The 57,671-nt window shown below is 63.2% G+C and carries 45 protein-coding genes (1 of these 45 only partly in view); 19 read left to right on the top strand and 26 right to left on the bottom strand.

Features of this window, described 5'->3' with window-relative positions:
* Nucleotides 1-53 precede the first annotated feature (53 nt).
* Nucleotides 54-1,031, bottom strand: coding sequence for a serine hydrolase domain-containing protein (locus ACIQLI_RS02620; protein WP_400384666.1), 978 nt, complete (start codon nucleotides 1,029-1,031; stop codon nucleotides 54-56).
* 151 nt (nucleotides 1,032-1,182) lie between these two features.
* On the opposite strand from ACIQLI_RS02620, the gene ACIQLI_RS02615 reads away from it, so the two are divergent.
* On the top strand, nucleotides 1,183-1,692 hold the full coding sequence (locus ACIQLI_RS02615; RefSeq protein ID WP_354231793.1) for a sigma-70 family RNA polymerase sigma factor: 510 nt from the start codon (nucleotides 1,183-1,185) through the stop codon (nucleotides 1,690-1,692).
* Between the two features lie 5 nt (nucleotides 1,693-1,697).
* Nucleotides 1,698-2,726, top strand: a complete 1,029-nt coding sequence (locus tag ACIQLI_RS02610; RefSeq protein ID WP_400384664.1) for a hypothetical protein — start codon at nucleotides 1,698-1,700, stop codon at nucleotides 2,724-2,726.
* Nucleotides 2,727-2,809: 83 nt separating this feature from the next.
* On the opposite strand, the gene ACIQLI_RS02605 is transcribed toward ACIQLI_RS02610, so the two are convergent.
* Entirely contained in the window at nucleotides 2,810-5,602 is a 2,793-nt protein-coding gene (locus ACIQLI_RS02605; protein WP_400384662.1) for an alpha-amylase family glycosyl hydrolase, read from the bottom strand.
* A gap of 307 nt (nucleotides 5,603-5,909) precedes the next feature.
* On the opposite strand from ACIQLI_RS02605, the gene ACIQLI_RS02600 reads away from it, so the two are divergent.
* Together ACIQLI_RS02600 and ACIQLI_RS02595 are read left to right on the top strand one after the other, a co-directional pair.
* Nucleotides 5,910-6,107 carry a hypothetical protein gene (locus ACIQLI_RS02600; protein WP_207595847.1) on the top strand — a complete coding sequence of 66 codons (198 nt, stop codon included), beginning with the start codon at nucleotides 5,910-5,912 and terminating at the stop codon, nucleotides 6,105-6,107.
* Entirely contained in the window at nucleotides 6,104-6,334 is a 231-nt protein-coding gene (locus ACIQLI_RS02595; protein ID WP_354231801.1) for a hypothetical protein, read from the top strand. Before ACIQLI_RS02600 ends, ACIQLI_RS02595 begins: the two co-directional genes overlap by 4 nt.
* A 73-nt stretch (nucleotides 6,335-6,407) precedes the next feature.
* Here the strand turns inward: ACIQLI_RS02595 and ACIQLI_RS02590 are convergent, their stop codons facing one another.
* The 5 genes from ACIQLI_RS02590 to ACIQLI_RS02570 are packed head-to-tail and all read right to left on the bottom strand — an operon-like array spanning nucleotide 6,408 to nucleotide 11,207.
* On the bottom strand, nucleotides 6,408-7,430 hold the full coding sequence (locus ACIQLI_RS02590; RefSeq protein WP_400384795.1) for a lactonase family protein: 1,023 nt from the start codon (nucleotides 7,428-7,430) through the stop codon (nucleotides 6,408-6,410).
* Nucleotides 7,431-7,453: 23 nt separating this feature from the next.
* Nucleotides 7,454-8,284, bottom strand: coding sequence for an aldo/keto reductase (locus ACIQLI_RS02585; protein WP_400384659.1), 831 nt, complete (start codon nucleotides 8,282-8,284; stop codon nucleotides 7,454-7,456).
* Nucleotides 8,285-8,344: 60 nt separating this feature from the next.
* On the bottom strand, nucleotides 8,345-9,385 hold the full coding sequence (locus tag ACIQLI_RS02580) for an NAD-dependent epimerase/dehydratase family protein (protein WP_400384793.1): 1,041 nt from the start codon (nucleotides 9,383-9,385) through the stop codon (nucleotides 8,345-8,347).
* Nucleotides 9,379-10,350 carry an aldo/keto reductase gene (locus tag ACIQLI_RS02575; protein WP_354231807.1) on the bottom strand — a complete coding sequence of 324 codons (972 nt, stop codon included), beginning with the start codon at nucleotides 10,348-10,350 and terminating at the stop codon, nucleotides 9,379-9,381. Before ACIQLI_RS02575 ends, ACIQLI_RS02580 begins: the two co-directional genes overlap by 7 nt.
* A gap of 35 nt (nucleotides 10,351-10,385) precedes the next feature.
* Nucleotides 10,386-11,207 (bottom strand): aldo/keto reductase, encoded by an 822-nt coding sequence (locus ACIQLI_RS02570; RefSeq protein WP_400384657.1) that lies wholly within the window; start codon nucleotides 11,205-11,207, stop codon nucleotides 10,386-10,388.
* Between the two features lie 185 nt (nucleotides 11,208-11,392).
* Here ACIQLI_RS02570 and ACIQLI_RS02565 point away from each other — a divergent pair, with 185 nt between their 5' ends.
* Nucleotides 11,393-12,277, top strand: coding sequence for a helix-turn-helix domain-containing protein (locus ACIQLI_RS02565; protein WP_400384655.1), 885 nt, complete (start codon nucleotides 11,393-11,395; stop codon nucleotides 12,275-12,277).
* A 62-nt stretch (nucleotides 12,278-12,339) separates the two neighbouring features.
* Here the strand turns inward: ACIQLI_RS02565 and ACIQLI_RS02560 are convergent, their stop codons facing one another.
* Together ACIQLI_RS02560 and ACIQLI_RS02555 are read right to left on the bottom strand one after the other, a co-directional pair.
* A complete protein-coding gene (locus ACIQLI_RS02560) occupies nucleotides 12,340-12,549 on the bottom strand; it encodes a dodecin (RefSeq protein ID WP_011773002.1) in 210 nt (69 codons plus the stop codon).
* A gap of 108 nt (nucleotides 12,550-12,657) precedes the next feature.
* Nucleotides 12,658-13,464, bottom strand: coding sequence for an SDR family oxidoreductase (locus ACIQLI_RS02555; RefSeq protein ID WP_400384653.1), 807 nt, complete (start codon nucleotides 13,462-13,464; stop codon nucleotides 12,658-12,660).
* A gap of 162 nt (nucleotides 13,465-13,626) precedes the next feature.
* On the opposite strand from ACIQLI_RS02555, the gene ACIQLI_RS02550 reads away from it, so the two are divergent.
* Nucleotides 13,627-14,058 carry a universal stress protein gene (locus tag ACIQLI_RS02550; RefSeq protein WP_024819067.1) on the top strand — a complete coding sequence of 144 codons (432 nt, stop codon included), beginning with the start codon at nucleotides 13,627-13,629 and terminating at the stop codon, nucleotides 14,056-14,058.
* A 109-nt stretch (nucleotides 14,059-14,167) separates the two neighbouring features.
* Here the strand turns inward: ACIQLI_RS02550 and ACIQLI_RS02545 are convergent, their stop codons facing one another.
* The 5 genes from ACIQLI_RS02545 to ACIQLI_RS02525 all read right to left on the bottom strand — a co-directional run bounded on the left by ACIQLI_RS02545 (nucleotide 14,168) and on the right by ACIQLI_RS02525 (nucleotide 20,879).
* On the bottom strand, nucleotides 14,168-15,661 hold the full coding sequence (locus ACIQLI_RS02545; protein WP_400384652.1) for a pectate lyase: 1,494 nt from the start codon (nucleotides 15,659-15,661) through the stop codon (nucleotides 14,168-14,170).
* Complete coding sequence (locus ACIQLI_RS02540) at nucleotides 15,633-17,615, bottom strand: pectinesterase family protein (RefSeq protein ID WP_400384650.1); 1,983 nt, start codon at nucleotides 17,613-17,615, stop codon at nucleotides 15,633-15,635. Before ACIQLI_RS02540 ends, ACIQLI_RS02545 begins: the two co-directional genes overlap by 29 nt.
* 63 nt (nucleotides 17,616-17,678) lie before the next feature.
* Nucleotides 17,679-18,575, bottom strand: a complete 897-nt coding sequence (locus ACIQLI_RS02535; protein WP_400384648.1) for a carbohydrate ABC transporter permease — start codon at nucleotides 18,573-18,575, stop codon at nucleotides 17,679-17,681.
* 9 nt (nucleotides 18,576-18,584) lie between these two features.
* The gene (locus ACIQLI_RS02530; protein ID WP_354231822.1) at nucleotides 18,585-19,535 is read right to left on the bottom strand and encodes a sugar ABC transporter permease; all 951 of its coding nucleotides are present in this window, start codon (nucleotides 19,533-19,535) and stop codon (nucleotides 18,585-18,587) included.
* Between the two features lie 33 nt (nucleotides 19,536-19,568).
* Nucleotides 19,569-20,879 (bottom strand): extracellular solute-binding protein, encoded by a 1,311-nt coding sequence (locus ACIQLI_RS02525; protein WP_354231824.1) that lies wholly within the window; start codon nucleotides 20,877-20,879, stop codon nucleotides 19,569-19,571.
* Nucleotides 20,880-21,194: 315 nt separating this feature from the next.
* Here ACIQLI_RS02525 and ACIQLI_RS02520 point away from each other — a divergent pair, with 315 nt between their 5' ends.
* The 3 genes from ACIQLI_RS02520 to ACIQLI_RS02510 are packed head-to-tail and all read left to right on the top strand — an operon-like array spanning nucleotide 21,195 to nucleotide 24,675.
* Nucleotides 21,195-22,061: a DUF6807 family protein gene (locus ACIQLI_RS02520; protein WP_400384645.1), complete on the top strand. Its 867-nt coding sequence runs from the start codon at nucleotides 21,195-21,197 to the stop codon at nucleotides 22,059-22,061.
* Between the two features lie 5 nt (nucleotides 22,062-22,066).
* Entirely contained in the window at nucleotides 22,067-23,647 is a 1,581-nt protein-coding gene (locus tag ACIQLI_RS02515; RefSeq protein WP_400384643.1) for a family 43 glycosylhydrolase, read from the top strand.
* Nucleotides 23,644-24,675: a LacI family DNA-binding transcriptional regulator gene (locus tag ACIQLI_RS02510; protein WP_400384641.1), complete on the top strand. Its 1,032-nt coding sequence runs from the start codon at nucleotides 23,644-23,646 to the stop codon at nucleotides 24,673-24,675. The genes ACIQLI_RS02515 and ACIQLI_RS02510 overlap by 4 nt, the downstream gene beginning before the upstream one ends.
* An 8-nt stretch (nucleotides 24,676-24,683) precedes the next feature.
* Here the strand turns inward: ACIQLI_RS02510 and ACIQLI_RS02505 are convergent, their stop codons facing one another.
* The 7 genes from ACIQLI_RS02505 to ACIQLI_RS02475 form a co-directional block, all read right to left on the bottom strand.
* On the bottom strand, nucleotides 24,684-26,360 hold the full coding sequence (locus tag ACIQLI_RS02505) for a thiamine pyrophosphate-binding protein (RefSeq protein ID WP_400384639.1): 1,677 nt from the start codon (nucleotides 26,358-26,360) through the stop codon (nucleotides 24,684-24,686).
* Nucleotides 26,357-27,163, bottom strand: coding sequence for a cyclase family protein (locus ACIQLI_RS02500; protein WP_400384637.1), 807 nt, complete (start codon nucleotides 27,161-27,163; stop codon nucleotides 26,357-26,359). Before ACIQLI_RS02500 ends, ACIQLI_RS02505 begins: the two co-directional genes overlap by 4 nt.
* 7 nt (nucleotides 27,164-27,170) lie before the next feature.
* Nucleotides 27,171-28,829, bottom strand: a complete 1,659-nt coding sequence (locus tag ACIQLI_RS02495) for a phytoene desaturase family protein (RefSeq protein WP_400384635.1) — start codon at nucleotides 28,827-28,829, stop codon at nucleotides 27,171-27,173.
* Between the two features lie 32 nt (nucleotides 28,830-28,861).
* On the bottom strand, nucleotides 28,862-30,619 hold the full coding sequence (locus ACIQLI_RS02490; protein ID WP_400384633.1) for a flavin reductase: 1,758 nt from the start codon (nucleotides 30,617-30,619) through the stop codon (nucleotides 28,862-28,864).
* A gap of 30 nt (nucleotides 30,620-30,649) precedes the next feature.
* On the bottom strand, nucleotides 30,650-31,888 hold the full coding sequence (locus ACIQLI_RS02485; protein ID WP_400384631.1) for a styrene monooxygenase/indole monooxygenase family protein: 1,239 nt from the start codon (nucleotides 31,886-31,888) through the stop codon (nucleotides 30,650-30,652).
* A gap of 52 nt (nucleotides 31,889-31,940) precedes the next feature.
* Nucleotides 31,941-32,729, bottom strand: a complete 789-nt coding sequence (locus tag ACIQLI_RS02480; protein WP_400384629.1) for an SDR family oxidoreductase — start codon at nucleotides 32,727-32,729, stop codon at nucleotides 31,941-31,943.
* Nucleotides 32,730-32,853: 124 nt separating this feature from the next.
* On the bottom strand, nucleotides 32,854-33,003 hold the full coding sequence (locus ACIQLI_RS02475; RefSeq protein ID WP_400384627.1) for a hypothetical protein: 150 nt from the start codon (nucleotides 33,001-33,003) through the stop codon (nucleotides 32,854-32,856).
* Nucleotides 33,004-33,216: 213 nt separating this feature from the next.
* Here ACIQLI_RS02475 and ACIQLI_RS02470 point away from each other — a divergent pair, with 213 nt between their 5' ends.
* A complete protein-coding gene (locus tag ACIQLI_RS02470; protein ID WP_400384625.1) occupies nucleotides 33,217-34,140 on the top strand; it encodes an AraC family transcriptional regulator in 924 nt (307 codons plus the stop codon).
* Nucleotides 34,141-34,154: 14 nt separating this feature from the next.
* On the opposite strand, the gene ACIQLI_RS02465 is transcribed toward ACIQLI_RS02470, so the two are convergent.
* The 3 genes from ACIQLI_RS02465 to ACIQLI_RS02455 all read right to left on the bottom strand — a co-directional run bounded on the left by ACIQLI_RS02465 (nucleotide 34,155) and on the right by ACIQLI_RS02455 (nucleotide 37,017).
* Nucleotides 34,155-35,303, bottom strand: coding sequence for a Fic family protein (locus ACIQLI_RS02465; protein WP_400384623.1), 1,149 nt, complete (start codon nucleotides 35,301-35,303; stop codon nucleotides 34,155-34,157).
* Nucleotides 35,304-35,439: 136 nt separating this feature from the next.
* Nucleotides 35,440-36,141: a FadR/GntR family transcriptional regulator gene (locus tag ACIQLI_RS02460; RefSeq protein ID WP_400384621.1), complete on the bottom strand. Its 702-nt coding sequence runs from the start codon at nucleotides 36,139-36,141 to the stop codon at nucleotides 35,440-35,442.
* 72 nt (nucleotides 36,142-36,213) lie between these two features.
* Nucleotides 36,214-37,017: an alpha/beta fold hydrolase gene (locus ACIQLI_RS02455; RefSeq protein ID WP_400384619.1), complete on the bottom strand. Its 804-nt coding sequence runs from the start codon at nucleotides 37,015-37,017 to the stop codon at nucleotides 36,214-36,216.
* Between the two features lie 129 nt (nucleotides 37,018-37,146).
* Here ACIQLI_RS02455 and ACIQLI_RS02450 point away from each other — a divergent pair, with 129 nt between their 5' ends.
* From ACIQLI_RS02450 to ACIQLI_RS02430, 5 genes are all read left to right on the top strand, one after another.
* Nucleotides 37,147-38,661 carry a four-carbon acid sugar kinase family protein gene (locus tag ACIQLI_RS02450; protein ID WP_400384617.1) on the top strand — a complete coding sequence of 505 codons (1,515 nt, stop codon included), beginning with the start codon at nucleotides 37,147-37,149 and terminating at the stop codon, nucleotides 38,659-38,661.
* A gap of 25 nt (nucleotides 38,662-38,686) precedes the next feature.
* Complete coding sequence (locus tag ACIQLI_RS02445; protein WP_089593287.1) at nucleotides 38,687-39,589, top strand: NAD(P)-dependent oxidoreductase; 903 nt, start codon at nucleotides 38,687-38,689, stop codon at nucleotides 39,587-39,589.
* A gap of 102 nt (nucleotides 39,590-39,691) precedes the next feature.
* A complete protein-coding gene (locus ACIQLI_RS02440; RefSeq protein ID WP_400384615.1) occupies nucleotides 39,692-41,158 on the top strand; it encodes a GntP family transporter in 1,467 nt (488 codons plus the stop codon).
* A complete protein-coding gene (locus ACIQLI_RS02435) occupies nucleotides 41,158-42,033 on the top strand; it encodes a class II fructose-bisphosphate aldolase (RefSeq protein WP_400384613.1) in 876 nt (291 codons plus the stop codon). The genes ACIQLI_RS02440 and ACIQLI_RS02435 overlap by 1 nt, the downstream gene beginning before the upstream one ends.
* A 51-nt stretch (nucleotides 42,034-42,084) precedes the next feature.
* On the top strand, nucleotides 42,085-42,477 hold the full coding sequence (locus ACIQLI_RS02430; protein ID WP_400384611.1) for a DUF1304 domain-containing protein: 393 nt from the start codon (nucleotides 42,085-42,087) through the stop codon (nucleotides 42,475-42,477).
* Nucleotides 42,478-42,492: 15 nt separating this feature from the next.
* Here the strand turns inward: ACIQLI_RS02430 and ACIQLI_RS02425 are convergent, their stop codons facing one another.
* On the bottom strand, nucleotides 42,493-42,912 hold the full coding sequence (locus ACIQLI_RS02425) for a VOC family protein (RefSeq protein ID WP_354231861.1): 420 nt from the start codon (nucleotides 42,910-42,912) through the stop codon (nucleotides 42,493-42,495).
* 158 nt (nucleotides 42,913-43,070) lie between these two features.
* Here ACIQLI_RS02425 and ACIQLI_RS02420 point away from each other — a divergent pair, with 158 nt between their 5' ends.
* Entirely contained in the window at nucleotides 43,071-44,435 is a 1,365-nt protein-coding gene (locus ACIQLI_RS02420) for an acyltransferase (RefSeq protein WP_400384609.1), read from the top strand.
* Complete coding sequence (locus tag ACIQLI_RS02415; protein WP_354231865.1) at nucleotides 44,432-44,788, top strand: GNAT family N-acetyltransferase; 357 nt, start codon at nucleotides 44,432-44,434, stop codon at nucleotides 44,786-44,788. Before ACIQLI_RS02420 ends, ACIQLI_RS02415 begins: the two co-directional genes overlap by 4 nt.
* Before the next feature lie 3 nt (nucleotides 44,789-44,791).
* Here the strand turns inward: ACIQLI_RS02415 and ACIQLI_RS02410 are convergent, their stop codons facing one another.
* Nucleotides 44,792-45,373, bottom strand: a complete 582-nt coding sequence (locus ACIQLI_RS02410) for a hypothetical protein (protein ID WP_400384607.1) — start codon at nucleotides 45,371-45,373, stop codon at nucleotides 44,792-44,794.
* Between the two features lie 144 nt (nucleotides 45,374-45,517).
* On the opposite strand from ACIQLI_RS02410, the gene ACIQLI_RS02405 reads away from it, so the two are divergent.
* Together ACIQLI_RS02405 and ACIQLI_RS02400 are read left to right on the top strand one after the other, a co-directional pair.
* Complete coding sequence (locus ACIQLI_RS02405; protein ID WP_400384605.1) at nucleotides 45,518-47,173, top strand: sigma-70 family RNA polymerase sigma factor; 1,656 nt, start codon at nucleotides 45,518-45,520, stop codon at nucleotides 47,171-47,173.
* Between the two features lie 299 nt (nucleotides 47,174-47,472).
* Nucleotides 47,473-57,671, top strand: the 5' portion of a protein-coding gene (locus tag ACIQLI_RS02400) for a hypothetical protein (protein WP_400384791.1). 658 nt of this gene lie beyond the right edge of the window; 10,199 of the gene's 10,857 nt are visible here — the first part of the coding sequence; the start codon lies at nucleotides 47,473-47,475; its stop codon lies beyond the right edge, outside the window.

The following is a 57,671-nucleotide window of genomic DNA, read 5'->3' as shown; positions in this document are numbered from 1 at the left end:
AGTTGAACGCGTTTAGCGGCCTCAAAACGCGCTCAACTGCTACCTACTTTGGGCTAGGAAGCTGCCACCGCGTTGAACAACTCGTTCGTATCCACGCCCAGGTCCGGGGCATCCAGCACATTCGTCAGGAACACGACGCAGCGGTCCTGCTCCGGGAACATCCACCACTCAGTCCCGGACCAGCCGGGGTGGCCGTAGATCCCCTTCGCCAGCAACTCCGACTCATTGGCGGGCAGCTGGAAACCCAGGCCCGTGTGCCGCAGGGGAGTGGGCCGGGTGGTGATGTGGGAAACCCCCGTGGTGCGGGGCCGGCGCATGGCAGCAAGGGTCGCGGGCCGTACTGCTTTCCCCGAATCCCGCAGCAATTCCGATCCCAGATTGAGCAGGTCCGTGGCTGTGCCGAACAGGCCCGCGCCGGGGTGCCGATGCTGATACATACCTTCCACGTTCAGCCCGGCAGCCTCGGTGCCGTGCACCGTGTGCGGGTTGCAGTCCGAGCTGAACGTGAGCGATCCAGCGCCTGTGTCCGCTGCCAGGGCAAGCAGTTGCGCCTCGAACGGGCGCCCGTCGGCCCACTCGGCCATGGCCGCGGCCCCTTCGAAAGCGATGTTGCAGTACTGGACCAGGCTTCCCGCGTAGAAGGCTTGCTCCGCTGCGGTGAGGGCCTTGCGGAGGGGAGTGCCGCCGTCGAGAGCTGGATCCGCAATACCGGAACGGTGGCTGAGCAGCTGCTCCAACGTCACGGTGTCCGTTCGCCGGGCGCCAAAGTCCGGCAGGGCTGCACTCAGCGGGTTACCCAGAGACAACTTCCCCTGCTCCACCTGCCGCATCACGGTCAACGCGCTGATGGGTTTTGAAACGGAGAAAAGCGCAAAGTGGTCATCGGTCGTGGCCTGCCTGCCGCCGTCGGTCCCGAACGCCACAACGTCCTCGATGCCGCGGCTGGACGCGATCCCCAGCACCGCAACCGGCACGTGTCCAAGGTCTACCTGCTTGCGGGCCCAGTCTGCGGAGGGTCCTGTTTCCACCATGGTTGTTCCACGCTCTCGGTTGGGGGTCTGTGAGAGTCGAATCTATCGTGGGTGACCGAAGAAACTTGCCAGCGCCTGTAACCGTGGCGGCCCGGCCGGAAACTATACAAGTATCCTGCAGTTCAGGGCTCTATATCAGGGGGAAATAATCGTGCTTTCCGAGCGCGAATTGGCGTTCATCGCCATTCACAAAGACAGCTACCCATCCGTCTTCAAATTCGTCTGCCGGCGTGTTGAATCCGCCGAGGCAGCCGAGGAGATCGCAGCAGACGTGTTCCGCGTCGTGTGGCAGAAGTGGACCGACGACTCACGCCCGGAGCTCCCGTACCTATTGACGGTTGCGCGGAACTTGGTGGGGAACGCGTACAGGAGCCGCGACCGGCGGCTGGCACTGCAGGAAAAGCTGCGGACGACGGCGGTGGAGCGGTTTGGCGATGAGTCCGAAAACGTCGCGGTACAGGATGCCATGACGCGGTTGCGTGACCAGGACCGGGACATCCTTCAGCTGGCCTACTGGGATGGCTTGAGCACCGCGGAAATAGCAGGCGTGCTCCAGTGCAGTGAATCGGCGGCCAAAGTCCGCCTCCACCGGGCCCGAACGGCGTTCCGGAAACAGATGCCTGCAGGGGCCGAAACCACCACACACAAGATGGGGGTCTGAAGACAATGGATCCAATCAAGAACCAGATTTCAGCGATTGACCCGCTCACTGTCGATCCAGTTGCCGAGCCCAACGGAGAAGAAGCGCTGCACAGGATCCTTTCCGGCTCCACGGTGTTCAGCGACAGCCACCCGGTGGCGGCAGTGGCTTCCCTGGAACAGCGCAGGCGACGTAAGGCGCAAATCGCGGGCGGGCTGTTGCTCGCAGCTGCAGCCGTCACTGCGGGAGTGCTGGTAGCTGCCAACCTTGGCTCGGTGAACACCGCGCCGGCACCTGCTGTCACGGTCACTACAACAGAAGCGACACCCACGCCCAGCGTTTCCGTCACGCCAACACCCACGGCCACAGCCACGCCATCGGCGACGCCCACAGTGGCTGCACCGGTAACCACCCCGCCCGTTGCTCCCGCGGTTCCGATCCCGGCTCCAACACCGGTTTCAACAACGACGCTGCCACACACTGTAGTGCCGACTTACACCTTCCCCGACGGACACCTCTCCTTTTCCTACCCGGTGGGCTGGACCGTCCGCCCGGAGCAGGGGCCATACGCGACGGAGGCGGACAAAGCTGCGTCCACCATCGCCAGGGTTCTGGACGCCGCAGGCACTGAGGTTGCCCTGATATTCAACGGAAACTACGGCGACGGTACAGCTGGCACGGTGGACCGAACCATCCTGGACAGGGCAGTGGTTCCCGGTGTCCGGGACAATTCGGGTGAGCTGGTGGAGTTCGGGTTCTCTTCGAACCAGTCGCAGTACATGCCCTACGAGGGGATGCCCTCGCCTCAGACAGGACCCGTCGGAGATCCTCCGACGTACATCATGGATGTGAGGGTGTCCTCGCAGCTCGTGCCCGGAATCAGCTCTTCAGGGACCAACCAGGTCCGTGTTCCCAACGGCATCATGAGTGCTTATGTCATGTTTGACCCCACCAAGCAGCCCACCTTCGCATCCCCGGAAGCTGCCAAAGCCTATATGGGCACCACGCAGTACGCCCAGCTGAAGTCCATGCTCCTGAGCCTGAGCTACAAATAGCCCCATCTGAGTAACAGCAAACGTCGCACTGACAGTCCAGAGCGACGTTTGCTGTTACCTACTTGGGCTAGCGGACGGGTTGGCTAGCGGACCGTGACCAGGTGGCTGGCGGGGTCGTACCGGAAGGTGACCGGGCCGCCGTCGTGCTTCACTGCGATATTGCTGCCGTTCGGGACTCCGCCGAGGCCGTAATTCTCAGCCCAGGAGTTGTTGATGGCGGCCTTGAACTCGTAGCTCCCGGCGGCGAGGTTGGGGACGGAGAGCTTCCAGAGTCCATCAACAGTGTCCAATGTCAGCTGGGCCTGGGCGCAATCCGGCATCCAATCACCGGCACAGCCGAGCTCGGAATTCAGGCTTCCCGGCACTGAGACGGCGGCCGGTTGCTGGCCCGGGACAGCTGCGCTGATCACGTTGGTGGCGTGGTCGTAGAGAAAAGTGACGGCCCCGCCCGAGTGCTGGAACGCCACGTTGGCCCCGTCCAACTCACCGCCGGCACCGTAGTTTTCATCCCAGGTTCCATTGAGCGCGGCCTTGAATTCATAACTTCCGGCCGGGAGGTTGGGGACGTTGAGTTGCCACAGCCGATGCGTCGGCTCATAGGTCATCAATGCCTGTTCGCAGGACGGCTGCCAGTCCTCGGCGCAGCCCAGTTCGGCGTTGATGCTGCCGGCCACGGTCACGGACTCGGGCTGGGTCGGTTCACCCACCACACCGCTGCGCGGCTCACTGGCCGATGTCTGCCCCCGGTTGTCCAGCACCACGGCACGGTACTCCACGGACGTTCCCGCCTCCAGCGGGGACACATCATGGAACACCTGGTAAGGCGCGTTGTCGTCCGTCCCGATCGCTTGCCATTCGCCGCCAGCCGTACGCGACTGGAAGGTGACCTCATAGAACGAGGTACCGTCGACGTCGGCTGTCACCTTCACACGGGACGCGTCACCGGCTGCGGTGGCTGGCTTCTTAAGCACGACGGCGGGCGCCGCCTTGGACTTCGCGAGTCGCCCCGCTGCTTCATACACCACGGCGGAAAGCGGCGGGATCGTGACGTTCAGCTTTGCCTGTGCATCGGTCTTCGCATGTGCCTCGGCGTCACCGTAGACCAGGTTGAACGGTTGCTTCGCCTCATACGTGGGAATCGCCGCTGTTTGGGCCGTCTCGCTGTTGTTCACCGCCACGATGTATTCGCGCTGGTCCTTGGCATCGATACGGGAGAAGGCGTAGATCCCGGCATCGTCGGCGGCGTAACGGTGTTGCTGGGCCCCGGTGCGAAGGGTGGGATGCTCGGCGGTGAGCGCGGCGAGTTCGCTGATCTTTCGGTACAGCGGGTGGCCGGTGTCAAAGTTATCCGTGGCGTGGGTGGCGTTGGTGCCCAGGAGGTCGTCATCCAGATACTCCTGGACTTTGCTCGCGAACAGGGTCTGCCGTGAATCCTGGTCGCCGCCGGCGCCCGTGAAGCCTTGTTCGTCTCCGTAGTAGATCACCGGGTTGCCGCGCGAGAAGTACATCAGCTCATGGGCCAGCTCGTCGCGTTCCACCAGTTCGGCGTCACTTGCGCCCACGTTGTCCTGCGCTATGAACGTGCCGATTCGGCCCATGTCGTGATTTCCCAGGAAGGTGGGCAGTTGGTAGACGTTGGAGTCGGCGTCCGTGTACCAATCGTCCCCGTTGAAGAAGTCGGCCAACCCGGAGGCCTTGCTGCCCTGGGATGCGAAGCTGCGGGCCGCGCCCTGGAAGCCGAAGTCCAGCACAGCCTGCATCTTGTTCCTGGTGGTGAACGTGGAGGTGATGCTCTTTGAGGTGTCGAAGACCTCCCCGAACATGAAGAACTCGTCCTTGCCCTGTTCCTTGGCATAGCTGAGAACCTGGGGTCCGAACTGCTGCCAGAACTCGTCGTTGACGTGTTTCATGGTGTCGATGCGGAAACCGTCGATGCCAAAGTCGCGGATCCAGGTTTTGTAGATGTCCATCATCCCGTTGACCACCGTGGGGTTTTCGGTGAACAGGTCATCCAGGCCGAAGAAGTCGCCGTACAGGGAGTCCTCGCCGGCAAAGTTGGTGTTGCCGCGGTTGTGATAGAGGGTGGGGTCGTTCAGCCAGGACGGAACCTTGACGTCCTTCTCGGCGGCCGGGACCACGGGCGTGTACGGGAACGACGTCGCCGGGTCCAGTGCCGGGAAGTCCTGCGTCCCGGCGTAGTCGCGGTCGTCGAAGACCTCGCCCGCAGCGGTCCGGTAGGGCTCGGTTTCCTTGGAAATGTAGGGGGCGGACTGGGTCTCCTGGTACTGGATGACATCCGCCGTGTGGTTGGTAATGATGTCGAAGTACACCTTCATGCCCCGCGCGTGGGCGGCATCAATGAGGGTCTTGAGCTCGGCATTGGTGCCTAAGTGCGGGTCGATCTGCGTGAAGTCCGTGACCCAGTACCCGTGGTAGCCGGCGGAACTGTTCGCGGAGGTCCCGTCGCCCTGGACTGCTTTGTTCTTGAAGCTCGGCGTGAGCCAGAGGGCGTTGGTTCCCAGGCCTTGGATGTAGTCCAGGCGGTCCTGCAAACCCTTTAGGTCACCACCGTTGAAGAATCCTTTGCGGGTGGGATCGAATCCGGACACCATTGGATCAGAACCCAATCCGCCGGCGTCGTTGGTGGTGGTCCCGTTGTTGAAGCGGTCCGCCATGACGAAGTAGAAATTCTGGTCGCTGACTCCTCCCCGGATGGAGTGCTGGGCTGCGGGATCCGGCTTTTTAGCGGCTGGGGCGGCGCCCGCCGGGAGGACAGCTGTGACGGTGAGTGCCGCCGTCGTCAGGACGACGGCGGCGAGGCGGCCCAGGGGGCGGCGTTGGTGGGGGAGGGCAGGTCTAGAGCTGCGAGCTGACAAGTGAGGGAACCTTCCGCTAAGCGACAATGCTGTGGGACAAGTCACAACTGTAAGCGCTTGCGTTTCCTTAATCCAGAGATTTGCTGAGTTACGGGACATGAAGAAGTCTGCAACATGCTCATTGCTGGAAGCGTTTGCAGCGGTTCTGGTGGGAAATTCGGGAAAGGGGCACTGTGCTCCTGCATCAGCGTCCCCTGGAATGCTATGCATCTGTCCATAACGCAGCCCTTGTGACTTGCATAGGGTTGAAGAGATCTGCTTCACACCACGCAGTGCCCCGATCTACTCCCAAGGATGAGTTTCAACGATGAAGAGCATCGCCCTCCTGCGCGAACGAGCCACCCGCACCATGCCTACCGGTTCCCACTGCCCGGCGTCGGGCCTGTGGAGCCCGGACTCCGATCCCGACGCCGTCCAGGTGTTCCCCGAGGGCCACGTGCTGCCTGCCCACAATGGAGTGGCAACTGTCTGGCGGCGCCGCACTGCTGCCGAAGTATCAGCGTGACCAGCTCCATCCTGAACCGGCCCGCCGACTACCGGCACGTTCCTGCCGCAGAGTGGTCCGAGCTCAGCTCCGGCGATCCTGTGTGGATCTACGACGTCGCCTGGGGCGCCGGGACAGGCCGCGTTGACGATGTCTCCAAGCACCAGGAACTGCTCTGGGTCATCCTTGAGCCCACAGGCCGCAAACTGATCTGCGGCACGGACGACGTCCAGGTCTGGACCGTCTAAAAGACTCGCCGAGACGGCAGATGACACCAATGTTCGAGCGGAGCATGGGTGTTAACTGCCGTCTCGGTGTCAGTTAACGGGCGGCCACCAGCATGCTGGGTGAGCCCGTCTCCACGCGGCCCACGGGACCGTCCGGCAAGCCGGTGGCCGGGTCCAGCCTGAAACTTACGATGTCGTCCGACCCTTCGTTGGCGACATACAGCCAGCCTTCGCGGACCAGGTGATGGCGGGGCCAGTCACCGCCGCACGGAACGTCGGCGAAGGGCTCAAGCCCGGTGCCGTCGTGGGTCACCTTCAGCACGCAGATGCGGTTGGAGCCGCGCACGCCCACGTAGGCGAAGCGGCCATCCGGTGACAACGCGATCTCCGCTCCGGAGTCGCCGTCGAACGGCTTGTTGATGCTGGCCGGAACAACTGCGGTGAGCTCGTACGTGCCGTCCGGTTCCATCCTGACAATGGCCACCTCCACTGAATACTCGGTATCCACGAACACGGATCCGCTGTGATGCCGTGCCATATGCCGCGGGCCCGAGCCCTTGGGCAGCACCACCTCATGATCGGGCTGCAGGCCTTCGCCGGGAGCATACTTCCACACGCGGACCAGGTCATGCCCAAGATCTGTCGTCATCACCCGGCCGTCGGGGAGCATCAGGCTCGAATGCGCGCGGCTGGGACGTTCGCCGTCTGTTGGCGCCGTGAAGTGGGGATCGACGGCGGCTGCCGCGCTGGTGCGCGAGGTGATGGCGCCGTCGTGGTCCAGTTCATAGAGGATGACCTGGCCATCGCCCCAACAGGTGGCCACAATGAAGCGTCCCTGCGGATCAGCCGCAACGTGGCAGGTGGCGTCTCCGGCCGGCCAGGGCTCACCGAGAGCCTCCAGCTCTGCCTCGCCCGTCCGGCGATAGGCCCGAACCGTTTTTCCTTCCTCTGCGACTGCGTAGATCACCGGGAGCGTGGGGTGCAGGGCAAGGAACGACGGCGAGTTGGAAGCCACCGCTAAACCGGCGGACGTCAGGTGCCCCTGGTCGTCTGCCGAGAGCGCGGCGATGCCTTTGCCGTTGCCGTTCCGGTCCGCCGTGTAGGAACCCACCCACATCAGCGTGTTTTCGTTACCCATGGTCAGTGCCCCTGTACGTCCGAGTCGACGCCTGCGTCAGGCCCGGCGTCGAGGGTTTGCAGTTTGGAAAGGTCCTCTTGGTCGAGCTCGAAATCGAACACGTCCAGGTTCTCCTGCATCCGTTCCGGTTTGGCGGTCTTGGGAATGGCAACCAGCCCCTGCTGGACATGCCAACGCAGCACCACCTGGCCCGGAGTCTTCCCATACTTCCCGCCGATGCTCGCCAGCACCGGCGCGTTGAGCAGATCGCTGCTGGCACCCAACGGACTGTAGGACTCTGTGATGATGCCATGCCGTTCGTTGTAGGCCCGCGCTGCCGGACGGGGGATGGAAGGGCTGACCTGGATCTGGTTCACCGCCGGCACCACCTCCGTTTCCCGGAACAGCTGGTCCAGGTGCGCCGGTTTAAAGTTGGAGACGCCGATGGAGCGCACTTTGCCAGAGGCCTGCAGTTCCTCGAAGGTCTTCCACGTGGAGACGAACTCGCCGCGGCGGGGGAGCGGCCAATGGATCAGGAGCAGGTCGACGTACTCCAGGCCGAGGCGTTCCAAGGATCCCTCAAGGCCGTCGACAGCCTTGCCGGAGCCCTGGAATTCGCCATCCAGCTTGGTGGTGATGAACAGTTCCTCACGGCCCACTCCACAGGCGCGGATGCCGTTGCCCACGCCCGTCTCATTCCCGTACTTTTTTGCCGTGTCCACGTGCCGGTAGCCATGCGACACCGCCTCCACCACGGCGTCGGCCACCTCGGCATCGTTCAATGGCCACGTGCCGAGTCCCAGTTGCGGGATCTTGAAACCGTCGTTCAGTTCGATCAGTGGGGCAAGTGCCATGGGCTGGGTCTCCTCTGGGTTTCTCTGTTTCTACGCTGGCCGCCGGCTGCTTGGCAACAGTTATCTTCGTGACCAGTCATGGAGCCGATCACTCAACTCCATGAAATCTTCCTTCACTACCTGCAGCTCCGGGTGGGCATCGTGCCACTCCACGATCTCCCGGGCGCCGTCCGCGAACGGAATGGTGGCCCTGTAATCAGGAACCAGCGCCTTGATCTTGGAGTTGTCGAACACCACGGAGTGCGAGCGATCGCCCAGCAGATTGGGGCCAAGCTCCGGGCTGTGGGCGGCGATGGTCTCTGAGGAAACGTGGAAGAGTTCGGGCTCCGCCACCCCGGCTGCCCTCGCGAACAGCCGATAGACCTGGTTCCACGGCAGGAACTCGTCCGAGGTAATGGTGTAGCTCTCGCCAATGGCCTGCGGCCTGCCCAGCAACCCGACGAAGGCCTTGGCGAAATCCCTGCTGTGGGTCAACGTCCAGAGCGAGGTTCCATCCCCATGAACCAGGATGGGCATCCCCGCCCGCATGCGGTGAATGTCGGTCCACCCGCCCACCATGGCGATCTTGGTGCGGTCGTAGGTATGGGATGGCCGCACCACCGTCACCGGAAAGTCCTGTTCACGGTAGGCCTCGAACAGCAGTTCCTCACAGGCGATCTTGTCCCGGGAGTACTGCCAGAACGGGTTCTTCAGCGGGGTCGATTCCCGGATAGGCAGTGTAGTTGGCGGTTTTTGGTACGCCGAAGCGGAACTGATGAACACGTACTGGCCCGTCCGCCCCCGGAACAATTCCATCCCGGCCAGCGCCTGGTCCGGGGTGAAGGAGATGAAGTCCGCAACGGCGTCGAACTCCCTTCCTTGTAGTACCTCACGCACGGCGGCTGTATCCCGGACGTCTGCGTGGAGGACTTCCGCGCCCTCCGGAACCGGCCTGCCGGCTGACCGTCCCCTGTTGAGGATGGTCAGCCGGTGGCCCAGCGCGACGGCGCGTTCGGCCGCCGCCGCACTGATGACGCCTGTTCCGCCGATGAACAGGATGTTCCGCGGCGAAACGGTGTCCGCCGCCGTCCCGAGCAGGTTGTGGGGGAGGGTACTCACCAGGCGTAGTCTTCGGGGGCGGGGCGATGGCCCGGGAAGATGTCGTCCAGCCGCTTGAGGGCGTCCTCGTTCAGTGAGACGTCCAGCGCCCGGATGGCTGCATCCAGTTGTTCCTGCGTGCGGGGGCCAACGATCGGTGCCGTGACGGCGGGTTGGTGAAGCAGCCAAGCCAGCGCGACATCGCCGGGTGCGTGGCCCAGTTCATCCGCGAAATCCTCGTACTGGCGGATCTGGTCCTCATGCTTCTTGAGGGTTTCCAAGGCCCGGCCCTCAGCGCGGCGAACCCCCTGCTCCTCTTTCTTGAGAACGCCACCCAGCAGCCCGCCCTGCAGCGGCGACCACGGAATCAGGCCCAGGCCATATTGTTGGGCCGCCGGAATGACCTCAAGCTCCAGTTCGCGCCGGAAAAGGTTGTAAATGGACTGCTCGCTGACCAAACCGGTGTAGTTCCGCCTCCGGGCAGCTTCCTGCGCCTGGGCAATGTGCCAGCCCGCAAAGTTGCTGCTGCCCGAGTAGAGGATCTTGCCCTGCTGGACGGCGACGTCAATGGCCTGCCAGATCTCGTCCCAAGGGGTATCGCGGTCAATGTGGTGGAACTGGTAGATATCGATGTAGTCCGTCTGCAAACGCTTCAGGCTCGCATCCAGCGCGCGCCGGATGTTCAGCGCCGATAACTTGGACTCGTTGGGCCGGTCCGTCATGGTGCCGTAGAGCTTGGTGGCCAGAACGGTCCGTTCGCGGCGCTCGCCGCCCTTCGCGAACCAGCGGCCGATGATTTCCTCGGTCCAGCCGCGGTGCCCGGCTCCGCCGTAGACGTTGGCGGTGTCAAAGAAGTTGATGCCGGAGTCCAGCGCGGAGTCCATGATTGAGTGTGCCGTTGCTTCGTCCGTCTGGGGACCGAAGTTCATGGTGCCCAGGCAGAGGCGGGAGACTTTCAGGCCGGAGCGGCCAAGGTGGGTGTACTGCATGGTTGTTGAGGTCCTTTGCTTTGTACAGTCAGGGCTTAGAGCTGGGTGAAAGCTGCGACGGCGGGATCGGAGCCAATGCGCGCGCCCGCCTCCAGTGCCGTAATGGCTGCCAGTTCGGATTCGGTGAGGGAGAGGTCGGCTGCTCCAAAGTTCTCGCGCATTCTGGTGGAGTCCGCTGACTTGGGGATCACGATGGTTCCCTGTGCCAGATGCCAGGCCAGGATTACCTGTGCAGGAGTAGTGCCGTGGGCTGCCGCCACCAACGCCACCTGTTCGGCGTTCAGGTCCTTGCCCTGCCCCAAGGGGCTGTAAGCCTCCACGGCAATGCCCAGGTCGCGGCACTTGGTGGCCAGATCGCCCTGCTGGAACGTGGGGTGGACTTCGATCTGGTTGACGGCCGGAACCACTTCTGCCTCTTTGAGCAGCGTGTCCACGTGGTCGGAGAGGAAGTTGGAGATGCCGATGGCCCGGATCTGCTGGTCCTGGTAGAGCTTCTCCATTTCTTTCCACGCCTGGGTGAAGAGGCCCTGCGACGGGACCGGCCAGTGGATCAGGTACAGGTCGATGACCTCCAGGCCCAAGGCATCCCGGCTGCGCTGGAACGCGTCATAGGCTTCACCTTGCTCACCGTTGCGGAGCTTGGTGGTGATAAAGAGGTCCTCGCGGGGAATGCCCGAGGCTGCGATGGCAGCGCCTACCCCTGCCTCATTGCGGTATGCGGCAGCGGTGTCGATGTGGCGGTAGCCGGCTTCAAAGGCATCTTCCACTACGCGCTGGGTTTCCTCGGCGGGTACTTGGAAGACACCGAATCCGAGCTGGGGGATGGTGACGCCGTTGTTCAATGTCAGCTCTGGCATGACGGTCTCCTTCGACGGGATGGTTATGGCGTGACGCTCCAGAAAGCGTTTTCGGAGGTCCTGTACCGAGCCTATGCATTTTTGGCCACAGAGTCAGCAACCCAGCCTGATCCTGTTTTTCCTAGGTCTGGGAGTCCTACCCGGAATGGTGGTCTTTCACACACCTCGAACGGCAGAATGGAAGGATGGGTCAAAGCGCCGAGTTCGGTAAATTCCTCAAGGTCATGCGTGCCCGCCTCTCACCCGACGACGCCGGGGCGCACGAGTCCGGCGGTGCCCGCCGGGTGCCCGGGCTCCGCCGCGAAGAGGTGGCACGCCTTTCCGGTGTGAGCACTGACTACTACACGCGCCTGGAACAAGGCCGGAACATCCACCCCTCCAAAGCGGTCCTCGATTCCGTGGCCCGCGCACTGCGCCTTGATCCGGGGGAGCAGGCACACATGATGGACCTGCTGGAACACTGCGCCAGCTCTGCAGGAAGTCCCGGGCCGGTCCAGAAAGTCCGGCCCGCACTACGGCAGTTGCTGGACGCCGTCGGTGATGTTCCCGCCCTGGTGCTGGGCCGCCGCGCGGATGTCCTGGCCGGAAATCGGCTGGCCCACCTGCTGTTCACCGATTTCGCGGCTTTGCCTGCAGCCGAGCGGAACCTGACGCGCTGGATCATCCTGGATCCAGCGGCCGGAGCGCTGTTCAGGGATTGGAAGACCGTGGCCGCCGAAGCTGTCGGGGCGCTGCGCATGGACGTGGGCCGGCACCCCAACGATCCCCAAACCAACCAGCTGGTGGGCGAACTTGCCGTCCACAGCGAGCATTTCCGTCAGTGGTGGGCCGGGCACAGGGTTGCCACGCGCTCCGCAGGAGCGGTCCGGCTGCACCACCCGGTGGTAGGCGACCTGGAACTGAACTTTGAAACCCTGAGTCTCCCGGACGACCCCGACCAGCTCCTCCGGGTCTACTCCGCCAAGGCGGGTTCGCCGTCGTCGGACGCTTTGACCCTCTTGAACTTTGGCGACCTGGGCACCCAAGCTGAAGTCCCCGCACACGAACCAGCCCGCCGAGAAGGCAGTTGACGCCCATGTTTGTGGAAAACATGGGCGTCAACTGCCTTCTCGCGGGTGGGTAGAGGGGGGAGTCAGCGCTCCAAGCGGAAACCGAGCTTGATGGTGACCTGCCAGTCGGCCACTGCGCCGTCCTCGAGGTGGCCGCGGATTTCCTTGACTTCAAACCAGTCCAGGTTCCGCAGCGTCTGGGAGGCTGTTGCGATGCCATTCTTGATCGCGTCGTCAACGCCTTCGGTGGAAGTTCCTACAATTTCGGAAACGCTATATGTGTGGCCAGCCATGGTGCTCCTCATCAACGTCTTACGAATCTCTGGAAAATCAGGCCCGCCAGGCAGGCCGTCCAAGCAGACTAGCCCACGGATCTCCGTGCGGCCAGAGCCTGCGCTGGCCTAGCTTTCGCGCCAATCATTGCTGGTGATGTGCGAACCGGCCTGCGGTCCCATCTGCAGCATTCCGCCGTCCACGGGCCAGGACGCTCCGTTGACGTAGCTCGCCGCCGGGGATGCGAGGAAGGCGATGACGGCGGCGATTTCGCGTGCATCACCGGGGCGTCCCAGCGGAACTCCAGGCCTTTCCTTCTGGGTGGGATCCTCGTCTTCCTGGCCGGTCATGGGCGTTGCAATCTCGCCAGGTGCCACGTTGTTTGCGGTGATCCCGTACTCGGCGAGTTCCAGGGCCATGGTTTTGATGAGGCCGCCCAAACCGTGTTTGGAAGCGTCGTAGGCGGAGGCCCCTACCCGCGGTTGGAATTCGTGCACACTGGTGACGGCGATGATGCGCCCGCCGCGGCCGGCTTTCACCATGCGCTTCGCCGCTGTTTGCATGGCCACGAAGGCCCCGTTGAGGTTGGTGTCCAAGGTGGACATCCAGGTTTGGTAGTCGAGGTCAAGGAACTTGGTGCCGTCACCGGTTCCGGAGTTGTTGACGAAGACGTCCACGCCACCGAGTTCCTCAGCGAGCTTGTCGATTGCGTCCACTGTCCCTTGGACGTCCGTGGTGTCGAGTTGATGGACTGCGGCTTTACGGCCGAGGCCACGGACTTCCTCCGCGGTTTCCTCGGCGCCCTGCTGGTCCCTGTGCCACGTGATGCCTACGTCCATGCCGGCCTTGGCCAGAGCCACCGCCGTGGCCCGTCCGATGCCTGAATCCGAACCCGTGACAATGGCTGTCTGCGGGGAAAATGATGCGTCGCTCATGGTCCTGCCTTTCGCTCGGGTGATCATTCCGCCAGATGTATCCCTACCCAGTGATACTGGGCGTAAACACTCCCGATGCAAAAGGGTCATCCCGGCAGATGATGATGGAGTGTAGATTTTCTTGCAGCAGCACCCAGTGAATCCCCACAACCAGGAGTACTCATGTCAGAAGTTATTGTGGTCGGCGTCGACAACAGTGAGACCGCCAAGCGCGCAGCAGTGGCAGCAGCGAAGTTCGCCACCGCTCTCGGTGCCGAACTGCACGTGATCAGCGGCTTCTCCGATGACCGCATCGAAGAATTCGGCAGCGGAAGTGACCGTATCACCGTCTCCTCCGCCGACTCAGCGGAGTACGTTGCCCGCAAGGTCTCCGAGGAGCTTGACGTTCCTGCCGGAAACATCAAGTACTTCGCGGCCCGCGGTACGCCGGCCAACGCCCTCATCAACTACGCCGAAACCAACAACGCCTCGCTGATCGTGGTCGGCAACAAGCGCATGAAGGGCCTGGGCCGTGTCCTGGGCAGCATCGCCAACAGCGTTGCCCACGGTGCGCCGTGCGACGTGTACATCGTCAACACGGACGTCGACGCGTAACCCACCCATGTAAGTAGCAGAAGAGGCCGTTTTGAGCGTTCACAACGGCCTCTTCTGCTACCCAGTTGGTTTACCCCGTGGGGTTGTCCGGGCAGGCTGCCCCGTTGGGTTAGCCCGCTGTACCGTTCAGCACCGTCACGTTGGAGCGGGTCACATCTTTTCCAGTGGTCAGCAGGACATGAGCAGGCTGCGGGGAGTCGGAGGTGATGGTGAGGTCCCGCAGCGTCGATCCGTCTGCCGCCACCAGGAGCGTGACCCCTTCACTGTTGGTCAGGATCACGTCCGAGGCGTTCCCTGTTGCTCCGGCCAGGGTGACGTTGCGTCGATCGCCCCAGATGACGGCAGGTTCGTGATAGATCCCGGGGTGAACCAGGACGGTGACGGCGGCCGGGTTATTCGGCGGAATAGCCCCGATGGCTGCACGAATGCTGGAGTAGTCACCAGTTCCATCAAGCGCTACCGTGATGACCTTCCGGAGCGCAGGCATGGTCCCGCCCAACGGCCCGCCGAAAGCACGTACCAGCGCGGGGAGTGCCATGGTGGGCGTCAGATCATAGGAATACGGGGGCTTGAAGGCCTCGCCCCGTTCCTCCCCGGTGTTCCCTGTGCACTCCTCAAAGGTGTTGTTGCGTGCCAGCAGTTCGCCCCCGGGACCTTGGTGATGAAGAGGGTTCCGGACGTCCCGGAAATAGTTTCCCTCCACCAGCAGCAAGGCAGCGTTCCGCCCCAGCATCCCGTAGCTGGAGATGTTCTCCAGATAGTTGTTGTAGACATGCGATGCCGCGGTGTTGTCCAGGCTTGCGTTGCGCTGGTGGGTGTTCCGTATCCAGTTGTGGTGCAGTGTCAGCCGGGTGACCACGTTCTGGGTCCAGCCTTCGCCGAGGGCTTTGTTGTGGTCCGAGAACACGTTCCAGGACAGTGTGACGTTGTCGCAGTCCTTCCGAATATCCACCAGGCCGTCGCCCAGCCGGGTGAAGTGCATATGGTCCACCCAAACGTGGGTGCTGGTGTCCATCTGGATCCCGTCCCTGTCATTGTCAGGGCGCTTCCCCACAAAATCTCCGGGAATGTAGGAATCCCGCACGGTGAAGTTGCGGAACACGACGTTGGCCACGTTCACCAGCTTGAACCCGGCATTGACCACCGCCGCTCCTTCGCCTGCTCCCAGGAAGGATTTGTTGGACGTCACCGTCAGTTTTTCGTACTGGGCGAATATCAGCTCGCCGTGCAGGATCACCACCAGCGGTTCGTCGCTCTTGGCGAACCCGCGGAGCTGGCCAGGCGTACTGGCGTGGACCAGCCTGCCGCCAGCCCCACCGGTGGTGCCGTCCCGGCCGTGGGATGCGACGCCGGCGAACCCGGTGGGCGTCACGGTCCACGCACCTCCTTGCCCGTGGTTGATGGGCAGTCCGGCTTCAGTGAACCCGTTGGAGCCGGAGCCCGGCAGCACATCTTCAGCCGCCGCAGCCGGCGCAGCCGCGCCCAACAGGCCGGTAGTGGCCAAGGTGCCGGCGGCGAGTCCCGCGGAAAGAAGGGTCCGACGTCGGATGGTCAGCTCGTGTGGGTACGCCATCTCAAGCACCTGCTGCCGGCGTCCAGTCACCGAGGAAGGTTTCCTTGGTGAATCTCAATGCTTCCTGGGACGTGAGCTGGGGGTGGAACTCATTGACGTACGCGCCGGGTCCCGTGTTGTTGTATTCCGCGAAGCGGCCCTCCGTCCAAGCGTGTCCGCTCATGTCGGACCAGCCCTGCACTGCGATGTGGCTGCCCAGCTGTGAGTCGCGGATGACGGCCATGGGGTGGGCGTTGGGATCGCTGCTGGCAAACCAGGGCCTGCCCAGGCTGACAGTTCCGGGGGCGGCATTGGATGTGAGGGTGCTGTTGACGATCAGGAAGCCGTAGGGGTTCGAGTTCTTGGTGCTGGGGGCCACGATGTAGCCGTTGTTGGTGTCGCTGCCACGGTCCAGGGAATGAATGGTGCAACCATCAAAGACAGCCGTGCCCCGGCCGTAGAGGAAGTCCACGTCGCCTTCGATGTAGCAGTTTTTCAGATACGTCCGGGCGGTCGCGTCACGGCCGGTGGTATCGGCAAGGTACGTGTCCTGGTTTCCCAGGAACCTGGTGTTGTCGAAAACTACGCGGTCGGCCACGGTCCTGACGGCGAGGGCCTGGCTCCCGCCGTTGGCGGCTTCGTCATAGGCGTTCTCCACGGTGAGGTTGCGGACGGTGGTGCCTTCCGCCAGGACGTTGAGCGTGGCACTTCCCGCTGCGCCCCACGTGCCGCCGAAGAACTTGGCGCCGTTGGCCGGGGTGTCGTAGGAAATCACGACGTCGGACGGGTCACCGGTTGCTCCTTGGAGCGTCACGTTGGGCCTGTCAGCCCAGATGTTTACCGACTCCCTGTAGAAACCCGGCTTGATGGTGATGGTCCGGGGCTGGGTGTTGCCTACCGGAATGGAGCCGATGGCCGCCTGCACGCTGGCAAAGTCGCCGGTGCCGTCAAGCGCGACGGTGACTTCCGCCGTCGTGCTTGGCGCCTTGTTTTCGCGCGGTCCGGCGCTGGAAGTGACCAGGCTTGGCACGTTGGCGGCGCTGTCCTTGGCGTAGGCGTAGAACTGCGTGGGATCGAAGGCGGTGCCAACGTTGTCCTTGCGGCCACGCGTGGCATCGAAGATGTTGTCCCGGTTGACGATCTCAGTGGCGGGGTCCTTGGCCACTACGGGGTCCGCAACAGCGGTGAAGTAGTTGCCCTCCAGGACCACCTTGGCGGCGTTGCGGCCCATCATTCCGTACTGGCCGATGTCCTGCAGATAGTTGTTGTAGACGTGTGCTGCCGCGGTGTTGTCCAGACTGAAGTTGCGCTGGACGGTGTTGCGGATCCAGTTGTGGTGGATGGTCATTTTGGTGACGGCGTTGCTGGTCCAGCCGACACCCAGTGCTTTGTTGTTGTCCGCGAAGACGTTCCACGAGTAGGTGAGGTAGTCCGAGTCCTTGCGGGTATCGATCATGCCATCGCCCATGCGCTCAAACTTCATGTGGTCCACCCAGACGTGGTGCGAGGTATCCAGCTGGATCCCATCGCGGTCGTTATCCGGGCGCTTCCCGTCCCAGTCGCCCGGTATATAGGAATCGCGCACAGTGAAGTTCCTGAAGATGACATTGGAAACGTTGATGAGCTTGAAGCCGGCGTTGACCAGTTCCACGCCCGCGCCGGTGCCAATGAAGCTCTTGTTGGAGGTGACGGGAATCTTGACGTAGTCCTGCGCGGTGATCCTGCCCTTGAGGAAGATGACCAGGGGCTCCTCCGCTGCGGCATAGGCAGCCAGTTCCTCGAGTGACGACGCACTGACGTGCCTGCCGGCCTGGCCGCCGGTGGTGCCGTCAAGTCCGTTGCCGGGCAGGGAAGCGAACCCGTCCGGGCGCTCCTTCCATAGGGCGGCCGGCGCGGCCGGGACGTCGGTGCCGCCGGGTTGAGGCTCCGCCCGTGCGGGCACAGCGGTAAGGCTTCCAAGAATGACGACGGCGGTGACCGCGCCGAGCAGGCGTCGCAGGCGCATGCAAAACTCCTTTGTCTTGTCAGTGATGGTCTTGTCAGGGTCGGTCTTGTCTGGTGGAGGGACTTACTTCAGTCCCGTGGTGGCAATGCCGTTGATCAGGTACTTCTGCCCGGCAATGAAGAAGCCGATAATCGGTGCGATGGACACCACCGACATTGCGAACATGGGACCCCACATGCTCTGGCCTTCGGAGTCCATGAAAGCGCGCAGGGCCAGGGGGACGGTGTAGAGGTCCTGGTTCTGGATATAGAGCAGCGGCCCGAAGAACTCGTTCCAGGTGGAGATGAACGTGAAGATCGCGGTGGTGGCCATGGCCGGAACACAGAGAGGCAGGATGACGCGGATGAACGTCCGGAAGGGGCCGCAACCGTCGATCTGGGCGGCGTCGTCCAGTTCCTTGGGCAGGGACTTCATGAACTGGACCATCAGGAAGATGAAGAACGCATTGGTGGCCATGAAGTTGGGAACGATCAACGGCAAGTACGTATCCAGCCAACCCAGCTGGGAGAAGATGATGTACTGCGGAACCAACAGCACGTGGCCCGGCAACATCAGGGTTCCCAGCATGAGGGCAAAGAACAGCTTCCGGCCCGTGAACTCCATCCTGGCAAAGGCATACGCCGCCAGGGCGCAGGAGAAGATGTTGCCGATGATGGAGAAGATCACGATCACCATGGAGTTGATCAGGTACACGTGGAACGGCTGGTCCAGGGCGGTCCAGCCCTGTGCGTAGTTGGAGAAGTCCCAGTTCTCCGGCCACAGTCCCAACTGCCGGAAGATATCGTTGCTGGGCTTCACCGAACTGGAAATCAGCCACAGCAGGGGATAGAGCATTACCAGCCCCACCAGGCAGAGGATCAGGTGCCGCGAGAAACGGCTGGCCGGTGTGCCTGTCAGGGCGTCTTCGGGCTGTTCCTGCTTTGCCAGCTTTCGCTTGAGGGGTAGATCAAGGAGTGCCATGAGGTTGCCTTAATTGTCGTAGAAGACCCAGAACTTGGATGCGATGAAATTGATGGCGGTGAAAATCGCGATGATCATCAACAGCAGCCAGGCCATGGCCGAGGCGTACCCCATCTCGAACTCCGTAAAGCCCTTCTGGTAGAGGTACAGGTTGTAGAACAGCGTGGAATCCGCCGGACCACCCGTACCGCCACTCATCACGTAGCCCTGGGTGAAGGTCTGGAAGGAACCAATGAGCTGCATGATGAGGTTGAAGAAAATGATGGGACTGATCAAGGGCAAAGTGATGTTCCGGAACTGCCGCCACTTGGAGGCCCCATCAATGGAGGCCGCCTCGTAGTACATCCCCGGCACCTGCCGCAGGCCTGCAAGGAAAATGACCATGGGCGAACCGAAGGTCCACACGTTCAGCACAATCAGCGTGCTCAGGGAAAACTGCGGATCAGTCACCCAGGCCGGCCCTTGGATCCCGAACAAGCCGAGGAACCCATTGACGATCCCGTCATTGCCGAAGATGTAGCGCCACAGCATCACGATTGCCACGCTCCCGCCCAGCAGTGATGGCAGGTAATACACGGAGCGGTAGATCGAAAGGCCCTGCAGCCCCCGGTTCAGCACCAGGGCCACCAGCAAGGCAACAGCCAGGGAGATCGGCACCGAAACAAACGTGTAAATGAAGGTCACCTTCAGCGACTGAAGGAGCCGGGGGTCCTCGAACATGGCCTGGAAGTTCGCGAGCCCCACAAAGTTGGGCTCCGTGAAGAGGTTGTAGTCCGTGAAGGCCAGGTACAACGAGGCGAAGAACGGAATGACGGTGAACAGCATCCCCAGGAACCAGGGGAGCAGGAACAGATACCCGGATCGCTGCTTCTTCCGCCGGGACGGACGGATGCGGGACTTGCCATCTGTTGTCGGAGCCGGAGCGGAGGCGCCGGGCGGCTGTTTGGTCAGAACCGACATGGTGCCTCCGTCCTCTCAGGGACAGGTCCGGAGCTACTTGTTGATGGCTGCATTGCTCTTCTCCATGAAGGTCTTTGCGGCATCGGCGGGACTGACACGGCCGAACTCCACCTCGGTGGTCAACTGCTTGAGGGTGTCGGCAACAACACTCGCGCCCTTCGGATACACGTACGCGGCGGGAAGTTCGTCCTCCTGGATGGCGGCCATCATGTCCACGAACGTCTTGTCATCCGCACTCAACTTCGGGGTGATGGCATCAGCCACCTCCGGGTTGATCGGAACACCACGCTGGGTGAGGACCTCGGCGGCGCCCTCGGCATCGTTTGTCAGGAAGTCCACCAACTTCGCAGCTTCCTTGGGGTGCTTGGACTTGGCAGCGATGGACCACAGCATGGTGGGGTCCGCAGAGTAGCCGCGGCGCTCGCCGGTAGTTTCGCCCGGAATGCGCAGCAGGACCACTTCGCCTTCAACGGCCTCGTTGTAGCCACGGAAGTTGTTGATGGGGATGATCTGGGAAGCCACTGTGCCCTTGGCCAAGTAGGACTGTGCAGGGGAGCCGCCGATTTGCTCGAAGAACCCGGCCGGTGGATAGCCGCCGGCTTTGCGAAGGTCCACGCTGTATTGGAACCAGTCCTCAATGGTCTTCTCGCTGACGCCAAGCTTGTTGTCCTTGGTGTAGAAGTCCTCGCCGCGTTGACGGGCCAGGATGATGGGGCCGGTTTCGGTGGCGACGTCGTAACCGGCTCCGTAGACTTTTCCGCCGGTCTTCTGCGTGACTTCGGTGGCGAACTTGGCGTAGTCCTCCCAGCTCCAGGTCTTGTCATCCGGGATGGTGACGCCCGCCTGGTCCGTGATGGTTTTGTTCACCACCATGCCAATGGTGGTGACACCGGTGGCGAGGCCGTAGAGCTTGCCATCCACCTCGCCTCGGCTGAGCGTGGTTTCCGGGACTTTGTCCAGGTTCAGCTCGGGAAATGACTTGAGGTCGGCCAACGTACCGCGCTGGGCGTACTCCAGAAGGCTCCGGTTGGCCATGGCCAGGACGTCCGGCGGGTTGCCGCCGGCGAAGCGCGTGGCGAGTTTGTCTGCGTATGGACCGCTGTCCTGGTACTCGGTCTTGACGGTGATGCCCGGGTTCTTCTTTTCGAAGATCCGCAGGGCCGCCTCGGTCATCTTGGCGCGGTTCGCGTCGCCCCAGAACACGAAATTCAACTCGACGTTTCCACCGCTGCCCGACTGCGCGGCGCCACCTCCCCCGCAGCCGGTGAGGGCCAGTCCTGCCGCAACCACCGCGGCCCCCAGGACCATCCTGCGCGGGATAGGAGTGCTTGCTGTCTTCTTCATTGAATGACGCCTTTCTGATGTCCGTGTGTGGACGTGGGTTGTGGCTTTGAGCTTCTAGGGACAGAAACTTTCTGTACCTGTGTGAGCGGAGATAAACCCTAAAATCGGCTAAAGCGATGGCTTGGGCGGTTCGAAAACTAGTGAGTAAACGATTTCTAGCAAGAAAACGCTGTGACTGTCAACACATTGCAGGCTCTCGTGAGGAATATCTTGAAGAAACTTTCTTGCAAGGTTGCCGATTTCTTTCCGTCGTGATTATGCTGATTCCCACAGCAGCCAATGCCACACCAGCCAACCCGCCCTGAAGGAGGTCCAATGGGTAGCTTCCAACTCCGCGGAACAAGCGTGGTCCAGGAGAACGCCGGGCAGGATCTACCTACCCTCATGGCGCCCAGGCCTTACCTTCACCCCCTCTGCACGATGGCCGGAGTGGTCCTCACCGAGGCCGCCCCGGAGGACCACCTGCACCACCTGGGCTTGTCCTTGGCCTTCTCCGACGTGAACGGAACCAATTTCTGGGGAGGGTCAACTCACACAAAGAACGGTCCGGCGGTCCTTCCCAACCACGGGCGCCAGGTCCCGTTGGGCTGGCAGCATCGGGACGGCCACGCGGAAGGGGACATCGCCTGGATCAACCACAGTGCCCAGCAGATGGCCAGCGAACACAGGAGCTACTCCTATCAAGGGCATCCGGCTCAGAACACATGGAGCTTTTCCTTCGCCTCGCTGATCCGCCCTGCCGGTGCCGTGGAGCAGTTGTCCGTGTCGTCGTCGGCCGTTAAAGGACGTCCCGGAGCCGGCTACGGCGGAATCTTCTGGCGCTTCCCCTCAGGTGACGGCCCCGCCCACGTGCTGTGTTCCGACGGAGCAGGAGTAGAGGCGGCGCACGGGTCCCTGTCTCCGTGGCTCCTGATGGGATTACGGCATCAGGGCAAAGCTGCCAGCGTGATACTCGCGCAGGACGCCCTGCACCTCCGTCCATGGTTCGTCAGAACAGACGGGTACGTCGGCGCAGGGCCCGCAGTCGCGTGGGACAAACCAGCTACTGCGGACCGGGAGAATCCCCTCAGGCTCAGCCTCCATGCGGTGATCCACGACGGCATGGTGGCCACCAGCCGGCACGCCGAAGAACTTCTTCACCAGCACTTCCACTTCAGCAACTCTCCGGACAGGACGACATGACAGTTATGGGAAATCGACACCGTTTGCCCGAATACGGCAACCCCATCCTGAACGGAGACTGGCCGGACCCGGACGCCGTCCAGGTTGAAGGCATTTATTACCTCATCGCCTCCAGCTTCAACCGGGTCCCCGGGTTGCCGGTGCTTCGCTCCACAAACCTGGTGGATTGGGAGCACGCCGGGCATGCGCTCCCGGAACTGCCGCAAACGAACCACTACTCCCTGGTGCGCCACGGAAGCGGTGTGTGGGCTCCCGCGCTCCGCCATCACGACGGCAAATTCTGGATCTTCTACCCGGATCCGGATCACGGCATCTTTGTCCTGAGCGCGGAGAAGGCCGAGGGTCCTTGGAGTGCGCCACACCTTCTGTATGCCGGCCGCGGACTGATCGATCCCTGCCCGTTGTGGGACGAGGACGGGCAGGCGTACCTGGTGCATGGATGGGCGAAGAGCCGCATCGGGGTGAAGAACCGGCTGACGGTCCACCGGATGACCCCCGATGCCACCCGTTTGCTGGACCACGGAACGCACGTCATCAACGGCGAAGACCTTCCCGGATTCACCACGTTGGAGGGCCCCAAGTTTTACAAGCGCGATGGTTGGTACTGGATCTTCGCACCTGCCGGCGGGGTTTCCACCGGGTGGCAGTCGGTCTTCCGTTCACGGTCTCCTTTTGGGCCCTACGAGGAACGCCGGGTTCTGGAGCAGGGTGGTTCGCCGGTGAACGGCCCGCACCAGGGCGCGTGGGTCACCACTCCCCAGGGAGAGGACTGGTTCCTGCACTTTCAGGACCGCGGAGCCTACGGCCGCGTGGTCCACCTCCAACCCATGGGTTGGGACGCGGACGGCTGGCCGTGGATGGGCACAGCAGCGGACGACGACGGACCGGGAACCCCGGTTTTGGTCCACCCCTACCCGGCGGGTACTTCGCCGGAAGACGTGGCTCCTCCCACCAGCGACAATTTCACGTCCCCCGGGCTGGGGCCCCAGTGGCACTGGCAAGCCAACCCCCGCAAGGAGTGGCTGTCCACCTGTGGAGGAGGGCACCTGGTCCTGCGTCCGCAAGCCAACGATCCCATCAACCTGCGCGAACTCCCCAACGTCCTGGGCCAGATCCTCCCTGGCGTGCCGTCCACCTTCACCACCACCTTGGAACTGGACGATGTCCCGGCAGGCACCCGGGCCGGCGTCGTGGTTCTTGGCCAGCGGTACGCCTGGCTGGGGATCGTGCGGACGGGCGACGGGTATGTCCTGGGCAGCGGCACTGGCAGCGAAGGTCCGCAGGAGCTTCCCGTGGGGCGTGCGGTGGAACTTCCGGGTCCGCGGATCGAACTTCAGATCAGGACAGATGAGACCCCGCGGGCAACGTTTGCCTGGCGGGTGGGCCCCACAGATCCGTGGCAGATCCCCCTGTGGGATTTCGACGTGGTGGAGGGTCGCTGGATCGGGGCTGAGCTGGGGATTTTCACGGCCTCACCCTTGGGTTCGCGCGAAAGCGGCAGTGTTATCGTTGGACCCGTGCGGGTCCAAACTGCGCCGGTCCGCCGGACTACGGCCCCGCGCATTGCCGCTTCAGTTTCCCCATGAGCTCAAGGACCGCCCCGTTGACCGCCACTCCGCGCCCCAGGATTGCAGACGTGGCTGCGGCTGCGGGTGTCTCCGTTCCTACCGTTTCCAAGGTGCTGAACGGCCGTTCGCACGTTTCCGAAGCCACGCGTGCCCGTGTCCAGCAGGCCTTGGAGGAGCTCGACTACACCAAGCGGAGCACTGTCACTGAGCCCGGACTGCTGCAATTGGTGGTGAACAACTTCGATTCCCCTTGGGTCCTGGAAACCATGGAAGGAGTCGAAGCTGCTGCTGCGCGGCTCGGCTACACGGTGGCCTACACGCGGGTTGTTAACGCCACCGTGGAGAACTGGCAGAAGCTGCGGGAGCCCTCCAGTAACCGCCTGGATGGTGTGATGCTGCTGGCTCCGCGCCAAGGATCAGTCTTGGTGGACCAGGCGAGGGCATTGAACATTCCGGCCGTCGCCATTGACCCGGAAGGTTCGGAGGGGCTGCAGATTCCGAGCGTCAGCCCGGCGTCGTTCTCCGGAGCGTTGGGCGCGGTGTCCCATCTCCTGGGCTTGGGGCATGAACGCATTGGCATCATCACGGGCCGCGTGCACAGCCCCGGCCACGGCCGGGCCCGCTATGCTGCCTACGCCGCCGCCCTGCACGAAGCCGGGCTCCCGGTACTTCCCGAGTTTGTGCGCGACGGCGACTTCAGCATCGAGTCCGGCCTTCGCCTGGGCGGGGAACTCCTGGATCTCCCGGAGCGACCTACCGCGATCTTCACGGGCAGCGACCTGCAGGCGCTTGGTGTCATGAATGCTGCAGCGCAGCGGTCCCTGAAAATCCCGGACGATCTCAGCGTGGTGGGCTTCGATGACATCGCCCAGGCCGCCCTCACCTCCCCGCCGCTCACCACGGTCAGGCAGCCCTTGGCCCAGATGGCATCCATGGCCGTGGGCATGCTCACCGAGCAGATCGAGCAACCGGGACTTGCCTCGTCAGCGGCCCTCGAAATGGCTACGGAATTGGTAGTGCGAGCCAGTACCGCTCCACCCAAGTAGCCCGGCCCCTAGTGGCCCTGGAACGCCTCCGCCAGCCACCACGAGCCCCCGTCGGACGCGATCTTGGCATCGATCACCAGGGGCCGGTCTTGTGTCCCGGCTTCATAGGCTGCGATCCACGGGCGCACAGCTTCCAGGTCCGCGATGGTCCGTACGGTCACACCTTCGGCACCGAATCCCCGGGCTATGGCGGCGATGTCCGTTTCCGGGAACACGACGCTGGAGAGCTCGGCCTCCGAGTGCTCCGAAGCGAAGTGGTGGACCTCGGCCCCGTACGCGGCGTCGTTGTACACGATGCACACCAGCGGCAGTTTCAGCCTCGCGGCGGTCTCCAACTCGCTGATGCCCATGAGGAACCCACCGTCGCCCGCGCCCAGCACCGGCAGCCGGTGAGGCTGGGCAAGCGCGGCGCCAATGGCTGTGTAGAGCCCCAGCCCGATCGCCTGAAATGCCTGCGTGAAGCAGAAGCCGAACTCGTCGGGCACAGCGAGGTACTGGCTGGGATAGCCCATGAAGTTGCCGGAATCCACGGCCACGATCCGCTCGGCCGGGAGCATGGAATCGAGTTCCGTGGTGAGGACGCGGGGATCGATGGAGGTCGCCGTGGACAGGTCCGCTGTGGGAACGTCCCGCCACCTTGAGCCCTGCTTGATGGCCAGGGCGTTGGCTTCAGTGCGGTACTTTTCGGCAGGTTCGGACTGCACGGACCGCAGCATCGTCAGGGCATCCACAGCCGTCAGCGCCGCATCACCCAGCAGCCCCAAGGTGATGGGCCGGTTGGCGCCCAGCGCGGAATCTTCGACGTCGATCTGCACCACGTTGGTCCCGGCAGAGATCAGCCGGCCATGCCGCATGGTCCACATATTCAGCGCGCACCCCCACCCCACTATCAGGTCCGCACCGCTGATGAGCTCCGCCGTGGTGGGCGAAGAAAAACCACCCGAGATACCCAGGTTGTGCGGGTCGCCTTTGAACAGCCCACTCGCCACCGCCGACGTCGCCACCAGTGCCCCGGCATGCCGCGCCAATTCCAGGATCTCGTCCCGGGCACCGCGCCCGCCGCGGCCAGCGACGAACACGGGCCGTTCAGCGGCGGAAATCAGCGCCACCAACTGCTTAACAGCGGCAGCGTCCGGGCGGACCTTCATCGGCTCAGGCACGACGACGGCACCCACCTCGTCCGCGGCGCTGGCACTTTGGACGTCCAACGGCAAGCTCAGGACCACCGTGCGGCGCTCGTTCACCGCCGTCCGGAAGGCCCGGACAGTGTCTGCCACAGCTGTGGCGGGGGAGTGGATGCGTTCGGCCACGGCACCGACGCTTCGGGCCAACGCGTCCTGGTCGATCTTGAAGTTGGACCGGATCGCTGCAGCCTGGGTGTCGGCGGTCAGTACGATCATGGGCGTGCGGCTCTTCGCGGCCTCGCCGATTCCGGTGATGGCGTTGCTCAGCCCGCAACCCTGATGAGTGGTGACTACTCCCACCTTGCCGGACATCCTCGAGTAGGCGTCGGCCATGGTCGCGGCACCGCCCTCATGCCGGGTGGCCGTGAAGGGGATGCCTTCGGCCATGAGGGTGCCGGTGACATCGAAGTTTCCGCTGCCCACCACTCCGAAAACATGTCCGACGCCGAGCTTCGCCAGCGTCCTGCCCACCAGGGTGGAAACCCGGACCTGCTCGCTCATGCCTTAACCTCCGCGCCTTTTTCAACCGCGCCTTTTTCAACCAGTGCGTACACGCGGCTCGGGCTGCCCGTGCCGCCGACGATCGGCAGGGGAGCAACCACCAGTGTGGCGCCAGTGGTGGGAAGCCGGTCCACGTTCCGCAGTGAGGTGACGCCATATTTATCCGCACCGAGGAGGAACGAATGTACGGGGAACATCGGGTCCAACGCTCCTGCCTGCCCGGCGTCGATCCCCACGGTTTCAACACCGAAACCGCTGATCGAGGCGTTACCGGCAAGCCACTTGGCACCTGCCGCAGAGACCCCTGGCGTGTGGGGTCCGGCGTCGTCCGCGTTGACGAAAGCCGCAGCGTCAGTGCCGCGGGCCGCCCATCCGGTCCGGAAGATGACCCAGCAGTTGTCCGGGAACAACCCATGCTCAGACTGCCACTGCTCAAAATGCTCAGGTTCCAGCAGGAAGTCAGGGTCCGCGGAGACCTCTGCGGCCTTGTCGATCACCACCACGGGACCCACCAGGCGGTGTGGTTCGATCTGGTCCACTGACTTGCCGTCCTTGCCGGTGATCCAGTGGACGGGGGCATCCAGGTGCGTCCCCGCGTGTTCGCCCACCGTGACGTCGTTCCATGCCCAGGCCGGGCCTGCGTCGTCGAAATTGCTCACCGGCGAAACGGACAACCCCACCGTGTTCGCGAACGGCTGCGGCAGATTCAGGATGGGGGTTTCGGAACTAAGGGGCGTGGTGAGATCGATGATTTCCACTGAACCACTCGAAAGGGCTGCAGTGAGCCCGGCCAGAACAGACATTGTTCTCCTATCGCTTGCTTGGTTTAAGTGCTGCTTGAAGACGCGAAAATCGTGAAGTCTTGGTGGTCAGTTTCTGGGCCGCCAAATGTCCCGAGCCACCGGAAAGGCCGGGACCAGGGTGGGTTGACGCGCCGATATGCCAGAGACCTTCGACGGCGGTTTGGTGGCCTGCCGCCGCGGGGAAAGGCCGCCAGAGCAGGTTTTGGAAGAGCTCAGCGGAGCCTCCATAGGGGTCGCCGTTGACGGCATTGGGATTAGCGGCGGCCAGATCCGTGGGAGCGATGATGTCTGAAGCGAGGACCGTAGCCCGGGTTCCCGGCGCGAACTGCTCCAACCGGGCGAGGACCCGTTCCAGGTAGCCCTGTTTCAGCTCATCGGTCCAGCCTTCCTCCACTGACAGTCCGCCGGCCGCATCACCCACGGGAGAGAACGGAACCTCCTGCAATTGCAGCCACAGCGTGGCCTTGCCTGCCGGCGCCCGCGACGGATCGAGGACGCATTGCTGCCCCACCACCACCGTGGGTTCGCTGGGCAGCAGGCCGGCTTCGGCCTGGGCGCAGGCGATTCCCGTGCTGTCCGAGCCGCTGCTGATGTGCACCAGCGGAACTTCCTTGAGCCGGGGATCGAGCCACTCCACGGGTTTGTCCAAGGCGAGGTGGATCTGCAGGGCGCCGCGGCCGTTCTGGTAGCGTTCGGCCGCCGCGGCGGTCCCGGCAGGTGGCTGGCGAAGAAGCCGGGTGTAGAGGGCCTGGGGCGAAACGTTCGCGAGCACCGTGCCAGCGGTGACTACGCCCTGCGAAGTCCGGACGCCGATGACCGGGCCGCCCTTATTGGAACCGCCGGAACCGTCCGAGTCCACCAGGATCTCCTCGGCCTCCGCGCCCAGCATGATCCTTACCCCGTTGTCCCGCAGCAACGACTCGAACGCCTCAACAAACTTTGAGGCCCCACCCTTGACAATCGGGAGCCCGAAGCCGTGCATGCTCATGGCCATCACCGGCAACATCACCCCGCCTGTCGCCTGATCCGGGCCGAGCCCTGCGTGCAGCAGCCAGGGAGACCACAACTGGTCCGCTTCCCACCCGTCAAAGCGGCTGCGGGTGTAGTTCCGGCCGCTCATCACTGCGTCCCGGACGAAGGCTTCGGTCCCGGAGAAGCGTCCGCGCCGGACGGCTCCGATGGCAATCTTCGCAACCTCCCTGAACGATCGAAGCTCCGCCCCGAACGCCCCGAAGACTGTGCCGGCATTCCGCTCAAGGTCATTCACCATGGCCAGGTAGGCGGACTGGTCGCCGGGGATCTTGAACGCGGCAGCCGTCTGGCCCGGATCCCGCTGCGCAATGACAACGCGGTGGGCTCCCGTGGCCGGATCCGCCGCGACGCTTGCGGTCACCGGGCCGGTGGTGTTGCAGTACTCCAGCCCCCTGGCGTGCAGTTCCTGACCCAAAGCCGCGTAGGCGCTACCTGATACGAACAACGGGTGCCAGGAAGAGAAGGAGTCGTGGATGAAGCCCGGCAGGGTCCGCTCGGAGGAATGGATGAAACCTCCCAGCCGGTCCGAACGCTCGATGATGCAGACGCGCTTTCCGTCCATGGCGAGCTCAGCTGCTGCGACCAGGGAATTGATGCCCGAGCCAATGATCCCGACGTCAACTGAATCGTTCATCTCCGCTCCTTTCAGAAGTGCTCAGAATGTGGCTAGAAGTCCGGGTGGCTGGCGGTTGCGTGGTATTTGCCGCCGTGGAACACCAGGGGAGCGCCGCCGTCGTAGTCGTATTTCTCCACTTCCCCAACGTAGATGACGTGGTCGCCGGCGTCGTGCCGTGAGACCGTACGGCATTGGAAGGTGGCCACCGCACCGTCCAGCAGCGGAACGCCGGCGATGCCCTCGGTGGTCTCCGTGCCGGCGAACTTGTCGATGGCGGGAGTGGCGAACTGGCGGGACAGGACGTGCTGGTCGCTGGCCAGGATGTTGATGGCAAAATGCGTGGCATTCTCGAAGTCACCCAGGCTGGGCGACCGTTTGCTGGGGCACCACAGCACCAGCGGGGGTTCCATGGAAACCGACGTGAACGAGTTCGCGGTCATGCCCACCTTCCGGCCGTCGGCAGCAACAGTGGTCACCACGGTAACGCCTGTGGCGAATTGCCCCAACGCACCCCTGAAATCACGGACGTCGAAAACGGAGGTGTCTTCTTCTTTGCGGGCCTGCATGAAGTCGGCTGCGGCAGTGGGATCGAACCACCACGGGTAGGAGGTCCGGGGATCATCGAATCCGGCCACGATGCCCGCGGCCAGCGCCGGGTGTTCAGCGGCTTCGCTGAGGAGGGTTTTCTGGTGGTCCCTGCGAGGCTTAAGGAGGTCGTTGGTCCATTCAACGGCCCACTGGCCCCATCCACGCCAGAACTCATCGAACGTCCGCTCCATCCAGTGGCGGTCGAACGGCTGCTGGCCCCTGCGAACGATCGCATCGAGGTAATACTTGGCGGCCAGGGTCGCATTGTTCGAGCCTTGCCCGGTGAGGGGATCGTTGAGGACCACTGCGTCGCCGAGCCCGAACACCAGCTTCCCGTTCCCGAGCTCCCCGACGGCGGACCTCACCGTTGGCGTGATGCGCCCCAGAAGCGTGGCGCCGCTGTCGGTCAGTTCCGCGTTGGCGAAGTTTTCGGCCTCGTGCGGGAAATGCCCGCGCAGGATTTCCAGCGAACGGTCCAGATGCTCTTGCGGGGTTCCGACGTCGGTCCACCGGTCCATGGGGCCGCCCACCACGCCTTCAAACACCATCATGCGGCACGGCCCGGAGACGGTCAGGCCCGGAAACGTAAAGAACTCGCCGACGCCGGGGACCATGGACATGCGGATGGCGGCGCCGCTGCGGGAGGTGCTGTCCGGTGACGCGTTGCCGGCGACAGCATCGTCGTCGGCCGTGACGTAAGTGAGCGCCAGGACCCGCTGGGGCCGGTCGAAGGGTGACTTTGCCTTGTCCCGCGGGAAGATCCGGCCGATCTCGCCCTTGCCGGTGCTGACAATGACCAGCTCATAGTCGCGGGCGAGCTCTTCGAGCATGCGCGGGGTGACCTTCTCAATGCGGAAGTCACCCCCGGCGGCCACGAACGTCTCGATCCAGAGTGCACTCTTGATCCGTTGGTCGATGGAACGGGCCGGCCCATCCAAGGGGGCCTCCCATTCGATGGGTTCTTCCGCCTCGACGCGCAACCGGATGGAGGTGATGCCCGGGACGGAGCCGGAGTCATAGAATTCCGTGAGCGCGGTCCCCATCTGGGCTTCGGCGTCGAGGGCTGTGGAGAACATGCACTGGCTGGACATGACTTTGCCGGTGCGGATCTGGGCCGCGGAACGGTCGGACAGGAGCGTCACGGTGTAGCCGTCCCGCTGCAGGCCCAAAGCCAGCTGGGCGCCGGATTCCCCGGCCCCGACGATTGCTATTTTTCGCATGATTCAGTCCTTGCTGGCAGGGGTGTGCTATTAAACCCTGGCGGCGGAGAGGCCGGCCAGGTAGTCAGCAGCTTTGTCCGGGTACATGAACCAGTCCTGGAATTCCGGAGGGTGGTTGAAGCCGTTGGCGAAGCGGTGGGCAATGGCCGGCTCGCTGTTCGCAGCGCCCAGGAGTTCAAGGACGTGGGGCGGCGGCGGGGCCAGGAGGGCATTTGTCCAGTCTGCAACGTGCCGGGCGTAATCCCAATAGCGCTCGAAGGTGGCCTGCATAAACTCTGCATCGTAGGCTCCGTTGTCCTGTCGGATGATGCTGTCCAAGTACGACGCCGCACATTTGCTCGCGTTGTTGGACCCCTGTCCGGTAATGGGATCGTTCAACACCACGACGTCGGCCAAGCCCAGTACCTGCCGCCCGCTCGGCAGCGTGGCAATCGGGTGGCGGACGGTGGGCGCGAAGCGGCCTTGGAGAATGCCATGGGGGTCGGTGAGCTCCACGTCGGTGGCCCGTTCGGCTTCCCATGGCAGGAACGTCTGCAGGATGTTCTTGGAGTTCTCCAGGTGCTCCTCGGGAGAGAGGCCTTTCCACGTGTCCATCGGGCCGCCCGGAACGCCTTCGAAGACCATGATTTCGCAGGGGCCGGTGGTGGTCAGTGCCGGGAAGACGAAGTACTCGCCGACTCCGGGGATGAGGTTGAATGACACTGCCGAGTACTCTTCGCGGGGCTTCAGGCCCTTCACGTAGGTCAAGGCAAGGGCGCGCTGCGGGGCGTCGTAGGTGCTGCGTTCGGCGTCGCGGGTAAAGAGTTGCGCGATTTCGCCTTTACCGGCTGCCACTATCACCAGGTCCGAATTGTGCGTGTACTTTTCGAGCTCAGCTACGCCGGCGTCTTCGAAGACCAGCTCGCCTCCCCGCGCAGTGAACTCTTCCATGAACCTGGGGAACTTCACGCGCTGATCGATGGACTTGGCGTGGTTGTCCAAGCGGGAGGCCCAGCTGATGGCCTTCTCACCCGGCAGTTCGGGGTGGGGAATGGTGAAGGAGATGCCGTCCACGGTGGGGGCATCGGGCCAGAAATCCAGCCCCAAGGAGCGCTCGTGTTCCAGGGCGTTGTGGAAGATGCACTGGCTGGAGGCCACCTTTCCTTCCTGGATCTCCTGCGGAGTGCGGTTGGAGATCGTGGTGACGTTGAATCCGGCGTCCAGCAGGCCGATGCCCAGCTGCAATCCGGACTGGCCTGCGCCGACGATGGTGATGTGGCGTTGCGTCATGGTGTTGCCCTTTTCTCTTGGTCTGTAGGCGGTGTGGGTCTATTTGCGGTTGTCAGTTGGCGGCGAGCAAAGGAATGGTTTCTTCGGCGCGTTCAGGTCCCAAAGCGGAGTAGCCGCCGTCGACGGCCCAATCGGCGCCGGTCACGAAGCTGGCTTGGTCGCTGGCGAGGAACGCGACGACGTCACCCACCTCGTGCGGGCGGCCGACGCGCTTGAGTGCGTGGAACGGTGCCGCCACGGTGTCAGTCTTCTCGAGGTTCCCGTTGCTGAGGGAATCCATGATGTTGCTCCACACCCAGCCCGGGCTGACCGAGTTGACCCGGATCCCGTCCGATGCGAAGTCCACTGCCATGCTGCGGGTCACCTGCACCAGGGCAGCCTTGCTGGCGGGGTACAGCCAGCGGCCCGCCTGGGCCACGGAGCTGGAGATGGAGGTGAAGTTGATGATGGCGCCGTGCCCCGAAGCCTTGAGGTAGGGGCGGGCTGCGTTGCCCGCCACTACGGCGCTGACGAGGTTGACGTTCAGTGCGTCGAGCCAGTCGGCGCGGCCGGATGCGGCTCCGTCGTCCTTGTAGGTGCAGGCCAGGTTGACCAGGATGTCCAGGCTGCCGTGCGAAGTGACGGTCTTCTCTACGAGTTCCGCGACGGCGGTGTCATCTGTGATGTCAGTGTGGGAGAAGTGGATACCTTCGCCCAGCCCGGCGGTGAGCGACGCCCCGTCGGGGTCTATGTCCGCTACCACCACCGTGGCTCCGGCGTCCCGCAAAGCGGCGACCACGCCCTGGCCCACCTTCGTGACTCCACCGGTGACGATTGCTGTCCTGCCCTTGAGTGCTGACATGTGCCAAACCCTTTCCCGCGATGATGATGTTACGGATATATGACGTGCGTCATATCTTTCCTGCAAGCGACTCTAGGCAGTCGCTGTCGTTCGGAATATCCACGGGGCGCGAGGATTATCCGAATCACGCAGGGTCCTCCTCTTCTTCGTGCCAGCCAACCCAGGCCGCGGAAGTGAGGTGGGTTTCCTTCGCCTGAAGCTCCGCCGCCCAGAGTTCGAAGTGACTCTGATCCCATTCACCCCGGCGGTCATGTACGAGCTTGATGTTCTTCACTGGTCCTCACCTCGCTTCCGTCACTGTTATGGTTCTGTGAGCTGCGTCATACTTGTCTTAAAAGCGACTCTAGGCAGTTGCTGCACTCCGGAATATCCGCTCGACGCGGGGATCATCCGAAAAGCGAAAAGACCCTGTGTGGTGGGAAACCGGTGAAGTAGGTGGCGGATGGTGAGGATTCTTCCTCGTGACGTTCTGCGGGGGCGGCCAACCATGGCCACCACCGACGTGGACCAAGCGCACGCCAAAATTGCTGAGCTGTTTTGCAGTCACGAGCTGTCGCCGCGGACGCGCCAGTCCGCAGTGGATATGAAGCTGCGCTCCCTCCATCGCGGCGATGTCGGGATCGAGTTCCTCGACTACGGCGCGGACGTTCGGATTGAGCCGGAGGGTCTGCAGGACTTCCATTTGGTTCAGATTCCGTTGGCAGGGCATGCTTCCATGCAGGTGGGGGCAAAGACTGTGGAATCGAGCCCGCGCATGGCGACCGTGCCGCCGATCGACCGGCCCTTCTCCATGCGCTGGGACAGTGGCAGCCCGCACTTGATTGTGTACGTGCGGCGTACTGCTTTGGAGCGGGTGGCGTGGCAGCTCAATGGGGCGGCTCCTGGAGGACTGGCCTATGGCATGGATCTTTCAGGTGCGGCCGGTCGGGCTTTCCTGAGGGCCGTCGTCGAGCTTCAGGACGACATGATCGGCCAGCCACAGACCGCTGCTCCCGTCTTCATGCAGGGGTTGCTGGCGGACACCATGGTCTCGCGGCTGCTGATGGCCACGGAACCTCCCGCCGATGTGGCAGGGGACAGGGACGCGGAGAGCCGCCTGGTCCGGGAGTGCCGCGAATTGTTGGAGCGGCATGCTTTCGAAGAACTCACCGTGCCGGACATCGCGGAGTGCCTGGGAGTTTCGGTCCGGACCCTCCAGACCGCGCTCAGGGCGGAAACGGGCGCGACGCCGTCGGAGTTGCTGCGCAGTATCCGGCTGGACCGGGCCCGGGAGATGCTGCTGGAAGCGAGCCCGCGGGAGCAGAGTGTCACGGCGGTGGCGGAGTTGTGTGGTTTCACTCACCAAGGGCGCTTCTCTGCGCTCTACGTGAAGGCCTTCGGCGAATTACCAAGCGAGAGCTTGCGCCGCTAGGCACGAGGCGGAGACTATTCTGAATCGCGCAGAATGCGGGGCAGGAATCCCAATTGATCCAATTCCCGAACCAGAAGTGGCGTTAGTTCACTCGGGGCCAGCCGAAGCCGGTAGGATCTCTTCCCCTTGGCGATCGGTTCAATGACGCCGCGGTCCAGGAGCTTTCGAATGTCTTGACTTCGTGTCGCAGCTGAACCTGTGAATGCTGAACTAAGGTCTGCGGCCTTCACGTCAACTTTGCGCGCGATGATGGTCAAAGCCAGGGCTTCGTCCGCCGTGAAGCGCGACGAGGCGAGGCCTCTTGCGATTGCGGGAACCAACAGGCCTTCCGTAACGAAGTCCTTGTCACCGAGTTTCGCCAACCTTCTGAGGTCTGTCAGTAGTCCTTCGAGGACATACGTCGACCAGCGAATCAGGGACTCGGGTTCGAGGGAATCGGCGTCTTCGAGTCGTTCGTAGTAGAGGGCGCGGTTCTCCCCAAATACGGCCGTTGGGTTCAGCGCCCGGTATCCGGCGGTGTCGGAGAACCCTTGCCGCCGCATGGCGGCGTAAGTCATGAGTCTCCCGACGCGACCATTGCCATTGCCGAAAGGATGAATCCAGACGAACCGATGGTGGGCGAGCGCAATCTTGAGGAGCTCGTAGTTTTGATCTACGTCCGCATTGATGAAGTCCAGGAGTGCCGTCATGTCTCCGTGCACGCTCCCTGGCGAGGGTGGTCGGTGCGATGAGCCGCTGATTGTGACATCGGCGAGCCTGTAGGCACCAGGTGTGCGGTCCCCTTCACGTTCCAAACCGGCCACGGAGATGCGGTGCAGCTCCCGGACAAACCCGTGAGTCAGTATCGTCCCCCGGCCGACGGCGGAGTCGACGAAAGCCGTTGCTTCTTGGAGCTGGACGATCTCTTGAACACCGTCGTCCCGCTTGATGTCGGCTCGGTCCGCGAGCTGAACGCCTGCAACAGCATCCACAATTGACGTGCGATTGCCCTCGATGCGTGCGCTCATGATGCTCGACAGCAGTTGAAAGAGTGTTCGCAACTGTGTGAAGACCTCGGGAGCGGTGGTTCCTTCACCTAAATCTGCGCGAACCCGTTCAAGGTCGATGATGGCTTTCGCCAGTGGAGAGCTAAAGGGGAACTCGGGAAAATCGAGTGGGTTCACGGGGAGAATGTTCCAGAGAGGTTTCCAACAATTAAGAGCATGGCCCGATTATTCCCTAGAAATCAGTGCTTTCGCTAGACCCGGCCCGTGCAGGAATTAAATTAACCGAGTCCAACAATTAAGGCGCCTGTGCCAGTTACGCCTCCAGCACGTACGTCTTCAGATCGTCCAGCGTCTGCTGCATGTGGGCGTCCATGGCCAGGCGTGCCTCGTTGGGATTCCGGGACTCCAGGGCCGCGGCAATCTTCCGGTGATGGCCGATCGCGTGTTCCTGGATCTCCGGGAAAGCCGATGTTTCGGTGCGGCGTGCCTCGAGGACCCGGTGCAGCGGTTCAAAGAGCACAGCCACAAACACGTTGCCGGAGGCGTGAAGAATGACGTCGTGAAAAGCGAGGTCCGCTTCCACGAAGGCTGCGAGATCGTTGACCTCATGGGCGGTCTGCATCTTTTCCACGTGGTCCCTGAGGGCCGTGAGTTCGTCGTCGGAGATACGTTCGGCGGCGAGTTCGCAGGCACCCGTTTCAAGCATGCGGCGCAGCTCAATGAGCTGGATCGCGGCAGCCGCGTCCTTGGTTCCCTCAGATGCCGCCCGCAACACGGCTTCCAGTGATGCCCACTGATTCAGGGGGTTGACGAACGTGCCGCGGCCGCGCTCCACGCTGAGAATCCGCTGCGCCTCGAGGGTCTTCATGGCCTCACGCACGGTCATGCGGCTCACCTCGTGCTTGGCGCTGAGCTCAAGCTCGCCGGGGACCACCGTTCCGGGCGGAAATTCACCCGCGATGATGCGGTCCAGCAACTCATCAGCGACCACGCCGACCAGCGACTTGCGTGCCATGTATCCCCATTTCCTGTACTCCGGCCACCCTCCGTCCCGCGTCTTCCCGGGGCGGGATGGTTGTCAGACATCTTACGCTGGCGGCGGCCAGCTCGTTTCCCAAAATTCATGCAGCGCCTCGGCGCATTCCTGCGGCTTCTCCCAGTGGACATTGTGGCCCGCGCCGGAAATGGCCTTCAGCTGACGCTGGGGGCTTTCGGCCACGAACGCGCGCATTTGCCCTAAGGGCCGCACCCGGTCATCAGTTCCGGCGAGCACCAGCAACGGCGCGTGGACGCGCCCGGGTGCAGAAGGTTCGACGCCGGTCATGGCCGCCAAAGCGCTGGCGGACAGAACCGGGAAGGGGACCTTGAATCCGGTGCTGAGCCGCTCCATGTCTGCACCGGACAGCTCCCCGTACCAGGCGTTCATGAGCTTGGCGATAGTTCCGGAATCGAAAAACCCTTGGTCCAGCTGGGACCTGAGCACCTCCTTGAATCCTTGATTCTGCGGCACCGGTGCCATGCCCACCAAGGTCAGTGAGGCCACCAATTCGGGCCGGGCCGCCGCCAGCGTCAGCGAAACACTGCCACCCATCGAGTGCCCCACCACGTGCACGGGACCTTGGGCCCGGGCGTCAAGGATTGCCCCCACCGAAGCAGCCGCCGAGTCCAAGGTCCACTCGAAATCCGACGGCAGGAAATCTCCCGGGTGATAACCGGGGAGGTCGATAATCCACACCGGGCGGCCGGCGTCGAGCAGTTTCTTCGCCAGGGGTTCCCAGTACACCGAGCCTGACGCCCAGCCGTGGATCAGCACTGCCGGAACCTGCTGACCTGCGGGAACGGGAGGCGTGAGGAAATCAACGTAGGGGAGCGGAACCACGCTGTCAGCCATGCCCCCAGCCTAGTGATGCGGAGCACCTTGCACAGTGAGGAGCCGTGTGTCACACTAATTCAAATGTTAGATGTCTGACATCTTACATTCAGCAAACCGCTACACAGATTTCCCACGATGGAGTGCACAGTGACCCTTGAAGCAGACGCTCTGGCCGCCTTCCCTGCGGAAGTCCAGATTCCCGCTCAGCTGGTAGCCGACGCCGTAGCCGCGTCCGCCGCCACCACCCCGCGCGTTCTGGTTGTCCTCGACGACGACCCCACAGGCACGCAGTCCGTTGCGGATCTCGCCGTACTCACCCGCTGGGAGGTTGAGGACTTCACCTGGGCCTTCACCCACATCCGTGAGAACCAGACCCAGGCCGCCGTCTACGTCCTGACCAACACCCGCAGCCTGGACCCGGCAGAGGCCGCTGCCCGCAATGAGGAAATTGTCCGCAACGCCCTCGCTGCGGCGTCGGGCACCGTTGGTGGTCCTCGGCTGCGCCTGGGATTCGTCAGCCGCAGCGACTCCACCCTCCGTGGTCACTACCCGCTGGAGCCGGACGTCATCGCGGCTACCGTTGCCGCCGAAACCGGCGAACCCACTGACGGCGTAGTGATCGTTCCGGCATTCCCCGACGCCGGCCGCGTCACCATCGGTGGCGTGCACTACATGCGAGGAGACGCTGGCACACTCACCCCTGTGGCCGAGACGGAATTCGCGAAGGATGCGAGCTTCGGCTTCAAGAACTCCGAGATGGCCAAGTATGTGGAGGAGAAGTCCCAGGGTCGATTCCGGGCAGACGATGTCATCGTGCTGGACTTGAACATCATCCGAGCCGGAGCTTCCGCCCAGGACCCCACCATCTCCGCCAAGGCCATCGCCGACGCCCTGGAGTCCGCCACCAACTCCACCCCGATCGTGGCCGACATCGTTACCGAGAACGACTTCCGCGCCCTGGCACTGGGCCTCGAGGAAGCCGAACGCCGCGGCAAGAAACTCCTGTACCGCGTGGGCCCGCCCTTCGTAAGGGGTCGGATCGGACAGGAAATCCGCAGCGCGCTGACCTCGGAGGAAGCTTACGCAGGCAACACTCCCTCCACAGCCGGCGGCCTGATCGTGGTGGGCTCCCACGTCGGCGTCACCACCCGCCAGCTCAATGACCTCACAGCCAAGCACAGCTCCGCGCGCACCATCGAGATCGACGTCGAGAAACTCATTGCCGGTACCGAAACCGCGGGTGAAGCAGAAGCCGACGCCTACATCGAAACCGTCGTCTCCGACGTCGTGGATGCCCTCCACCACGGTGACGTCATCGTCCACACCAGCCGCCTGCTCATCAAGACCGACGACGCCGCCGCGAGCCTGAAGATCGCCCGCACGGTCTCTGCCGCCGTCGTCGCCGTGGTGAACCGGACCTTGAAGACCTTCCCGCCGCGGTTTGTCATCGCCAAGGGCGGCATCACGTCCTCGGACGTCGCTGCGCACGGCCTGGAAATCCGCCACGCAATTGTCCGCGGCCCCATGCTGCCCGGCATTGTCTCGCTCTGGGAGCCGGTGGACGGCCCCGCCAAGGGCATCCCGTACATCGTTTTCGCGGGCAACGTCGGCGACGACCAATCCCTGACTGAAGTCACCCGCAAGCTCAGCGCCACCTTCTAACAGCCAAAATTCAATGGAGAACACCATGACCAGCAGCAACTACACCGTCACCGTCCTGGGCCTGGGCGCCATGGGCCTGCCCATGGCAACCCGCCTCGCGTCCGAGCTCACTGTCCACGGCTTCGACATCGCCGAGCCGCGCCTTGAACTCGCCGCGGCCGCCGGGATCAAGACGTTCGCGTCAGCCCGTGAGGCCTCCGATGGTGCCGACGCGCTGCTCCTGGCCGTCCGCAACGGCGAGCAGCTCAACGATGTCCTCTTCGGCGAGAACGGCGTTGCCTCGGTACTGAAGCCGGGCGCCGTCGTGATCCTCGGCAGCACCGTGGGCACCGAAGCCATCCCGGCCACAGTGGAAAAGCTTGCGGAATACGGTGTGGCCCTGGTTGATGCACCGCTGTCAGGTGGACCCAAGCGTGCCGGCGAGGGCGACCTGCTGATCGTCGTGGGTGCAGAGCCCGAGGCGCTCGAAAAGGCGCGCCCTGCCTTGGAACTGCTGGCCTCCACCCTGAGCATCGTCGGCGACAAGCCCGGCGACGGCCAGGCACTCAAAACCGTCAACCAGCTCCTCTGCGGCGTGCACATCGCCGCCGCTGCCGAGGCCATGGCCCTTGCCGACGCCCTCGGCCTGGACCAGGCGAAGACCCTCGCCGCCCTTGAAGCCGGAGCGGCCGGTTCCTTCATGCTGTCCAACCGTGGTCCGCGCATCCTCGAGGCCTACTCCGAAGACGGCGCCGAAGTCCTCAGTCGCCTCGATATCTTTGTCAAGGACATGGGCATTGTGGGCAAAGCGACCCGCGCCGCCGGCCTCGCTGCACCTGTAGCTGCCGCTGCTGAACAGCTCTATCTCCTCGGCCAGGCCCAGGGCCTCGCCGCTGCCGACGACTCCGCCGTCATCAAGGTTGTCGCGCCCGCAAAGCGCACCGCCTAACCACCCCCATAAGAACGCGCGACGACGGCGATCCCCCCTTCGCCGTCGCCGCCACCTCCCGCCGGTCTTCTTTAGACTGGTATGTCAAAGGAGACACCCCCAATGAATCCCCTCGTTAACTCGTTGATGGTTCAGGCGGCCGACGCCCCCGCCATCAAACCCGCAGTGGAACTGGGAACACCCCTGCTGCTGACCATCGCCGCAGCTGGAATTGCCTTGCTGCTGGTGCTGATCATCCGCTTCAAGATCCAGGCTTTCGTTGCACTGCTGGCAGTCAGCATCCTGGTGGGCGTTGCGGCGCAGATTCCCCTCAAGGACATCTTCACCGTGGTGACCACGGGCGTTGGCAGCACCATGGGCAAGGTCGCTTTGCTGATCGCACTCGGTGCCATCCTCGGCCGCATGATCGAGGTCTCCGGGGGAGTGCAGTCCCTGGCTACCCACTTCACGGAGAAGCTCGGTGCCAAACGCGTCGCTGTCGCACTGACCGCCGTCGGCTTCCTGGTGGCGATCCCCGTGTTCTTCGAGGTGGGCGTGATCGTCCTGGTCCCGATCGTCTACGCCTTCGCCAAGATCGCCAACGTGCACCCCATCAAGTTCGGCCTGCCCATGGCCGGCATCATGCTGTCCATCCACGTCGCTGTCCCGCCGCACCCGGGCATCGTTGCAGGTGCAGGCGTCTTCGGCGCGGACATCGGGCTCATCACCATGATCTCGCTCATCATCTGCATTCCCCTCGGTTTCCTGTCCTACTGGGTCGCCAGCATCATGAACCGCAAAGAGTACGAGTTGCTGCCCGGCGTCAAGCAGCAGGTTGACGAGTTCGGCTCTGACTCCCTGGTCCACGTTGGCCACGACGGCCCCGGCGCCCGCGCCATCGCCCCTCCGCGTCCCGGCCTGATCATGTTCCTGATCGCTGCGCCCATCGCCCAGATCCTCCTCGGCACCGTTGGCACGTTGACCATCCCCAAGGACAACTACTGGTACGGCGTGGCCGCGTTCATCGGCAATCCGTTCTTTGCGCTCCTCGTAGCCGTGGCCCTCTCCTTCTTCCTGCTTGCTGTCCGCCGCAACTGGTCGCTCAAGGAAACCGGCGAGATCTTCGAAGGCGCGTTGCCTCCCATCGCCTCCATCCTCATGGTGGTTGCTGCCGGTGGCGTGTTCGGCGAAGTCCTCCGCACCTCGGGCATCGGCGCGGCCCTTTCCCACACCTTGGACAGCCTCGGCCTGCCGGTGATCGTTCTCGGCTTTATCATTTCCCTGGCATTGCGTGCCGCCCAGGGGTCCGCAACCGTCGCCATCGTGACCACCACCGGCCTACTGACCTCCGCGGTCATGGAAGGCGGCTACACACCGGCCCAAATCGCCGTTATTGTGATCGCCATCGGCTTCGGCTCGCTGGGGCTGTCCCACGTGACTGACGCCGGCTTCTGGACCGTGATCCGCTACTACGGCCTCACCGTTTCCGACGGTCTCAAGACCTGGACCGTCCTGACCACCATCCTGGGCCTGGCCGGCTTCGCGCTGACCTTCGTGGCCTGGATCCTGGTGGGAGGTTTGGCCCACTGATGCGCACCAAACTCGATCACCTGGTCACCTCTGCGCTGGCTGATGGCGCCGCGGTCCCTGCCTTCACGTGCTACGACTTCACCACCGCCCTTGCCGTTGTTGCGGCCGCTGAGGATGCCCGTCTGGGCGTGATCCTGCTGGTCGCTCCGAAGACTGCGTCCTCTGCCAACGGCCTGCGGCTCATCACGGCCCTGCGTGGCCTGGCTGACTCCGCAAGTGTTCCGGTCTCTGTCCAGCTGGACCACGCGACGGATCTGCGGGTCATTCGCGACTCCGTGGCTGCCGGTGCTGACGCGGTGCTCGCCGATGGTTCGTCCCTGCCCTACGAGGACAACATCGCCCTGGTCCGCGAAGTCCGCGCCGCGCTGGACGCGCAAGGCGCCGCCGACGTGGTGATCGAAGCAGAGCTCGGCGGCCTTGCCGGGGACGAGGACAGGGCGTTCGGTGCTGACGATTCAACGCACGACGCCGGAACGCCAGTTGCGGGGCTCACGGACCCGGCGCAGGTGGCTGACTTCGTTGAACGCACCGGGGCGCAACTCCTGGCCGTTGCGGTGGGGAACGTGCACGGCAAGTACAAGGGCGAGCCCAACATCCGCTGGGACGTGCTGCAGGACGTCGCAGCACGGACCGACGTCCCGCTGGTGCTCCACGGTGCCTCCGGCATCCCCGCCGATGAGCTCGCGAAGGCCTCCTCACTGCGGGTGGGCAAAGTGAACTTCAACACCGAACTGCGCACCGGAATCCTGTCCACGCTGGAATCTGAAACCGCAGCGCACAGGGCCGATGGCGAGAATCTGCAAGGCCTGCTGTCCACGTGGAACGTCTCTGCGGCGACCTTCGCCGGCGCCACATTGGAGTTGCGCAGCGCCTGACGGGCAGCGCGGCACCCAAGACCGGCATTACGGGGAGGCTAGGATCAAACCATGATCCTGGCCTCCCTGATTTTTGCGACGATTGCCGCCCTGCTCCACGTTTACATCTTCACTATGGAGTCCATCACCTGGACCAGGCCCAAGACCTGGAAAACGTTCAGCATCACCTCCCAGGCTGACGCGGAAACCACCAAACCGCTCGCGTACAACCAAGGCTTCTACAACCTCTTCCTGGCCATCGGAGCCCTGATCGGCATCGTCGCAGTGGCCATGGGTGCCCCGCAGGTGGGCTGGACCCTGGTCTTCAGCAGCTGCGGTTCCATGCTTCTGGCAGCCTTGGTCCTCGCCGCGAGCGGCAAGAAGTACCTCCGCGCAGCGACCCTCCAAGGAACCACGCCGCTGCTCGCCGTCGTGCTTGGTGTCCTGGCAGTGACTCTTAGCTAGGATCCAGGCTCCCTGCTAGGACTCCGGCGGCCCGTCCTGAGCCGCGGCCTCGTCCATCCAGAGAACTTCCCAGTGGTGGCCGTCCAAGTCGCGGAACGCCCGGCTGTACATGAAGCCAAGATCCTGGGCGTCATACGTTTCAGATCCGCCGGCCTCCAGTGCCCTGGTGGCCAGGGCATCCACGTCTTCACGGCTATCGGCAGAAATGGCGACTATTGCCGCCGTCGAATTTTGGGTGTCCGCGATGGGCTGCTTGGTGAACTCGGCAAACTTGGCGTGGGTCAGGAGCATGGCGTAAATGGTGTCGCTGAAGACCACACAGGCGGCGGTTTCATCGGTGAAGTTTGGATTGATGGAGTAGCCAAGGGCCGTATAGAAGGCCTTGGACGCCTCGAGGTCACTGACGGGGAGGTTCACGAAAATAGAGGTTGTCATGGCTTCGATCCTGCCGGTGTTTCGCTGCCCCGTCCAGACCCCAAACACCAGTTGTGGATGACCGCCGATACCCGGCCATATCCCGCCTGCTGGCTCCGTCCCTCCGACGGGCGGACAATGGAGTCAACACGCAGGTGCGTGGGTTCCAAGGGAGAGCCATGGAGCGGGAATCGCAAGCGCACCCCCGCGCACGCCTGGACACGGTGGCGCAGAGGGATCCGGCGATCGACCTTGTCCGATTCACCTGCCTGCTTCTGGTGGTGGCTGCGCATTGCATGATGGCCAACCCTGTTCTACAGAAGGACGGGACGGTCACCACAGAGAACGTGCTCATGGAGCAAAGCTGGTTTACCCCTGTGGCCTGGGCCCTCATGATCGTTCCACTGTTCTTCGTGCTGGGCGGTGTGACGGGGTTGCAGTCGTGGCGGCGTCTGAAAGCCCGCGGCGGTAACGGGTTCGACTTCGCCCAACTCCGGCTCCTCCGGCTTGTCCGCCCCGCCATGGCACTGCTGGCCGTCATGTGGGGAGCGCTGTGGGTCGCGCTGCTGGTGGGTGTCCACCCCCAGGTCATCCAGCTCATGACCGCCGGCGCCGCCATGCCACTGTGGTTCCTTGCCGCCTATCTCACGGCGCAGCTCAGCGTTCCGCTCCTGGCGAGGTTGCACGAACGCGCACCACTATTGACCCTCGCGGCGTTGGTGGCGCTGATCATCACGGTTGACTCCCTTCGAGGAGCGCTTCCCGTGCTCGCGTTCACCAACCTGATCTTCGTCTGGTGCGCGGTCCAGCAACTGGGTTTCCTCATGGCGGATGGCTTCTTCGAACAGCGCAGCCGTACCTGGCTGGTGGGTGTCATTGTCACCAGCAACCTGTTGTTGGGATTGGTGACGGGGGTGGCGGTTTACTCGGGAAACATGGTGGTAAATATCAATCCACCCAACCTGTGCTTGCTGCTGTTGGGCGTCTCGCAGGCCGCAACACTTCAGCTGCTCCGCAACGGCATTGCCTGGCTGGCGGGAGTCCGTTGGATCCAGGCAGTCACTGCCGTGGCCGGCCGCAGGTCCATGACGGTTTACCTGTGGCATCTTCCGCTGCTGGTGGGCATGTCAGGGTTGTTGTTGCTCACCGACGTGCCCAAACCCGCAGGTAGCACCCCCGAATGGTGGTGGGCCCGGATCCCCGTTTTCCTTGCCGTGGCCGCCTTGCTGGTGCCGGTGGTGTGGCTTTGTGGCTGGTTGGAGAACCGTCCGACGGCGGCAAGCCACGCGCGGGGTCCCTCGCGTGCCGCTGTGGTGACGGCCGCCGTCGTCGTTTTGATTCCGCTTGCGGATGCCGCCTTAAACGGCCTGACGCTTGCGTTGTTGGGTGGGGGAGCGGCGTGCTTTGCCCTTTCAGTCCTGTTGCTGGGCAGGGTTCCGACGCCCGTGCTGCCGTCATCGTCCCGGGTGGAGGTCCCCGGGCGCCGCGTCGGAAAGGTGTCCACGTTGCCAGAGCCAGGTTTAAGTGCCAATCTCGAACCATGACCGAGTACACGGATTCACTGGCAGAATCGTTCCGTCCTGGCGTCACTACGGTGCGCAACGATAAATTCCACCGCTATGAGCTGCACGTAGACGGGGAGCTGGCCGTGATTTCCCAGTTCCTTGATCGGCCCGGTCACATCGACTTCATCCACACGGAAACCAAGCCCGGGTTCGACGGCCAAGGCCTGGCTAAAGTTCTGGCGCACTTTGCCCTGGACGATGTTGTGGCGTCCGGCAAGCGCATCATCCCGCATTGCCCGTACATCGCCGCGTACCTGAAAAAGCACGAAGGCTATGAGCAGGATGTGGATTGGCCCGCTGAGAAGCCAGTAGGCGAACCGGGCAACCTATAAGACCTACGCGGGCACCGGCTGCTCTGCGTTCTTCCTTCTCTTCAGCGGCAGGCCCGCCCTGTCCGCAGGGAAGGGCCAATCCTTCCGTGCGCCGCTGAGAGAGACTATTGCGTCATTTTCATCGGAAACAACCTGGCCGCGGCAGGTGGCATGGACCTGCATGGCGCTGACCAGGCTGCCCCCATGGATATGGTCAGCGTCGGTCACCAAATAGGTAAAGCTCCGCATCACCGACTGCCCGGGGGCCAGCAGCCGGATCCGAAGGTCGCGCTCAACGGGTTCCGAGGTATAGCGCAGCACCTCCATGCCCTCGTTGGTGAAGGACCGGGGTATCAACGTCACGTCCTGCAGATGGCTTGCGGAGCGGTTGATGATCCACGCGGTGAAGATGACGGTATCTCCTGGAATTGCCACGGGCCGGTCCGCTCCGTAGACCAAGGTGGCGCGCCCTGCATTCTTCTTGCGCGTGAGTGGACCTGATCTGTGCGGCGGCAATCCGCGGACAATTGCGCCCGGTTGCTGCGCTCCGTCCTTATGGACAGCACGCATCAGTTTCAGGAATGGGCGGGGGCGGCGGATGTCCATGGTTCCTCGATTCGCGCCAGGGTTCAGGAGGGTCATGTTTATTAGTGCGGCCGAGGTGGGGATCGTGACGCGAAAGTATGAGTTCTCTACAGGTCCCCGAGACTCGGTTCAAGTCATACGGATTCTGATGTCACACTATTGTTTATGGATCAAGTAGTTGCGGTCAGCGCCGATGGGCCGTCACCACTTTCGGTGACGGCCACTGCCAGCGATCCGCAGATCATCGCTTTGGTGCGTGAAGGCAACACGGAGGCCTTCGACGTGCTCTATCAGCGGCACATGAAAGTGGCGAAATTTGTTGCCCGCTCCCAAACGGACAACCCGAGCGACGCGGATGATGTGGTGGCTGAGTCTTTCGCCACGATTTTTCAGTTGCTGACGGAAGGCAAAGGACCCAAAGAGTTTTTCCGGTCCTATCTCCTGACCGTGGTGCGGCGTACCGCCCACGATCGAAACCGCAAAGCCCGACGGATGCCCACAGCGGAGGATGACGCCATCCTCGATGCTCCCGTCCTGGACAATGATCAAGTAGTCAGCGAACTTGAGTCGAGCATGATGGCCAAGGCATTCAAATCCCTGCCGGAGCGCTGGCAGGCTGTTCTGTGGCACTTGGATATCGAGGGCCTGAAGCCTGCAGCGGCCGCTCCCTTCGTGGGCCTGACCCCCAACGGTGTCTCGGCGCTGGCGCTCAGGGCCAGGGAAGGTCTGCGCCAGGCTTACCTCCAGCAGCACATCAGCCGCACGGAGGATCAGGCCTGTGACGAATACGCCAGCCAGTTGGGAAAGTACGCCCGAAATGCGTTGAAGCGTACTTCCGCGGAGAAGGTCGGCGGACATCTGGAAGGCTGCGCGAAATGCACGGCCTTGCTGATTGAACTCAATGACATCCAGGGCGGCATGCGCTCCATCCTCTTCCCTCTGCTGACAGGGATCACCTTCACCCCGGCGGCAGCAGGTGCGATCGGCTTCGGTGGCACTGCTGCAGGCGTGGCCAACGGCAGCGCCGGGAGCACCGCTGCACCCGGAAATATCGCTGCCCAGGGCATCCGTGGCCTCAGCAACGCGTGGAAGTTGACGGCCGCCCTGATAGTGGGCGTCATGGCATTGGCAGGAACCCTCGTGTGGCTCCTTCAACCCAGCCCGGCGTCGCAGTCCACGGCGACGTCCGAGGCTGTCTCCAACCTCCCGCCAGCCCAGGAGACGTCGTTTCCCACGGTGACCCCACTCCCCGCCGCGTCCTTGCCCGCAGCAGCGGAACCTCCCGCCGTCGAGGCTCCACGGGCAACTCCCGCCCCGGACAGTCCGGTGGCAGCGCTGCCGGAACCTCCCGCCGTCGTGATTCCACCAGCCCCGGCCCCGCCGCGGAAGGCTGTTGTGGTGGACTCCGGTACGGTGACGTCGACGCCGGCACCCGGTGGTGTGCCTCCTGCGGCACCCGCTACCCAAACGGTTGACGCCCAGTTCATGGCGACGCAGGGGGCGAACCCGACCGAACGGGAACTGAAAGTGCAGTTCTCGCTTAAGGGACAGGGCGCGCTGACTACCGGCCGAGTGGACTTCACCCTGCCGGACGGGGCAACGTTCCTGGCTGGAAAAACTGTCGCTCCCGCTGGGTGGACCTGCGCCGGTGTCTCTGGGGGAGACCGCCAAATCCAGTGCAGCACCGACTCCGTGGACGGTAACGACCTCGCGTTCACCGTGGGAGTAGCCATGCCTGCTTCCGCCGTGACTGCAACGCTGGACTACCGGTTTGCCGGGCAGGGTGTCATCACCAAGAACTTCACCAACACGTTCAGCTAGGCACTCGAATCCAGTCCACATGGCCTAGGCGCCAGGGCTGCCCAGGGTTGCGCTGTTTTTCGATACCAGGCCTGCCCTCTTTCCACCGTCCTTTCCGGGGATCTTTTCAAAATTTCTGGATTCTCTACCTTTTTCGCGTCACGAAGAGACGTCTCCGTCCACTGGAGTACTGGCGAGTAGCCTAGCTCGACGCCGATTCGCTTCTGTGGGTCGGCTCGTGCGTGACAACGAAAAGCGAGAGAACCGTGAAACACACACGTCCACAAAAGCTGCTGGCGGCCGTCGTCGCCACAGCGATCATGTCGCTGGGGGTGGGTGGCGCCTTAGCGCCACCTGCCTTGGCGACAGTCCCGGGATCGCCGGGTGTTGCCCAACCAGGAACACCCGTCTACACCGAGGACTTCTCCAACGAGGATGCCACCAACGGTGCCATCAGCATCCTCAACTACACCGGCGGCGCTGAAGCTGCCAATGAAACGTACTTCGCAGACACCCCCTACACCCCTGCAGGCGGCCAATGCAATGGCTGGGTGATGAATTCCTCCACCCCGCTGCCCACCTCCGACGCCGGTTGCGTCAACAACCAGCCTGCGGGATGGGGACAGATTGGCCAGATGGCTGCGGCTCTTGGTCTGGCCCAGGGCCAGTCAGCCGCGGAATCCTCCACTAACCAGGTGCTGTCCGAATACACCAACAGCCCCACGGGCCGCATTACGCCAGGTGTCCAGTTCCGGACCGAAGGCAACACCATTCCAGCGATTGAGGGCCACTATTACGCAGTATCGGCCTACTTCGCGCAGGTGAACTGCCAGGCCACCCATGCCAGCGAGACCTTCAGCCTGCTCATCAACGGGACCCGACAGGTTCTCAGCACCGGGCTCGACCCCTGTGGCACCAGCACTTTGGCGCGGGTCCATACCACCGAGCTCCAGTCTGCTGCCTACCAGATTCCCATGGGCACGTCTCCTTCCCTCGGTCTTGAACTGAGGAATGAAGCCACCAGCGGTGCCGGTAATGACGTCGCTTTCGACCTTCCGCAGATCGTGGATGTCACTCCCCAGGTGGACAAGGCTTTCACCCCATCCCTCATCGGCCCCGGTGGAACGTCCAAAGTTACCTTGACGGTGACCAACACAGACGATTTGATGGCCAAGAACGACTGGTTCATCACGGACACCCTCCCAGCCGGCGTCGTGATTGCCGGTACCCCCAACATTGGCGGCACCTGTGTACAAGCCACAGGAACCAACCCCCTGGTGCGCACGGCCGTTGCCGGCAGCAACACCATCTCGGTGACCGGCGGGGACCTCGCCCTAGGCATGACCTCCTGCACCATCGAAGTTGATGTCACGGCAGCAGCCGAGGGCACCTACGTCAACGGTCCGGCCAACATCGTCACCAACCTGAACCCGCCGGCAGACGCCACCTTGGTAGTCAAGGCCCCGCGCCTTGAACTGAGCAAGGCACTGGATGCCACCCGCCTGATGGATTCGGATCAGTTCACCACTGAGATCCGCACCGGCTCGGCTACGGGACCTGTTGTCAGCAACACTGCCAACGCCACCACCACCGGTACGGGTTCCACCGTTACTTCGGGTACTGGTGTCACGGGCGAATACGTCGCCAATGCAGGCACCACGTACTACCTGACCGAGTCCGGCACCAACCTGTCCGGCTACAGCAAGGTGATCACCTGTGTTGATGCCAACGGCCTCCAGACAGATCTCCCCAATGGAGCAGTAGTAGATTCTGCCTACTCCTTGGTACCTGTTGCTGGCGCCGATATCAGCTGTGTTCTCACCAACACGGCCGTTCCGGCACCGGAATTGGAATTCACCAAGTCCGCTGACTCTTCAGACATCCAGGATCCGTCTGTTGTGGGTGACCAGATCACCTACACGTTCACGTCCACCAACACGGGCAACGTGCCCCTGACGGGTGTCACCATCAACGACCCCCTGGATGGATTGTCTGCCCTGACCTACACCTGGCCGGGAACTCCGGGCACCTTGCTGCCCGGTGAAACCGTGACGGCCATGGCCACCTACGCCATCACCCAGGCTGACATCGATGCAGGGCACGTGGCGAACCTTGCCACCACCACGGGTAATCCTCCGACAGGTCCTCCTGTCACCCCGCCGCCTGCAGGTACCGATACCCCGCTGACTCCGGCTCCGGCCATGGAGTTCAGCAAGTCTGCTGATGCCTCGGATATCCAGAACCCGTCGGTTGTGGGTGACCAGATCACCTACACGTTCACTTCCACGAACACGGGCAATGTATCCCTGACCAACGTGTCCATCAACGATCCGTTGGCTGGCCTGTCTGCCTTGACTTACACCTGGCCTGGTGCTGCAGGAACGCTCCTGCCCGGCCAGACGGTCACCGCTACGGCAACGTACGCCATCACCCAGGCTGACATCAATGCTGGTCACGTCGCCAATACGGCAACTACCACTGGTACTCCGCCCACCGGTCCCGCGGTCACGCCGCCTCCGGCTGGTACGGATACCCCGCTGACTCCGGCTCCGGCCATGGAATTCAGCAAGTCTGCTGACGCTTCGGCAGTTCAGGACCCTTCTGTTGTGGGTGACGTTATTACGTACACCTTCACCTCGAAGAACACCGGCAATGTTCCGCTGACCAACGTGTCCATCAACGATCCGTTGGCCGGCCTCTCGGCCCTGACTTACACCTGGCCCGGTACTCCGGGCGAGTTGCTTCCGGGCCAGACGGTGACGGCTACGGCAACGTACGCCATCACCCAGGCTGATATCACGGCCGGTCACGTCGCCAACTCGGCAACCACCACGGGCACCCCGCCTGTTGGTCCGCCGGTCACGCCTCCTCCGGGAACCACGGATACTCCGCTGACGTCCACTCCGGCCATGCAGTTCAGCAAGTCCGCTGATGCTTCGGCCATCCAGGACCCGTCCGTTGTGGGTGACCAGATCACCTACACGTTCACGTCCAAGAACACGGGCAACGTCCCGCTGACTAATGTGTCCATCAACGATCCCCTGGTTGGTCTCTCGGCTTTGGTTTACACCTGGCCGGGCACTCCCGGGGAACTGCTCCCGGGCCAGACCGTGACGGCTACGGCAACGTACGCCATCACCCAGGCTGACATCGATGCCGGACATGTTGCCAACTCGGCAACCACCACCGGCACCCCGCCTGTTGGTCCGCCGGTCACGCCTCCTCCGGGAACCACGGATACTCCGTTGACGACCGCTCCGGCTATGGAGTTCACCAAGTCGGCAGACGCTTCGGCCATCCAGAACCCGTCTGTTGTCGGTGACCAGATCACCTACACGTTCACGTCCACCAACACTGGAAACGTGAAGCTCACCGGTGTGGTCATTGATGACCCGCTGGCCGGTCTTTCGCCGCTGGTTTACACGTGGCCGGGTACTGCAGGAGAACTGCTTCCGGGCCAGTCGGTGACGGCGACGGCAACGTACGCCATTACCCAGGCTGATATCGACGCCGGTCACGTCGCGAACGTTGCGACCACCATGGGCACTCCGCCCACCGGTCCCGCGGTCACGCCACCTCCGGCTGGTACCGATACTCCGTTGACGGCTGGACCGGACATGGAGCTTACCAAGACTGCGGATTCAGCCGGCATTCAGGACCCGTCGCAGGTTGGTGACACGATCACGTACACCTTCACCTCGAAGAACACGGGCAATGTGAAGCTCACCAACGTGTCCATCACGGATCCGCTGGCTGGCCTCTCGGCTTTGGTTTACACCTGGCCGGGTACTCCGGGCGAGTTGCTTCCGGGGCAGTCCGTGACGGCTACGGCAACGTACGCCATCACGCAGGCTGATATCGACGCCGGACATGTTGCCAACACGGCGACTACCACGGGCACTCCGCCCACCGGTCCCGCGGTCACGCCGCCTCCGGCCGGTACCGATACTCCGTTGACCCCGGGCCCCGCCTTGGAGTTCAGCAAGTCCGCTGATGCTTCGGCAATCCAGGATCCTTCACAGGTTGGTGACGCTATTACGTACACCTTCACCTCGAAGAACACGGGCAACGTCAAGCTCACCAACGTGTCCATCAACGACCCACTTGCTGGTCTCTCGGCTTTGACCTACAACTGGCCGGGTACTTCGGGCGAGTTGCTTCCGGGGCAGTCCGTGACGGCTACGGCAACGTACGCCATCACGCAGGCTGATATCGACGCCGGACATGTTGCCAACACGGCGACTACCACGGGCACTCCGCCCACCGGTCCCGCGGTCACGCCGCCTCCGGCCGGCACGGACACTCCGTTGACCCCGGGCCCCGCCTTGGAGTTCAGCAAGTCCGCTGATGCTTCGGCAATCCAGGATCCTTCACAGGTTGGTGACGCTATTACGTACACCTTCACCTCGAAGAACACGGGCAACGTCAAGCTCACCAACGTGTCCATCAACGACCCACTTGCTGGTCTCTCGGCTTTGACCTACAACTGGCCGGGTACTTCGGGCGAGTTGCTTCCAGGTCAGACGGTGACGGCAACGGCAACGTACGCCATCACGCAGGCTGATATCGACGCCGGTCACGTCGCCAACAGCGCCACGACCACCGGCACGCCGCCTGTTGGTCCGCCGGTCACGCCTCCTCCCGGAACCACGGACACCCCGTTGACCCCGGCTCCGGCGATGGAGTTCAGCAAGTCCGCTGATGCCTCTGCAATTCAGGATCCTTCGGTTGTGGGTGACGTTATTACGTATACCTTCACCTCGAAGAACACGGGCAACGTCAAGCTCACCGGTGTGGTCATCAACGACCCGCTGGCTGGTCTCTCGGCTTTGACCTACAACTGGCCGGGTACTCCGGGCGAGTTGCTTCCAGGCCAGACGGTGACAGCTACGGCAACATACAGCATCACGCAGGCTGATATCGACGCCGGACACGTCGCCAATGCGGCGACCACCACCGGCACGCCGCCGGTTGGGCCTCCTGTCACGCCTCCTCCGGGAACCACGGATACTCCGCTGACCCCGGCACCGGCCATGGAATTCACCAAGACGGCTGATGCTTCGGCAATCCAGGATCCGTCGGTTGTGGGCGACCAGATCACCTACACCTTCACGTCCAAGAACACGGGCAACGTCAAGCTCACCGGTGTGGTCATCAATGACCCGCTGCCGGGCCTCTCGGCACTGGAATACACTTGGCCGGGAACTCCCGGCGAGCTGCTGCCAGGCCAGACGGTGACGGCTACGGCAACGTATGAGATTACCCAGGCTGACATCAATGCAGGCCACGTCGCGAACACGGCAACCACCGTGGGCACTCCGCCCACAGGTCCCGCCGTGACGCCTCCTCCGGCTGGTACTGATACCCCGCTGACTCCGGCTCCGGCCATGGAGTTCAGCAAATCGGCTGATGCCTCCGGTGTGCAGGACCCGTCAGTTGTGGGCGATCGCATCGTCTACACCTTCACGGCCAAGAACAGCGGCAACGTCACGCTGACCAACGTATCCATCACGGATCCGCTGGCCGGCCTCTCGGCACTGACGTACACGTGGCCCGGTGCGGCAGGAACCCTCCTGCCCGGCCAGACCGTGACGGCTACGGCAACGTACGCCATCACCCAGGCTGATATCGACGCCGGACATGTTGCCAACTCGGCGACCACCACGGGTACCCCGTCTGTTGGTCCTCCTGTGACGCCTCCTCCGGGAACGACGGATACTCCGTTGACCCCGGGCCCGGCCATGGAGTTCACCAAGTCCTCGGACGCCTCTGCTATCCAGAATCCGGCAGTTGTTGGTGACCTGATCACCTACTCCTTCACGGCCAAGAACAGCGGCAACGTGACTTTGACCAACGTTTCCATTACTGATCCGTTGGCTGGTCTCTCGGCTCTGACGTACACGTGGCCCGGTGCAGCAGGAACCCTCCTGCCCGGTCAGACGGTGACGGCTAAGGCAACGTATGCCATCACCCAAGCTGATATCGACGCCGGTCATGTCGCGAACAGCGCCACGACGACGGGAACGCCGCCTGTTGGTCCTCCGGTGACGCCTCCTCCGGGAACGACGGATACTCCGTTGACCCCGGCTCCGGCAATGCAGTTCACCAAGTCGGCCGATGCCTCCGCTATCCAGAACCCGTCCGTTGCAGGTGACCTGATCACCTACACGTTCACGGCGAAGAACAGCGGCAACGTGAAGCTCACTGGTGTGGTCATCAATGACCCGCTGGCTGGTCTGTCCGCCCTCGAGTACACCTGGCCGGGTACCCCCGGCGAGCTGCTTCCGGGCCAGTCGGTGACGGCGACGGCAACGTACGCCATCACGCAGGCTGATATCGACGCCGGTCATGTCGCGAACAGCGCCACGACGACGGGTACTCCACCTGTTGGTCCTCCTGTGACGCCTCCTCCGGGAACGACGGATACTCCGTTGACCCCGGCTCCGGCGATGCAGTTCAGTAAGTCTGCTGATGCTTCGGCAATCCAGGATCCGTCGGTGGTGGGTGACGTTATTACGTACACGTTCACCTCGAAGAACACGGGCAACGTCAAGCTCACCAACGTGTCCATCTCGGACCCGCTGGCTGGTCTGTCCGCCCTCGAGTACACCTGGCCGGGTACCCCCGGCGAGTTGCTGCCGGGCCAGACCGTGACGGCTACGGCAACGTACGCCATTACCCAGGCGGACATTGACGCCGGTCACGTCGCGAACGTTGCGACCACCACGGGCACTCCGCCCACCGGTCCTGCTGTGACGCCTCCTCCGGGAACAACGGATACTCCGTTGACCCCGGCTCCGGCGATGCAGTTCAGCAAGTCTGCTGATGCTTCGGCAATTCAGGATCCGTCTGTTGTAGGCGATCAGATCACCTACACGTTCACGTCGAAGAACACGGGCAACGTGAAGCTGACCAACGTGTCCATCACGGATCCGCTGGCCGGCCTCTCGGCTCTGACCTACACCTGGCCGGGTACCCCCGGCGAGTTGCTTCCGGGCCAGACGGTGACGGCTACGGCAACGTATGCCATTACGCAGGCTGATATCGACGCCGGACATGTCGCGAACAGCGCTACCACCACGGGTACTCCGCCGGTTGGTCCTCCTGTCACGCCTCCTCCGGGAACCACGGATACTCCGTTGACCCCGGCTCCGGCGATGGAGTTCAGCAAGTCCGCGGATGCTTCGGCTGTCCAGGATCCTTCGATGGTTGGCGACGTTATTACGTACACCTTCACGTCGAAGAACACGGGCAACGTGAAGCTGACCAACGTGTCCATCACGGATCCTCTGGCTGGTCTCTCGGCTCTGACCTACACCTGGCCGGGTACCCCCGGCGAGTTGCTTCCGGGCCAGACCGTAACGGCTACGGCAACGTACGCCGTCACCCAGGCTGATATCGACGCCGGACATGTTGCCAATGCGGCGACGACTACGGGTACTCCTCCCACCGGCCCGCCGGTGACGCCTCCTCCGGGAACAACGGATACTCCGTTGACCCCGGCTCCGGCGATGGAGTTCACCAAGTCTGCCGACGCTTCGGCTGTCCAGGATCCTTCACAGGTTGGTGACGTGATCACGTACACCTTCTCCGCGAAGAACACGGGCAACGTGAAGCTGACCAACGTGTCCATCACGGATCCTCTGGCTGGTCTCTCGGCTCTGACCTACACCTGGCCGGGTACCCCCGGCGAGTTGCTTCCGGGCCAGACCGTAACGGCTACGGCAACGTACGCCGTCACCCAGGCTGACATCAATGCAGGTCACGTCGCCAACTCGGCAACGACTACGGGCACCCCGCCTGTTGGTCCTCCTGTGACGCCTCCTCCGGGAACAACGGATACTCCGTTGACCCCGGCGCCGGCCATGGAATTCACCAAGACGGCGGATGCTTCCGGTATTCAGGACCCGTCGGTTGTGGGCGATCGCATCGTCTACACCTTCACGGCCAAGAACACGGGTAACGTCACGCTGACCAACGTGTCCATCACGGATCCGCTGGCTGGTCTCTCGGCTTTGGCTTACACCTGGCCGGGTACCCCCGGAGAGCTGCTGCCGGGCCAGACGGTGACGGCAACGGCTACGTATGGCATTACGCAGGCTGATATTGATGCCGGCCATGTTGCCAACAGTGCCACCACCACGGGCACTCCGCCTGTTGGTCCTCCTGTGACGCCTCCTCCGGGAACAACGGATACTCCGTTGACCCCGGCTCCGGCGATGGAGTTCACCAAGAGCTCGGACGCCTCTGCCATTCAGAAACCTGCAGTTGTTGGTGACCAGATCACTTACACCTTCACGGCGAAGAACTCCGGCAATGTCACGCTGAAGAACGTCACCATTGACGATCCTTTGGCTGGTCTTTCGGCGCTGGCCTACACTTGGCCGGGCACTCCGGGCGAGCTGCAGCCGGGCCAGACGGTGACCGCTACGGCAACGTATGCGGTTACTCAGGCCGACATCAACGCAGGCCACGTGGTGAACGCGGCAACCACTACGGGCACTCCGCCGGTTGGTCCGCCGGTCACGCCTCCTCCGGGAACCACGGATACTCCGTTGACTCCGGCTCCGGCGATGCAGTTCACCAAGACGGCTGACGCCTCCGCTGTTCAGGACCCGTCCGTTGCGGGTGACAAGATCACCTACACGTTCACGGCGAAGAACACCGGCAACGTCAACCTCACCAACGTGTCCATCTCGGACCCGCTGGCTGGTCTGTCCGCCCTCGAGTACACCTGGCCGGGCACTCCCGGCGAGCTGCTCCCGGGCCAAGCGGTGACGGCTACGGCAACGTACGCCATCACGCAGGCCGATATCGACGCCGGTCATGTCGCGAACAGCGCCACGACCACTGGTACTCCGCCCACCGGCCCGCCGGTAACGCCTCCTCCGGGAACCACGGATACTCCGCTGGTCCCGAAGCCGGCGATGGAGTTCAACAAGTCTGCGGATGACTCGTCCATCCAGGATCCTTCCAAGGTTGGCGACGTCATTACGTATGCCTTCTCTGCGAAGAACACGGGCAACGTCACGTTGAAGAACGTCACGATCACCGATCCCCTGGCTGGTCTGTCGGCTCTGACGTACACGTGGCCGGGTACTCCGGGCGAGTTGCTTCCGGGGCAGACGGTGACGGCTACGGCAACGTACGCCATCACGCAGGCTGATATCGACGCCGGCCATGTCGCGAACAGCGCCACGACCACTGGTACTCCGCCCACCGGCCCGCCGGTAACGCCTCCTCCGGGAACCACGGATACTCCGTTGACCCCGGCTCCGGCCATGGAGTTCACCAAGTCCGCTGACGCCTCAGCTGTTCAGGATCCTTCGAAGGCCGGTGACGTGATCACGTACACGTTCTCTGCGAAGAACACGGGCAACGTCACCCTGACCAACGTTTCCATCACGGATCCGCTGGCTGGTCTCTCGGCGCTGACCTACACCTGGCCCGGAGCTGCGGGAACACTGCTGCCCGGTGAGACAGTGACGGCTACGGCAACGTACGCCATCACGCAGGCTGATATCGACGCCGGTCATGTCGCCAACAGCGCCACGACCACGGGCACTCCTCCCACCGGTCCGCCGGTAACGCCTCCTCCGGGAACCACGGATACTCCGCTGGTCCCGAAGCCGGCAATGGAGTTCACCAAGTCCGCTGACGATTCGGCTGTTCAGGATCCGTCCGTTGTAGGTGACCTGATCACCTACACGTTCACGGCAAAGAACACCGGCAACGTGACGCTGAAGAACGTCTCCATCAGCGATCCTCTGGCGGGCTTGTCCGCCCTGGCATACACCTGGCCGGGTACCCCCGGCGAGCTGCTGCCGGGTCAGACCGTGACGGCTACGGCAACGTACGCGATCACCGTGGCCGATATCGACGCCGGTCATGTTGCCAACTCGGCGACCACCACGGGTACTCCGCCTGTTGGTCCTCCTGTGACGCCTCCTCCGGGAACAACGGACACCCCGTTGACCCCGGCGCCGGCCATGGAGTTCACCAAGTCCGCGGACGTCTCCGCTGTTCAGAACCCCACCGTTGCGGGTGACAAGATCACCTACAACTTCACGGCCAAGAACACGGGTAACGTCACGCTGACCAACGTGTCCATCACGGATCCGCTGGCTGGTCTCTCGGCATTGACATACACCTGGCCCGGCGTAGCAGGAACACTGCTGCCCGGTGAGACAGTGACGGCTACCGCAACGTACGCCATCACCCAGGCTGACATTGATGCCGGTCACGTGGCGAACTCGGCAACCACTACGGGCACACCGCCCGTTGGTCCTCCGGTGACGCCTCCTCCGGGAGAGACGGATACTCCGTTGATCCCGGCTCCGGCCATGGAGTTCAGCAAGACAGCTGTGGCTCCGGCAACGGATGGTCCGTCGAAGGTGGGTGACCTGATCACCTACAACTTCACGGCCAAGAACACCGGCAATGTGAAGCTGACCAACGTGTCCATCACGGATCCGCTGGCTGGTCTCTCGGCGCTGACGTACACCTGGCCGGGCACCCC

This window comes from Paenarthrobacter sp. NPDC091669, assembly GCF_044756725.1.
In the GTDB taxonomy this organism is placed as follows: domain Bacteria; phylum Actinomycetota; class Actinomycetes; order Actinomycetales; family Micrococcaceae; genus Arthrobacter; species Arthrobacter bambusae_C.
The sequence above is the reverse complement of the archived record's forward strand: the minus strand, read 5'-3'. Positions and strand labels throughout refer to the sequence as shown.

Bases quoted from the DNA above. Each gene is read 5' to 3' on its own strand.
- ACIQLI_RS02620 (WP_400384666.1), bottom strand. From the start codon at position 1,031: ATGGTGGAAACAGGACCCTCCGCAGACTGGGCCCGCAAGCAGGTAGAC.
- ACIQLI_RS02610 (WP_400384664.1), top strand. From the start codon at position 1,698: ATGGATCCAATCAAGAACCAGATTTCAGCGATTGACCCGCTCACTGTC.
- ACIQLI_RS02600 (WP_207595847.1), top strand. From the start codon at position 5,910: ATGAAGAGCATCGCCCTCCTGCGCGAACGAGCCACCCGCACCATGCCT.
- ACIQLI_RS02590 (WP_400384795.1), bottom strand. From the start codon at position 7,430: ATGTGGGTGGGTTCCTACACGGCGGACCGGAACGGCAACGGCAAAGGC.
- ACIQLI_RS02585 (WP_400384659.1), bottom strand. From the start codon at position 8,284: ATGGCACTTGCCCCACTGATCGAACTGAACGACGGTTTCAAGATCCCG.
- ACIQLI_RS02575 (WP_354231807.1), bottom strand. From the start codon at position 10,350: ATGCAGTACACCCACCTTGGCCGCTCCGGCCTGAAAGTCTCCCGCCTC.
- ACIQLI_RS02570 (WP_400384657.1), bottom strand. From the start codon at position 11,207: ATGCCAGAGCTGACATTGAACAACGGCGTCACCATCCCCCAGCTCGGA.
- ACIQLI_RS02565 (WP_400384655.1), top strand. From the start codon at position 11,393: ATGGGTCAAAGCGCCGAGTTCGGTAAATTCCTCAAGGTCATGCGTGCC.
- ACIQLI_RS02560 (WP_011773002.1), bottom strand. From the start codon at position 12,549: ATGGCTGGCCACACATATAGCGTTTCCGAAATTGTAGGAACTTCCACC.
- ACIQLI_RS02555 (WP_400384653.1), bottom strand. From the start codon at position 13,464: ATGAGCGACGCATCATTTTCCCCGCAGACAGCCATTGTCACGGGTTCG.
- ACIQLI_RS02550 (WP_024819067.1), top strand. From the start codon at position 13,627: ATGTCAGAAGTTATTGTGGTCGGCGTCGACAACAGTGAGACCGCCAAG.
- ACIQLI_RS02540 (WP_400384650.1), bottom strand. From the start codon at position 17,615: ATGCGCCTGCGACGCCTGCTCGGCGCGGTCACCGCCGTCGTCATTCTT.
- ACIQLI_RS02535 (WP_400384648.1), bottom strand. From the start codon at position 18,575: ATGGCACTCCTTGATCTACCCCTCAAGCGAAAGCTGGCAAAGCAGGAA.
- ACIQLI_RS02530 (WP_354231822.1), bottom strand. From the start codon at position 19,535: ATGTCGGTTCTGACCAAACAGCCGCCCGGCGCCTCCGCTCCGGCTCCG.
- ACIQLI_RS02525 (WP_354231824.1), bottom strand. From the start codon at position 20,879: ATGAAGAAGACAGCAAGCACTCCTATCCCGCGCAGGATGGTCCTGGGG.
- ACIQLI_RS02520 (WP_400384645.1), top strand. From the start codon at position 21,195: ATGGGTAGCTTCCAACTCCGCGGAACAAGCGTGGTCCAGGAGAACGCC.
- ACIQLI_RS02515 (WP_400384643.1), top strand. From the start codon at position 22,067: ATGGGAAATCGACACCGTTTGCCCGAATACGGCAACCCCATCCTGAAC.
- ACIQLI_RS02510 (WP_400384641.1), top strand. From the start codon at position 23,644: ATGAGCTCAAGGACCGCCCCGTTGACCGCCACTCCGCGCCCCAGGATT.
- ACIQLI_RS02505 (WP_400384639.1), bottom strand. From the start codon at position 26,360: ATGAGCGAGCAGGTCCGGGTTTCCACCCTGGTGGGCAGGACGCTGGCG.
- ACIQLI_RS02500 (WP_400384637.1), bottom strand. From the start codon at position 27,163: ATGTCTGTTCTGGCCGGGCTCACTGCAGCCCTTTCGAGTGGTTCAGTG.
- ACIQLI_RS02495 (WP_400384635.1), bottom strand. From the start codon at position 28,829: ATGAACGATTCAGTTGACGTCGGGATCATTGGCTCGGGCATCAATTCC.
- ACIQLI_RS02490 (WP_400384633.1), bottom strand. From the start codon at position 30,619: ATGCGAAAAATAGCAATCGTCGGGGCCGGGGAATCCGGCGCCCAGCTG.
- ACIQLI_RS02485 (WP_400384631.1), bottom strand. From the start codon at position 31,888: ATGACGCAACGCCACATCACCATCGTCGGCGCAGGCCAGTCCGGATTG.
- ACIQLI_RS02480 (WP_400384629.1), bottom strand. From the start codon at position 32,729: ATGTCAGCACTCAAGGGCAGGACAGCAATCGTCACCGGTGGAGTCACG.
- ACIQLI_RS02470 (WP_400384625.1), top strand. From the start codon at position 33,217: ATGGCCACCACCGACGTGGACCAAGCGCACGCCAAAATTGCTGAGCTG.
- ACIQLI_RS02460 (WP_400384621.1), bottom strand. From the start codon at position 36,141: ATGGCACGCAAGTCGCTGGTCGGCGTGGTCGCTGATGAGTTGCTGGAC.
- ACIQLI_RS02455 (WP_400384619.1), bottom strand. From the start codon at position 37,017: ATGGCTGACAGCGTGGTTCCGCTCCCCTACGTTGATTTCCTCACGCCT.
- ACIQLI_RS02445 (WP_089593287.1), top strand. From the start codon at position 38,687: ATGACCAGCAGCAACTACACCGTCACCGTCCTGGGCCTGGGCGCCATG.
- ACIQLI_RS02440 (WP_400384615.1), top strand. From the start codon at position 39,692: ATGAATCCCCTCGTTAACTCGTTGATGGTTCAGGCGGCCGACGCCCCC.
- ACIQLI_RS02435 (WP_400384613.1), top strand. From the start codon at position 41,158: ATGCGCACCAAACTCGATCACCTGGTCACCTCTGCGCTGGCTGATGGC.
- ACIQLI_RS02430 (WP_400384611.1), top strand. From the start codon at position 42,085: ATGATCCTGGCCTCCCTGATTTTTGCGACGATTGCCGCCCTGCTCCAC.
- ACIQLI_RS02425 (WP_354231861.1), bottom strand. From the start codon at position 42,912: ATGACAACCTCTATTTTCGTGAACCTCCCCGTCAGTGACCTCGAGGCG.
- ACIQLI_RS02420 (WP_400384609.1), top strand. From the start codon at position 43,071: ATGGAGCGGGAATCGCAAGCGCACCCCCGCGCACGCCTGGACACGGTG.
- ACIQLI_RS02415 (WP_354231865.1), top strand. From the start codon at position 44,432: ATGACCGAGTACACGGATTCACTGGCAGAATCGTTCCGTCCTGGCGTC.
- ACIQLI_RS02410 (WP_400384607.1), bottom strand. From the start codon at position 45,373: ATGGACATCCGCCGCCCCCGCCCATTCCTGAAACTGATGCGTGCTGTC.
- ACIQLI_RS02405 (WP_400384605.1), top strand. From the start codon at position 45,518: ATGGATCAAGTAGTTGCGGTCAGCGCCGATGGGCCGTCACCACTTTCG.